The organism is Bacillus sp. FSL R5-0712, from assembly GCF_038593285.1.
Classification (GTDB): domain Bacteria; phylum Bacillota; class Bacilli; order Bacillales; family Bacillaceae; genus Bacillus; species Bacillus safensis.
On sequence record NZ_CP151981.1, the window covers coordinates 3,274,305 to 3,331,975 of the forward strand.

Annotated in this window: 57 protein-coding genes, 1 pseudogene and 1 other annotated feature (2 of these 59 cut by a window edge); of the genes and pseudogenes, 7 read left to right on the forward strand and 51 right to left on the reverse strand. The window is 40.7% G+C overall.

Annotation, left to right across the window (positions count from 1 at the left end):
- Together NSU11_RS16945 and NSU11_RS16950 are read right to left on the reverse strand one after the other, a co-directional pair.
- Positions 1-201: the beginning of an amino acid permease gene (locus NSU11_RS16945; RefSeq protein WP_342493684.1), read on the reverse strand. Its footprint begins 1,149 nt before the window's first position; the window shows 201 of its 1,350 coding nt (coding positions 1-201); it begins with the start codon at positions 199-201; its stop codon lies off the left edge, out of view.
- Between the two features lie 75 nt (positions 202-276).
- Positions 277-502 (reverse strand) — a binding site (T-box leader).
- An 89-nt stretch (positions 503-591) separates the two neighbouring features.
- Positions 592-1,266, reverse strand: a complete 675-nt coding sequence (locus NSU11_RS16950) for an NAD(P)H-dependent oxidoreductase (protein ID WP_024423594.1) — start codon at positions 1,264-1,266, stop codon at positions 592-594.
- A 227-nt stretch (positions 1,267-1,493) separates the two neighbouring features.
- Between NSU11_RS16950 and NSU11_RS16955 the strand changes: the two genes are divergently transcribed.
- Entirely contained in the window at positions 1,494-1,859 is a 366-nt protein-coding gene (locus tag NSU11_RS16955; RefSeq protein ID WP_024423595.1) for a winged helix-turn-helix transcriptional regulator, read from the forward strand.
- Between the two features lie 9 nt (positions 1,860-1,868).
- Here NSU11_RS16955 and NSU11_RS16960 read toward each other — a convergent pair whose 3' ends face one another.
- The 3 genes from NSU11_RS16960 to NSU11_RS16970 form a co-directional block, all read right to left on the reverse strand.
- On the reverse strand, positions 1,869-3,056 hold the full coding sequence (locus tag NSU11_RS16960) for a PDZ domain-containing protein (RefSeq protein ID WP_335343452.1): 1,188 nt from the start codon (positions 3,054-3,056) through the stop codon (positions 1,869-1,871).
- Between the two features lie 68 nt (positions 3,057-3,124).
- Positions 3,125-3,478 (reverse strand): swarming motility protein SwrAA, encoded by a 354-nt coding sequence (locus NSU11_RS16965; RefSeq protein WP_007500014.1) that lies wholly within the window; start codon positions 3,476-3,478, stop codon positions 3,125-3,127.
- A 344-nt stretch (positions 3,479-3,822) separates the two neighbouring features.
- The gene (locus NSU11_RS16970) at positions 3,823-5,271 is read right to left on the reverse strand and encodes a S41 family peptidase (RefSeq protein WP_335343559.1); all 1,449 of its coding nucleotides are present in this window, start codon (positions 5,269-5,271) and stop codon (positions 3,823-3,825) included.
- Between the two features lie 153 nt (positions 5,272-5,424).
- Here NSU11_RS16970 and NSU11_RS16975 point away from each other — a divergent pair, with 153 nt between their 5' ends.
- Positions 5,425-6,165 carry a sulfite exporter TauE/SafE family protein gene (locus NSU11_RS16975; protein ID WP_024423598.1) on the forward strand — a complete coding sequence of 247 codons (741 nt, stop codon included), beginning with the start codon at positions 5,425-5,427 and terminating at the stop codon, positions 6,163-6,165.
- 49 nt (positions 6,166-6,214) lie between these two features.
- On the opposite strand, the gene NSU11_RS16980 is transcribed toward NSU11_RS16975, so the two are convergent.
- The 5 genes from NSU11_RS16980 to NSU11_RS17000 form a co-directional block, all read right to left on the reverse strand.
- Complete coding sequence (locus tag NSU11_RS16980; RefSeq protein ID WP_024423599.1) at positions 6,215-7,477, reverse strand: M23 family metallopeptidase; 1,263 nt, start codon at positions 7,475-7,477, stop codon at positions 6,215-6,217.
- 110 nt (positions 7,478-7,587) lie between these two features.
- Entirely contained in the window at positions 7,588-8,478 is an 891-nt protein-coding gene (gene ftsX / locus NSU11_RS16985; RefSeq protein ID WP_024423600.1) for a permease-like cell division protein FtsX, read from the reverse strand.
- Entirely contained in the window at positions 8,471-9,157 is a 687-nt protein-coding gene (gene ftsE / locus NSU11_RS16990) for a cell division ATP-binding protein FtsE (protein WP_024423601.1), read from the reverse strand. Before ftsE ends, ftsX begins: the two co-directional genes overlap by 8 nt.
- A gap of 383 nt (positions 9,158-9,540) precedes the next feature.
- On the reverse strand, positions 9,541-9,870 hold the full coding sequence (cccB, locus tag NSU11_RS16995; protein WP_024423602.1) for a cytochrome c551: 330 nt from the start codon (positions 9,868-9,870) through the stop codon (positions 9,541-9,543).
- 48 nt (positions 9,871-9,918) lie between these two features.
- A complete protein-coding gene (locus NSU11_RS17000; RefSeq protein WP_151039844.1) occupies positions 9,919-10,767 on the reverse strand; it encodes a YitT family protein in 849 nt (282 codons plus the stop codon).
- Between the two features lie 189 nt (positions 10,768-10,956).
- On the opposite strand from NSU11_RS17000, the gene NSU11_RS17005 reads away from it, so the two are divergent.
- Entirely contained in the window at positions 10,957-11,691 is a 735-nt protein-coding gene (locus tag NSU11_RS17005; protein WP_342493685.1) for an alpha/beta fold hydrolase, read from the forward strand.
- A gap of 216 nt (positions 11,692-11,907) precedes the next feature.
- On the opposite strand, the gene NSU11_RS17010 is transcribed toward NSU11_RS17005, so the two are convergent.
- From NSU11_RS17010 to NSU11_RS17125, 24 genes are all read right to left on the reverse strand, one after another.
- Positions 11,908-13,701, reverse strand: a complete 1,794-nt coding sequence (locus NSU11_RS17010; RefSeq protein WP_133744514.1) for a M3 family oligoendopeptidase — start codon at positions 13,699-13,701, stop codon at positions 11,908-11,910.
- A 124-nt stretch (positions 13,702-13,825) separates the two neighbouring features.
- Positions 13,826-14,927 (reverse strand): peptide chain release factor 2 gene (gene prfB, locus NSU11_RS17015; protein ID WP_133744513.1). Its coding sequence is split into 2 segments (ribosomal slippage): positions 13,826-14,854 and positions 14,856-14,927, totalling 1,101 coding nucleotides; the frame shifts between segments, so codons are not numbered across the junction.
- 67 nt (positions 14,928-14,994) lie between these two features.
- Positions 14,995-17,520, reverse strand: coding sequence for a preprotein translocase subunit SecA (gene secA, locus NSU11_RS17020; protein WP_024423607.1), 2,526 nt, complete (start codon positions 17,518-17,520; stop codon positions 14,995-14,997).
- A gap of 198 nt (positions 17,521-17,718) precedes the next feature.
- The gene (gene raiA / locus NSU11_RS17025; protein ID WP_024423608.1) at positions 17,719-18,282 is read right to left on the reverse strand and encodes a ribosome-associated translation inhibitor RaiA; all 564 of its coding nucleotides are present in this window, start codon (positions 18,280-18,282) and stop codon (positions 17,719-17,721) included.
- A 188-nt stretch (positions 18,283-18,470) separates the two neighbouring features.
- A complete protein-coding gene (locus NSU11_RS17030) occupies positions 18,471-20,156 on the reverse strand; it encodes a methyl-accepting chemotaxis protein (RefSeq protein WP_149126231.1) in 1,686 nt (561 codons plus the stop codon).
- Between the two features lie 33 nt (positions 20,157-20,189).
- The gene (locus NSU11_RS17035) at positions 20,190-20,570 is read right to left on the reverse strand and encodes a hypothetical protein (RefSeq protein WP_024426250.1); all 381 of its coding nucleotides are present in this window, start codon (positions 20,568-20,570) and stop codon (positions 20,190-20,192) included.
- Between the two features lie 13 nt (positions 20,571-20,583).
- Complete coding sequence (gene fliT, locus NSU11_RS17040) at positions 20,584-20,925, reverse strand: flagella biosynthesis regulatory protein FliT (RefSeq protein ID WP_024423611.1); 342 nt, start codon at positions 20,923-20,925, stop codon at positions 20,584-20,586.
- Positions 20,922-21,326 carry a flagellar export chaperone FliS gene (fliS, locus tag NSU11_RS17045; RefSeq protein WP_103131677.1) on the reverse strand — a complete coding sequence of 135 codons (405 nt, stop codon included), beginning with the start codon at positions 21,324-21,326 and terminating at the stop codon, positions 20,922-20,924. Before fliS ends, fliT begins: the two co-directional genes overlap by 4 nt.
- A 17-nt stretch (positions 21,327-21,343) precedes the next feature.
- The gene (locus NSU11_RS17050) at positions 21,344-22,873 is read right to left on the reverse strand and encodes a flagellar hook-associated protein 2 (RefSeq protein ID WP_197172977.1); all 1,530 of its coding nucleotides are present in this window, start codon (positions 22,871-22,873) and stop codon (positions 21,344-21,346) included.
- 20 nt (positions 22,874-22,893) lie between these two features.
- Positions 22,894-23,235 carry a flagellar protein FlaG gene (gene flaG, locus NSU11_RS17055; RefSeq protein WP_024426252.1) on the reverse strand — a complete coding sequence of 114 codons (342 nt, stop codon included), beginning with the start codon at positions 23,233-23,235 and terminating at the stop codon, positions 22,894-22,896.
- 161 nt (positions 23,236-23,396) lie between these two features.
- Complete coding sequence (csrA, locus tag NSU11_RS17060) at positions 23,397-23,621, reverse strand: carbon storage regulator CsrA (protein WP_008360181.1); 225 nt, start codon at positions 23,619-23,621, stop codon at positions 23,397-23,399.
- Positions 23,615-24,049: a flagellar assembly protein FliW gene (fliW, locus tag NSU11_RS17065; RefSeq protein ID WP_024423615.1), complete on the reverse strand. Its 435-nt coding sequence runs from the start codon at positions 24,047-24,049 to the stop codon at positions 23,615-23,617. The genes csrA and fliW overlap by 7 nt, the downstream gene beginning before the upstream one ends.
- A 28-nt stretch (positions 24,050-24,077) precedes the next feature.
- The gene (locus NSU11_RS17070) at positions 24,078-24,656 is read right to left on the reverse strand and encodes a DUF6470 family protein (protein ID WP_024426253.1); all 579 of its coding nucleotides are present in this window, start codon (positions 24,654-24,656) and stop codon (positions 24,078-24,080) included.
- A gap of 46 nt (positions 24,657-24,702) precedes the next feature.
- Complete coding sequence (gene flgL / locus NSU11_RS17075; RefSeq protein ID WP_024423617.1) at positions 24,703-25,611, reverse strand: flagellar hook-associated protein FlgL; 909 nt, start codon at positions 25,609-25,611, stop codon at positions 24,703-24,705.
- A 9-nt stretch (positions 25,612-25,620) separates the two neighbouring features.
- Positions 25,621-27,141, reverse strand: a complete 1,521-nt coding sequence (flgK, locus tag NSU11_RS17080) for a flagellar hook-associated protein FlgK (protein ID WP_024423618.1) — start codon at positions 27,139-27,141, stop codon at positions 25,621-25,623.
- 15 nt (positions 27,142-27,156) lie between these two features.
- Positions 27,157-27,639, reverse strand: a complete 483-nt coding sequence (locus NSU11_RS17085) for a flagellar protein FlgN (RefSeq protein ID WP_024423619.1) — start codon at positions 27,637-27,639, stop codon at positions 27,157-27,159.
- An 18-nt stretch (positions 27,640-27,657) separates the two neighbouring features.
- Entirely contained in the window at positions 27,658-27,921 is a 264-nt protein-coding gene (gene flgM / locus NSU11_RS17090; protein ID WP_024423620.1) for a flagellar biosynthesis anti-sigma factor FlgM, read from the reverse strand.
- Between the two features lie 79 nt (positions 27,922-28,000).
- Entirely contained in the window at positions 28,001-28,420 is a 420-nt protein-coding gene (locus NSU11_RS17095) for a TIGR03826 family flagellar region protein (RefSeq protein ID WP_024423621.1), read from the reverse strand.
- A gap of 56 nt (positions 28,421-28,476) precedes the next feature.
- Positions 28,477-29,133 (reverse strand): ComF family protein, encoded by a 657-nt coding sequence (locus tag NSU11_RS17100; RefSeq protein ID WP_243837412.1) that lies wholly within the window; start codon positions 29,131-29,133, stop codon positions 28,477-28,479.
- Positions 29,134-29,159: 26 nt separating this feature from the next.
- Entirely contained in the window at positions 29,160-29,453 is a 294-nt protein-coding gene (locus tag NSU11_RS17105) for a competence protein ComFB (RefSeq protein WP_024423623.1), read from the reverse strand.
- Between the two features lie 48 nt (positions 29,454-29,501).
- The gene (locus NSU11_RS17110) at positions 29,502-30,899 is read right to left on the reverse strand and encodes a DEAD/DEAH box helicase (RefSeq protein WP_279586125.1); all 1,398 of its coding nucleotides are present in this window, start codon (positions 30,897-30,899) and stop codon (positions 29,502-29,504) included.
- 120 nt (positions 30,900-31,019) lie between these two features.
- Positions 31,020-31,862 carry a DegV family protein gene (locus NSU11_RS17115; protein ID WP_342493686.1) on the reverse strand — a complete coding sequence of 281 codons (843 nt, stop codon included), beginning with the start codon at positions 31,860-31,862 and terminating at the stop codon, positions 31,020-31,022.
- Between the two features lie 215 nt (positions 31,863-32,077).
- Positions 32,078-32,767, reverse strand: coding sequence for a two-component system response regulator DegU (degU, locus tag NSU11_RS17120; RefSeq protein WP_008348273.1), 690 nt, complete (start codon positions 32,765-32,767; stop codon positions 32,078-32,080).
- Positions 32,768-32,831: 64 nt separating this feature from the next.
- Positions 32,832-34,007 carry a sensor histidine kinase gene (locus NSU11_RS17125; protein WP_024719243.1) on the reverse strand — a complete coding sequence of 392 codons (1,176 nt, stop codon included), beginning with the start codon at positions 34,005-34,007 and terminating at the stop codon, positions 32,832-32,834.
- A 221-nt stretch (positions 34,008-34,228) separates the two neighbouring features.
- Between NSU11_RS17125 and NSU11_RS17130 the strand changes: the two genes are divergently transcribed.
- Both NSU11_RS17130 and NSU11_RS17135 read left to right on the forward strand, forming a co-directional pair.
- Positions 34,229-34,897 carry a YigZ family protein gene (locus NSU11_RS17130; protein ID WP_012011434.1) on the forward strand — a complete coding sequence of 223 codons (669 nt, stop codon included), beginning with the start codon at positions 34,229-34,231 and terminating at the stop codon, positions 34,895-34,897.
- Positions 34,882-35,973 (forward strand): LCP family protein, encoded by a 1,092-nt coding sequence (locus NSU11_RS17135; RefSeq protein ID WP_024423626.1) that lies wholly within the window; start codon positions 34,882-34,884, stop codon positions 35,971-35,973. Before NSU11_RS17130 ends, NSU11_RS17135 begins: the two co-directional genes overlap by 16 nt.
- 35 nt (positions 35,974-36,008) lie before the next feature.
- Here the strand turns inward: NSU11_RS17135 and NSU11_RS17140 are convergent, their stop codons facing one another.
- From NSU11_RS17140 to NSU11_RS17210, 15 genes and pseudogenes are all read right to left on the reverse strand, one after another.
- Positions 36,009-37,076, reverse strand: a complete 1,068-nt coding sequence (locus NSU11_RS17140) for an MraY family glycosyltransferase (RefSeq protein ID WP_024423627.1) — start codon at positions 37,074-37,076, stop codon at positions 36,009-36,011.
- Between the two features lie 134 nt (positions 37,077-37,210).
- Positions 37,211-38,407, reverse strand: coding sequence for a glycosyltransferase (locus tag NSU11_RS17145; protein WP_342493911.1), 1,197 nt, complete (start codon positions 38,405-38,407; stop codon positions 37,211-37,213).
- Positions 38,408-38,426: 19 nt separating this feature from the next.
- Positions 38,427-39,182, reverse strand: a complete 756-nt coding sequence (locus NSU11_RS17150) for a glycosyltransferase family 2 protein (protein WP_133744508.1) — start codon at positions 39,180-39,182, stop codon at positions 38,427-38,429.
- Between the two features lie 24 nt (positions 39,183-39,206).
- Positions 39,207-39,884, reverse strand: a complete 678-nt coding sequence (locus tag NSU11_RS17155) for a hypothetical protein (protein ID WP_073207600.1) — start codon at positions 39,882-39,884, stop codon at positions 39,207-39,209.
- Positions 39,885-39,945: 61 nt separating this feature from the next.
- Positions 39,946-41,406, reverse strand: coding sequence for an O-antigen ligase family protein (locus tag NSU11_RS17160; RefSeq protein WP_197202563.1), 1,461 nt, complete (start codon positions 41,404-41,406; stop codon positions 39,946-39,948).
- A 39-nt stretch (positions 41,407-41,445) separates the two neighbouring features.
- A complete protein-coding gene (locus tag NSU11_RS17165; protein ID WP_024423632.1) occupies positions 41,446-42,375 on the reverse strand; it encodes an NAD-dependent epimerase/dehydratase family protein in 930 nt (309 codons plus the stop codon).
- 14 nt (positions 42,376-42,389) lie between these two features.
- Positions 42,390-43,727 carry a UDP-glucose/GDP-mannose dehydrogenase family protein gene (locus NSU11_RS17170; protein WP_044335396.1) on the reverse strand — a complete coding sequence of 446 codons (1,338 nt, stop codon included), beginning with the start codon at positions 43,725-43,727 and terminating at the stop codon, positions 42,390-42,392.
- 79 nt (positions 43,728-43,806) lie between these two features.
- Positions 43,807-44,991: a glycosyltransferase gene (locus NSU11_RS17175; protein WP_342493687.1), complete on the reverse strand. Its 1,185-nt coding sequence runs from the start codon at positions 44,989-44,991 to the stop codon at positions 43,807-43,809.
- The gene (locus NSU11_RS17180; RefSeq protein WP_342492639.1) at positions 44,988-46,439 is read right to left on the reverse strand and encodes an MOP flippase family protein; all 1,452 of its coding nucleotides are present in this window, start codon (positions 46,437-46,439) and stop codon (positions 44,988-44,990) included. Before NSU11_RS17180 ends, NSU11_RS17175 begins: the two co-directional genes overlap by 4 nt.
- 18 nt (positions 46,440-46,457) lie before the next feature.
- On the reverse strand, positions 46,458-47,117 hold the full coding sequence (locus NSU11_RS17185; protein ID WP_024423636.1) for an exopolysaccharide biosynthesis polyprenyl glycosylphosphotransferase: 660 nt from the start codon (positions 47,115-47,117) through the stop codon (positions 46,458-46,460).
- Between the two features lie 199 nt (positions 47,118-47,316).
- Positions 47,317-47,913 carry a hypothetical protein gene (locus NSU11_RS17190; protein WP_243837411.1) on the reverse strand — a complete coding sequence of 199 codons (597 nt, stop codon included), beginning with the start codon at positions 47,911-47,913 and terminating at the stop codon, positions 47,317-47,319.
- Positions 47,914-48,042: 129 nt separating this feature from the next.
- Positions 48,043-49,526, reverse strand: a pseudogene (locus NSU11_RS17195) (cell wall-binding repeat-containing protein).
- A gap of 126 nt (positions 49,527-49,652) precedes the next feature.
- The gene (locus tag NSU11_RS17200) at positions 49,653-51,143 is read right to left on the reverse strand and encodes an N-acetylmuramoyl-L-alanine amidase (RefSeq protein ID WP_151862840.1); all 1,491 of its coding nucleotides are present in this window, start codon (positions 51,141-51,143) and stop codon (positions 49,653-49,655) included.
- Positions 51,144-51,166: 23 nt separating this feature from the next.
- Positions 51,167-53,275, reverse strand: coding sequence for a SpoIID/LytB domain-containing protein (locus NSU11_RS17205; RefSeq protein ID WP_073207608.1), 2,109 nt, complete (start codon positions 53,273-53,275; stop codon positions 51,167-51,169).
- Between the two features lie 24 nt (positions 53,276-53,299).
- Positions 53,300-53,623 (reverse strand): hypothetical protein, encoded by a 324-nt coding sequence (locus tag NSU11_RS17210; protein ID WP_024423640.1) that lies wholly within the window; start codon positions 53,621-53,623, stop codon positions 53,300-53,302.
- A gap of 182 nt (positions 53,624-53,805) precedes the next feature.
- Between NSU11_RS17210 and NSU11_RS17215 the strand changes: the two genes are divergently transcribed.
- A complete protein-coding gene (locus NSU11_RS17215) occupies positions 53,806-54,726 on the forward strand; it encodes a LytR family transcriptional regulator (protein ID WP_024423641.1) in 921 nt (306 codons plus the stop codon).
- A 32-nt stretch (positions 54,727-54,758) separates the two neighbouring features.
- On the opposite strand, the gene wecB is transcribed toward NSU11_RS17215, so the two are convergent.
- The gene (gene wecB / locus NSU11_RS17220) at positions 54,759-55,898 is read right to left on the reverse strand and encodes a UDP-N-acetylglucosamine 2-epimerase (non-hydrolyzing) (protein WP_151039816.1); all 1,140 of its coding nucleotides are present in this window, start codon (positions 55,896-55,898) and stop codon (positions 54,759-54,761) included.
- Between the two features lie 269 nt (positions 55,899-56,167).
- Here wecB and galU point away from each other — a divergent pair, with 269 nt between their 5' ends.
- Complete coding sequence (gene galU / locus NSU11_RS17225) at positions 56,168-57,049, forward strand: UTP--glucose-1-phosphate uridylyltransferase GalU (RefSeq protein ID WP_008343198.1); 882 nt, start codon at positions 56,168-56,170, stop codon at positions 57,047-57,049.
- Positions 57,050-57,076: 27 nt separating this feature from the next.
- Here galU and tagH read toward each other — a convergent pair whose 3' ends face one another.
- Positions 57,077-57,671, reverse strand: the final stretch of a protein-coding gene (gene tagH / locus NSU11_RS17230) for a teichoic acids export ABC transporter ATP-binding subunit TagH (protein ID WP_198456603.1). Its footprint extends 1,007 nt past the window's final position; the window shows 595 of its 1,602 coding nt (coding positions 1,008-1,602); the start codon falls outside the window, past its right edge; the stop codon is at positions 57,077-57,079.

Below are 57,671 nucleotides of genomic sequence, written 5' to 3' on the forward strand. Positions count from 1 at the left end.
CGTCATTTCGGCAAGTCCTTGCATAATAAATAATAAAATAAGACCACCAATCATATATGCCAAAATGACAGCAGGACCTGCGATATCAATAGCAGAGCTGCTTCCTTTAAACAGACCAGCACCAATTGCACCGCCAAGTGCGAGCATCATAATATGCCTTGACGTCATTGTTCGTTTTAACTGCACATGTTCCTTTTCCATTTTCTATAGCTCCTTTAAATTTGAACCTTCAGACAAATATAGGATAAAAGCATATAAAAAGGCCAGTCATCTCCTTGAAGAGACGACTGACCTTGCAACCGCGTTACCACTCTAATTGATTCAGCCATAGCTAAATCCAACTTAAAACCCGTTAACGGAGGTCACACGTAAAGACTTACTATTCATTCAGTCTTACCGCTCTTTGAGCGAGTTCAATGATTCGTTTTACTGCGTTGCACCAACCCGCAGCTCTCTAAAAAAAACGGATGTTCATCTACTATTCTCAAGTCAAAGCGTTTATAGTCAATTTGTATATTCATCAAAGATTTTATTTTTTAAATATACTGACTAACCACGCAATTGTCAACATCCTTTTTCAGACATTCTCTTTTAACGAATCCAAACAGCGACTTCATCCATCGGACGGCGCGTTTTGCCGCGCTTCGGCTCAGTCACACGATAACCAAAGGCTGCCATGACAGAAATATCATACTGACCATCCTCAAGCAGCCCTTCTTCATCTAGAATGCGATGAATCTCATCGTAGCTGAATCCCTCGACCGGGCATGAATCAATGCCAATTTGTGCAGCGGCTGTCATCATGTTTCCAAGGGCAATATACGTTTGTTTTGAAGCCCAATCAAAGAGCGTACGTTCATTTTCTAACAAATGAAGATCATTCTCTTGGAATTCTTGGTAGCGTCCCTTCACCATCTCGAACGTTTCGTCTGACATTCCTTTGATTTGCTTGTTGATATATTCTGCATATGCTGAATCATAACGGGCGTCTGTTCTTGCCAAGATGATCACAAAATGGCTGGCAGTAGGAAGCTGCTTTTGCGCTCCCCATGTATACTCTTTTAATTTTTCTCTAAATGCTTCATTTTGAACAACGAGGAACTTCCAAGGCTCAAACCCTACAGAGCTTGGGGAAAGTCTTCCTGTTTCTAAAATAAATGCAAAATCATCCTCTGGTATTTTTTTCGTTGGATCAAACTCTTTTGTCGCATGGCGGAACTCATACGCCTCAATGATTTCTTTTTTTAATTGCTCTTTGTCTCGCATTGTATTCATCCTTTCTATTAACCAATTAGGGCGTTAGTTTCATCAATCCAATTTCTTTCCATTCCCATATAGAAATTGTTATGATAAAAAAACAACAGCCCGAATGTGTGATGTGATATCTCTATGGTATAAGAAAAGCTTCGAGTGATTCAAGTACGCACATTTTTGTTCGTTAGTTACCATCTTGTTCGTGTATCACCAAATTTGTCTTAGAAAGGCGTGTTAAGATGAGCGCACCATCCAATCCAGTCAGTATTGTCAATCATGGCTGTCCTGTTTCAGTGACGACAAGTGTCATCGGAGGGAAATGGAAAGGAGTGATCCTTTATCATTTGACTTGCGGACCAAAACGCTACAATGAATTGCGCCGGCTGCTGCCAAGAATTTCTCAGCGTGTCCTCACACTGCAATTGCGTGAGCTTGAACAAGACGGCGTTGTCCATAGAGAAGTCTACGAGGAGGTCCCCCCTCGTGTCGAATATTCCCTCACTTCTCTCGGAAATACATTAAAGCCTATCATCTTCGCCATGCGTGAATGGGGCGAATCCTACGGGAAAGAAGCGCGCCCAAAAGAAAAAAGCTGCCATCTCTAGCAGCTTTTTTTAAGATGAAATTGCCGTTGGTTCTTGCTGTGGATCATCCTTCACAAACAGGATGCCAAGCTGATGATGCTCCCCTTCGTAAGAAGCACGTTTCTCAAATCTTGTCTGACCATTTAAGCCAATAATCTCGAGCTTTGTTAGAGCACGATTGGTTTGAAGGGCTTCATAAAATTCCGAAACGGTTTTGACTTCAATTCCATTCACTTTTGTGATGACTTCTCCGATCTCAAGCTTTAAATCAGCCGCTGGTGTATTTGGAATAATTCCCAGCACCATCAGCCCTTGATTACGCTTAGAGAAGTAGAACGGGGCAGCATTGTCATTGACCCTCTGCTTCCATGAGAGAAAGGCTCTTCCTATCACCGCAATCAATACAGCTCCCCAAGCAATCGGTTCAAACCAAATACTTGCAGCACCTAATAAGGCGACAGCGAGTCCGAGCATGAGAATACGCCGCGCTGTAATTTGAATACTAACAATTGGCAGTGAGCCTTGAATTCTCTGACCGAATCCGATGATATATGGAATCAAAATAAATGAAAAGCTTTGATCATGCACTTGAAGCACCGGCCACCATGGCAGAGAAGAAGTGAATTCACCTGCCGGCATCAGCAAAACAAGCGGTAAAAGCCACAGACGGTTTGCCCGCTGCTGACCAATTAAAAGTCCTCTCGCACTCATCACCATAGCAGGCGATGTACGTAAATGCGCCGTTCGATAGGCTAGAATCCCCTCGGTCATTAATAGAAGTCCTAACAGAATGACAACGGCTGATGCATTCATGATTGAGAGCTGCGGCAGCCAAGAATGACTCACTTGGAAATGCATCAGTCCAAGTGCCGCAATAAAACTGAAACCGAGTGTGTATGCAGACGAAAGCGCACTCGCCTTAAAGAATAAAGAGAAAACGATGGTCATCGCTGCAATCAGCACGATGAATCCAGGGGGGAGGGCAATCCCTAAGCCTACTGAAATAACGGATAGGCAAATCCCTAGAATCCATCCCTTTGAATATGTAAATTTAAGTTCATCGTATACATCTTCTATTCTTGTTTGAAACGCTTTTCTCTCCCGCTTTACGCGGATGTAGCCATGCAATAGGCTGATTAATATCATGAAATAAAAAAGAGGATGGATTAAAAACAGACCGACCGCTTTTAATCCGGCTCCCATCCACTCCGAGCTCATTATCGTTCACCGCCCAAGTCAAGCATTTTCTCTTATTCTATCAAATAAATCGATGCTTGACATCAGGTTTATTTCTCCTGATTCATCCAAAGTGTGACATTCGACAGTGAAAAATCTTTTAAGTAGTGATTGACATCTACATCTAGTATGCCGCCGAGCAGCTGCATCGACCTCTTGATGTCGGTTAAGTTTATACCAAGTCTCTTATGATTATCCATTAAATAATTGAAGTATATCTCAGCACAGTCTTCATCGATTTCGTCGACTGATTCTACCGTTGTGTAATTGACCAAGTACCTGCTTAACAGCATGAGCAGACTTAATGCCTTTGTAGCGGAAAACGTCACATCTTTCGTACGACTCTTAAGTTCCTCTACCAACTCGTAATATTTTTTCTCTCTCACAATACTTGCCCTTTTCAATTGTGTACCCCCATTTACTAGTTCTTTTAAGAAAAGCGCAAACCTCGGTACAGCTTAATGCTCAAGCTGAATATCCGCAAAAAATAAAATATTTAAAATGAGTGCTACTTTTTATTGTAAGAATTATTTATGTAACATACAACTTTCAAAAGTTTCATTTTCATGACATGTTTAAATCAACAGAAAGTCTCTTATATACATATGTTATCGGGTAAAATTGAAGGAATGTTATGTTTTTTGTAAAATAAATGAATATATTTCTCGATATAATTTATTTTTAATCATAAATTATTACATGTTCATGACACTTATGAACCAAAAAAAAGAGGCTTTTATTCGCCTCTTTATTTTTTAAGATATAGTGCTTTTAGTGCAGTCTGTAATTGAAGGTCATTTTTTTCGTATGATTTCACTTCATCCACCATTTTGTTCATCATTTCCGCTGTTTTCAAATCAATGACACCTGATTTATCGAGATTGTATGTGCTTTGGAAGGCAAGTACGGCCTTTTTTGTTTCTTCATCAAAGTATCCATCTACTCTGCCAGGGTCAAATGACAATCCCTTTAACAGCGTCTGCGCTTGTCTCACTTCTTCATTGTTCATATCAAGCTGAAGGGGTTCTTTCAGCTGAAGCGGACCTGCGGTAAAGTAATCCGGCTGATGAATCGCAATTGTCGGTACGACGCCTTTTTTGTGAATCCAATTGCCTTTTGGCGTGAGCCATTTATACAGCGTTAATTTAATATTACTTCCATCTCCCATCGGAACCGCCTGCTGCACAGTTCCTTTTCCAAAGGAGACATCACCGACAACTTCATACTTTCCAGCTTCTTTCATGGCTCCAGCAAGTATTTCCGAAGCGGAAGCACTGCCTTTATCAATTAAGACGTTGACTGGGTAAGGCTTTTGTTCTTTTAGTTTTGAAAAATATCGTTTCCGGTCGCCATTCCGTTCTGCGATTTGAATATAGGGCTGATCCTTCGTAATAAAATGTTTCAAAATATCTTCCACACTTTGCAGATAGCCGCCAGGGTTTCCTCTCACATCCAGTACAAGGCCTTCTATGCCCTTTTTCTCGAGCTGTTTCAGGCTTGACGTGAAATCCTTCGCCGTATCTTCAGAGAAGCTGGAGATCGCAATATAGCCTGTTTTATGACCATTGACCTCTTTTACAGTGGAAGTCACTGTTTCAAGCGGGATTTCTTCTCGTTTGATATGGAACGTCAGCTCTTTTTCAATCCCGTTTCGTTTGATTGTTAAGGCGACAGACGTTCCTTTTTTTCCTCTTATTTTCAGTACAGCATCGTTTAAGCTTTTTTCTTTCATCGGTGCACCGTCAATGCTGATGACCTCATCTTTTGGCTTTAGACCTGCTTTTGCCGCAGGGGATTTTTTAAAGGCGGAGACGATAATGATCTTTCCTTCATCCATCCCCACTTCTGCCCCAATTCCCTCAAAGGAAGAATCAAGCGAATCAGAAAATTGCTTTGCGGTCTGCTTGTCCATGTATACTGAATACGGATCGTTTAACGTCGAAAGCATTCCTTGGATCGCGCCTTCAAGCAGCTTTTGCCGATCCACTTCCTCTACATATTCATTTGAAATAAGGTCATAGGCTTTCTCAATCTTTTCCATCCCATTCTCTTTCGCCTTATCACTTGATTGAGCTTGTCCAGCCATTGCAGCGGCTGCTTGCGGTGACTCCGCATGAGTTCCCTCTTTATGCGTCATCACACCTGCACTTATTAAGAGAACGACACTTGCCATAATAGATGCGATTTGTTTTTTCATATTTGGCCTCCTTCTTCAACTCTTCCTGATGACCTGAGTTATTATATGCCAGAAGAAGGGATTTCATGTAAAGACATTCTCCCGTGAAGGCTTGACGAATCATTTTATTAGGTGTAATTTTTATTTTGTTATGATTGAGAAGGAGTCTTCGCTATGTATATTATCTTGACGATGCTTTTATTAGGAATTTTATTAGGTTTTGTAGGAGCAGGCGGGGCAGGATTTGTCATCGCATTGCTAACGTTAATTTTTGATATCCCTATCCATACAGCACTCGGGACGTCATTAGCCGCCATGGCATTTACGACACTATCAGGTGCATACAGCCACTACCGGGAAGGAAATATTCAGCTGAAATCTGGTTTGATTGTCGGGGCTCTTGCTTGTATCGCTTCTTTTGCTGGGGCTAAGGTTGCTCCTTTTATTCCAGAAGAGAGTCTGCACTATTTAACAGCAGGAATGCTTTTTTTATCCGCTGTTTTTATGATGATCAAACTATTTGTTCTTAATGAAGAGGCTGAACAGCAGCCGCTTTCTTCACGCCAGCTGATGACAAGAGGCATTATTTTAGGCCTTGTATCTGGGATGCTGTCAGGCATGTTTGGTATCGGGTCTGCCCCATTCATTCAAGTAGGGCTTTTGATTTTACTGAAGCTGTCGATTAGGCAAGCCGTTGGCACGACCATGCTTGTCATTATTCCGATTTCCATCGGCGGTGGAATTGGATATATTTCAGAGGGTTATGTTGATTTTATCTTGCTGATCCAGATATTAATTGGAACCGTATTAGGCGCATTTATCGGCGCGAAATTTACACGCCTTGCACCGAAGCTCTTATTGAAATCAGCTGTTCTGTTAACACCTATTATTGCCGGATTACTGCTGCTGTTTTAATTCTATTTAGACCAAAAAAGCCGATAACATCATGTTATCGGCTTTTTGATTAGCGGATATATTGCGCTGGATTGACTGCATTTGATTTTGCGCCATTCCATAATCCTTTATGAATTTCAAAATGAAGATGCTGACCATGCGATTGGCCAGTATTTCCCATATAGCCAAGGAATTGTCCTTGTTCAACTCTCTGTCCTGTTGACACACTTCTTGTAGACAGGTGGGCGTATACAGTTTGATATGTCTGTCCATTGATATTGTGCGTAATGAACACAACATTTCCATAGCTCGATGAGTAGCTTGAGTTTGTGACGGTTCCAGATGCTGCTGCATAGACAGGAACTGTGCCCTTTGCTGCAATATCTAATCCGAAGTGGTTTCCGCCAGAACGCCCGCCAAAACCAGATGAGAAACGCCCTGCAGCTGGTTTAATAAAGCCTGAGCTGCTTGCTGGTGTATCAGATACTTGATCTGAGCCGCCGCTGTGAGGTGCAGGTGCATTTTTTTCAGCTGCTTGTTTTGCTTTCTTCGCTTCTTCCTTTTGTCGGTGTGCTTCCTCAGATTTCACTGCCGCTTTTTGATTCGCTAGGATTTCTTGTTCATTCTCAAGCTTGCCTAGTTCATCATGTGCATGATTTTTTTTATCTGTCACATCACCTAAAATGTGTTCTTTTTCTTTGTGCTTCTTAGATAAATCTTTTTTCAGTGCTTCTAGCTCTTTCAAAGATGTTTCAAGTCCGCTTAGCTGATTATTTAGCTCTGCTTCTTTTTGCTCCACCAGCTTTAAATCATTTTCATGTTCTGTAATCATGTCTTTGTCTGCTTCGACAATCGTTGTGACAGCCCCAACACGACCGACAAAATCACTAAAGCTGCGAGCACCTAGCAGCACATCTAAATAGTTGATCGTACCGCCGCTTTTTTGCATTGAACGAATTCGGTCTTTGAAAATGGCTTTTCTTTTTTCAATTCGCTCATTGATGACTTGAATGTCTTTTTTTAGCTTCTTGATCTCTTGCTTCGTTTTTTTAACTTCTTTCTCTTTTTCAGCGACTTTTTCAGTTGCAGTACTTACCTTTTGGTCAATTTGTTCAATTTCTTTCTTGAGCTTTGATTCTTTCTTTTCAAGCTTTGCCAGCTCTGATTTCTTCTTCTTCAAGCTTGATTCAGTCTTCGATGTTTTCTCTTCGATTTGTTGACGTTTTTGATCTAGGTCTTCGTATGCGAATGCACGATTCTCGTTCCCTGGAATGTATAGCCACGTTGTTCCAATAAACGCTGCCATTCCAGCCATCATCAGCTTTCTTTTCAAAACGATATTCCCCTCCCATGACAACTGTCGACATGAAGAGCCGACCGGATGAATCGGATCAACCGGTCACATCTTCTATAGAAATCTCGAATGCTGCCATCAAAATATATTTATACTTTTAAGAATTTACGGATAGACGTTAAGCTTCCCCATACCCCAATGATTGCACCGATCACTAGCAGGATCAGTGATACTTGATAGACAAACGGGTTGTATGGAAGCATTGAAATAAATGAGCCTTGTACTCTCGGTGCGACCCAGCCCACTGCATATTGATACGTGCCAAGCAATAGAGCAATAGGTATAATGGAGCCAAATACACCAAGCAATAATCCTTCAATGAAGAATGGCCAGCGGATAAACCAGTTCGTTGCACCTACCAGCTTCATAATCTCAATTTCTTTACGTCTAGCAAAAATCGTAATTTTGATCGTATTGGAGATTAAGAACATAGCTGTAAATAACAGCCCAATAATGAGCACAATACCGACATTACGCGCTACTCCGACTACATTAAAGAGTCGGCTGACCTCTTCTTTTCCATAGGTTACTTTATATGTACCCTTTAGTTTTTCTAATTTCTTCGCTACTTTTGGTGTATCGTGAGGATCTGTTGTTTTCACAATAAACGCATCGTTTAATGGATTTTCTTGATCAACAAGTCCCATGGATTGTCCATTTTCTCCAAAGCTTTTAATCAGTGCTTTCAGTTCGTCATCCTTAGATGAGTACTTCACATCACTGATTTCAGGAATCTTTTCAATTTCTGCTTTTAATTCATCCTGCTGCTTTTGATTCGCCGTTAATTCGATTAATACTTTTACTTCTACTTCTTTTTCAGCGTTCGATGCCATGTTATTCAAGTTGAGCATAATCACAAGGAAAACCCCAACTAAAATCAATGTGACAGTAACCGCACTAATTGATGCAAATGTCATCCACGTGTTTCTTCCAAGTGAACGGAAGCTCTCACGTAAATGCCGCGAGAGAGTTTTAATCATAAATTCCGTACTCCCCTCTTGCTTCGTCACGCACAATCATTCCATCTTCGATTGCGATGACGCGTTTCTTCATGGTGTTTACAATTTCTTTGTTGTGTGTCGCCATAACCACTGTTGTTCCGCGGTTATTAATCTCTTCGAGCGTCTTCATGATTTCCCAAGAAGTGTCTGGATCAAGGTTTCCTGTCGGCTCATCTGCAATGACGACCTCAGGGCTATTGACAATCGAGCGGGCAATAGACACACGCTGCTGTTCACCGCCGGACAGCTGGTCAGGAAATTGACGCGCTCTGTGCTTTAGCTGAACCAGATCGAGAACATCAAGCACTTTTTTCTTAATGATATGAGGCTGTTCACCAATCACTTCAAGAGCAAATGCTACGTTCTCAAACACAGTAAGAGTTGGAAGAAGCTTGAAATCTTGGAATACTACGCCAATTTCTCTTCTTACGTAAGGAATTTCTTTTTCCTTCATTGATCCTAAATCTTTGTTATTAATTAAGATTTGCCCTTTGGTTGGCTTCTCTTCACGATACATCATTTTGATGAAAGTGGATTTACCAGCACCACTTGGACCAACAACATACACAAACTCTCCTGGATGGATAGAGACATTGATTCCATTGATTGCCTTTACGCCATTAGGATAGATCTTGTAGACTTCCTTCATTTGAATCATGTAATCACCTAATCTTTTCTTATTCGCTGACTAACAGCTTATCATGATGTTTTGACACTTCTCGTCAAAAAACGTTATGTATGGTCACGCACATACCCTTCGATACTTACTAACAATTTATGTCCTTTTCATCCAAAAAGATGAAAAAATTGAATCGTCTCATTTTCAACAACTCCAATTATACGTCATGAATCGACGCAATGGTATTACATTTATATTTCAAAACTTATAAATAAAAGGTAAATAGAACAATCAAAACCGAAAAACGTGCCTTTATACCCTTATTTTTTAAATAAAATTTAATATAATGCGTTTTCATACTATCTAAAAGTCTTTTTCTACATATAAAAAAACAAAAAAACCTTGTCGATTAGACAAAGGTTTTATTTTTTCTCTGCAAGCCATTTTGCTACTTCTTTTGCTTGCTTCTCATCTACCATACCGCTTGGCATAGAGCCTTTACCATTTTGCGCAATATCTGCGATCTGGCTTTCATTATATTTCTTCCCTACTTCTTTCAGGCTTGGTCCGCCTCCGCCAGATAGGTCTTTCCCATGACAGCCAATACAGTTTTGCTGATAGATCTCCTCACCACTGCTCACAGATGAAGCACTTTTGCTGCCTTCTTTGTCACTGCTGCTTGAATTTCCTCCACAAGCCGCGAGAACAAGAAGCATCGCTGCAAACAGCATCGTTAATCCGCTTTTTTTCATCTATTTCCCTCCCTTACAATCATTTGGTCAACGCTATTATATCCTTGTTTATGCCCTTTTAAAACCCTCACCAAGCACCTCTTTTGCATCCATCACGATGACAAATGCTGATGCATCGATTGCTTTCACCACTTGTTTCAACTTTGTGAATTGTGACTGCCCAACGACACACATCAAAATTGGGCGGTCATGATCGGTATATCCTCCGACTGCTGAGATCTTCGTCACACCACGGTCAATTTGATCAAAAACCGCCTGTCTGACCTCATCTTCATGCCCTGTAATGATCATTGCCATTTTTGAATGACTGAAGCCAGCCTGTACCACATCAATCGTTTTACTAGAAATAAACACACCAATGACAGCGTATAGCCCCTCTTCAATTCCAAAGACCGTCATCGCAGCCAGAACAATCAAGCCATCCATCATCGCTAGACAGGTGCCTAGCGTGAGTCCTGTGTACTTATTGATGATTTTGGCAGCGAGTGCCGTTCCACCCGTTGATCCATTCCCAAGGAACACGAGCCCTATTCCGATCCCAATGACCACACCGCCAAAAATAGCCGCCAGCAGTGCTTCATGTGTGACAGGTGCAATATGTCTTGTGACAAACACCATGAAAGGTAAAAAAATCGAGCCGACGAGTGTTTTCACTCCAAATGTACCGCCTAATAAATAAAAGCCAGCGATAAACAGGGGAATATTGAGCCCCCATTGCACATAAGCCGCTTCAAAGCCGAATGACTGCATAATGGTACTAATGCCGCTCACACCGCCTGCTGCAATCTGATTTGGTAATAATAACGTATTAAATCCAATCGCCACGATGGCTGATCCGATTAAAATGAACAAATAGTTTTTCACTTCGATCCAAAATTGTGTATGTTCCTGCTTCATGTCTTTCTTCCTCCGTTACTTCTGAATGCACACCTATTTTAAGCCCTCTTAAAACGATTGTAAATAACAGCCAAATGCAGTGCTAATGGATTAATACTTTATCACACAGACGGATCAGCGCACTTGCCGGTTGGCATAGGAGTAAATGATGGTATATTTAATATGTACATGAGAAAGAAGGGGCATGCGATGAAGAAAATACTGAAGATAACAGGTATGACATTACTTGCACTGATCATCTTAGCTTTTGGTGCTTTCTATACATGGAGCCGCTTTACATATGGACCATCAGAAGCATTAAAAAAACAGGTGAACATTGAGCAAGTGGAACATAAAAACAATGTTTATACATTTAAAGCACCAAAAAGTGATACTGGCATCATTCTCTATCCTGGGGCAAAGGTGGAACCACTTGCGTATGCCTATATCGGGGATACGCTGATGAAAAAAGGCTACTCTGTCTTTATCCCTGACATGCCATTTTCCTTTGCGATTTTCAATCCAAACAAAGCGCAGGACATTATCAAAGATCACCAAACAATCAAACACTGGTATATTGGCGGACATTCACTTGGCGGGGCAGCTGCCGCTATGTTTGCAGAAAAAAATCAGAGCAAGTTCGATGGACTCTTTTTCCTAGCATCTTATCCAGCATCAGATGATCTGAAACAATCTTCATTGAAAGTCCTTTCTATTTCAGGTGAAAAGGATGGGCTGGCAACACAAGAGAAAATCAAGAAATCGAAAGCAAATCTGCCGTCTCAAACCGTTTATCATGAAATAAAAGGCGGGAATCATGCGCAATTTGGCATGTATGGCAAACAAAAAGGGGATCACCCTGCGGACATTCCAGCCCTGTCGCAGCAAAATGATCTCATTCAGACAATGCTTGACTGGCTTAAGCCAGCAAAAAAGCTCCCGTAATGGGAGCTTCAGCGTGTAGACAAACCCTCGCATTCTTTGTCAGTCCTGCGCGTTGGTGCTCACGAATGTTCGATTCGCTCCGCGCCAATGCTCGTCCTTCCTAGACTTCAAAGGTTTTCTATCACGCTGAAAAAAAGAAGACAAAGAGCTAAAATAAAGATCATTTTAGCCCTTTGTCAACAGTCTGAAAGCTCCCGTAATGGGAGCTTTTCATTATTATTTTTTTGTCACTTCTAAAAATTCTTCAGCATCTGCTACAGCCAAACGAATGGCTTCTTCCCAAAATGCTTTTTGGGTAAGGTCAACGCCTAGATGCTTTTTGGCTAAATCTTCTACTGTCATTGAAGCAGTATCCTTTAATAATGCAATGTATTTCTCTTCAAAAGATGTACCAGCCTGCAATGCTTTTGCATAAATTCCTAACGAGAACATGTATCCAAAGGTGTATGGGAAATTATAAAATGGAACATTCGTGATATGAAAATGCAGCTTAGACGCCCAGAAATGTGGATGGTATTCATCTAATGAGTCACCGAACGCTTCCTTCTGTGCTTCGACCATCAATTCATTCAACCGATCAGCCGGCACTTCTCCTTGTTTACGCTCTTCATAAAAGCGCTGTTCAAATAAGAAACGAGATTGAATGTTCATGAAGAAAGCTACACTGCGCTGCAGCTTATCCTCTAACAGGCTGAGCCGCTCCTCTTCATTTGCCGCTTCTTTTAATGAAGCATCAGCTACAATCATTTCTGCGAAGGTGGACGCTGTTTCAGCTACATTCATTGCGTATTTGCGATTCAGAATGCGAACATCCTGCATCACTTCCTGATGGAACGAATGACCAAGTTCATGCGCTAGTGTCGCCACATTGGATGGACTTCCTGAGAAAGTCATAAAAATACGTGATTCTCCGCTGTCAGGGAAATTTGTACAAAAGCCGCCTACCCGTTTGTTTGGACGGTCCTCAGCTTCTACCCAGCGTTCATTAAAGGCTTTTTCTGTAAAAGCAGCGAGCTCTTCTCCAAATCCAGCGAAATGTTTCACAATAAAAGCAGCTGCTTCTTGATAAGGATAGATTTTGGTCTCACTCCCGATAGGAGCCCCAACATCGAACCAGCTCAGCTTATCCACTCCAAGCATGTCAGCTTTTCGGTGTAAATAATCAATGAATGGCTGCTTATGTTCATCAATCACAGACCACATGGCATCAAGGGTTTCTTGTTTCATACGGCAAATTTCTAGCGGCTCTTTTAAAATGTGCTCCCAGCCTCTTGCTTCATACACTTGCAAACGAAAACCAGCAAGGTGATTGAGCGTACTAGCAAATAAATGTTCATCCTGCGTCCATGCATGCTCTAGATTGTGGTAAACGGCCTTTCTGACTTCACGATCTGAATCATCCATCGCATTTTCTGCTTGGCCTACAGAGATCATCTGTGTTTCTCCATGCTGTTCAAACGGAATGGTAATTTTATTCACTAAGCTGGAATAAAGCTCATCCCACGCATGGTACCCATCTACAGCCAGCTTTTGAATCAGCGTTTCTTGTTCAACAGGTAATTGATCCTTCACACGGTCTCTCCGCTCATTTAATATGTAGCGGACATCTGAAAAGGCTGTTGAATTCATCAGTTCTTCCCACTTGTTTGCTGGGATAGCAGCAAGCGCTTGATCAAACAGTGCAAGGATGGTTCCTAAATCAGCTTCCAGCTTGGCAATCGTACCTCGAAGGCTGCCTGCTTTCATATCCTTCGTATTTTGAGCTTGGAGGCAGGTTACAAATGAACCTGCTTGAGATAATTTTTTATATGTAGTTTCATACGTGTCAAGGACAGACGTTAATTTGCTTTCAATGTGTGTATCTTCTTTTGAAAAGGCATTCACCTTTTGTCGTAATTCATCTAATAGCTGCTGAATATTTTGCAGGTATGTCTTAAATTCTGGTGAAGAACTGCCTCCTTTAAAAAAGGTATCTAAATCCCACGTTTCTTGCAATGGTGTTAATCCCAAAATATTTCCCCCTTTATTTGCTAATTTCATCATACAAAGGATATAGAATCAGTATGTCGTATGTATTCCTTTATATTCATTATATTTTCTCACAATTAAAAAAACCCGGCAAGAAGCCGAGTTTTTATGATAATTTCGAACGCAGGTATGCATCGATAAATGAATCTAAATCTCCATCCATCACCGCTTGAACATTTCCCATCTCCGTATTGGTTCGATGGTCTTTCACAAGAGAATAAGGGTGGAATACATAAGAGCGAATCTGGCTTCCCCAGCCAATTTCTTTCTGCTCTCCTCTGATTTCATCCAATTCTGCCTGCTGTTCTTCGATCCGTTTTTGATAAAGTTTCGATTTCAGCATTTTCATCGCACGTTCTCTGTTTTTAATTTGTGATCTTTCTGTTTGGCACGTCACGACGACATTCGTTGGAATATGTGTGATACGAACGGCAGAGTCCGTCGTATTCACGTGCTGCCCGCCTGCACCGCTTGCACGATACGTATCTACCTTGATATCCTCTGTCCGAATATCAATATCAATTTCTTCATTGAATTCCGGCATGACATCACAGGAAACGAAGGATGTATGTCTGCGGCCAGAAGAATCAAAAGGAGAAATACGAACCAAACGATGGACACCTTTTTCAGCTTTTAAGTAACCGTACGCGTTATGCCCTTTGATGAGCAAAGTCACAGACTTAATTCCTGCCTCATCACCTGGAAGGTAATCAAGCGTTTCGACCTTAAAGCCTCTGCGCTCTGCCCAGCGAGTATACATTCGCAGAAGCATAGAACCCCAGTCCTGTGATTCAGTTCCGCCTGCACCTGGGTGAAGCTCCAGAATGGCATTGTTTTTATCATAAGGTTCGCTTAAGAGAAGCTGCAGCTCAAATTCGTTAAACTGCTTCGTTAAGTTCTTCAGCTCTTTTTCAAGCTCTGCATGAAGCTCCTCGTCATAATCTTCCTTTAATAAGTCATGCGTCATTTGCAGCTCTTCATGTGATTCACTGAGCTCATGGTAGGAATTCACAGAATCCTTCAGTGCATTGGCTTCATTGATAACGCCTTGAGCCTTTTGCTGATCATTCCAAAAATCAGCCTCTGACATCGTCGCTTCAAGATCTGCGATTTTGGCCTCTTTTGTTTCTAAGTCAAAGAGACCCCCTAAAATCAGCTAGCCTGCTAGCCATATTTTCAAGCTCTTGTCTAATTTCTACTAATTCCATATCCTTCACCTCATAGATGTATGGGGGCTGACATGAATAGAAAGAGGTTTTCACCTCTTTCCATTACTTATTCTGTCTTCCCATGACAATTTTTATATTTCTTGCCGCTTCCGCAGTGACATGGGGAGTTTCGTCCAATGTCTACGACTTTACGTACCGGCTTCTTCTTCACTGTCTTCTCCTCATCGCCCTCTTGCGGCTGATGAGCCGTTGTTTGACCTTGAACCACTTCTTCACGTTCTAGGTTGTTTTGGATTTCTGATTTCAAGACATACTTGGCCACGTCATCTTCAATTGAAGCAACCATATGCTCAAACATCGCAAATCCTTCCATTTGGTATTCACGAAGCGGATTCGTTTGTGCGTACGCACGTAAATGAATACCTTGACGCAGCTGATCCATTGCATCGATATGGTCCATCCACTTCGAATCCACCGCTCGAAGAACGATGACTTTTTCAAATTCACGCATTTGTTCTTCGCCAAATGTTTCTTCTTTTGCATCGTATTTTTCTTTAATACGATCCATGATGAAGCTTGTGATTTCATCTGCTTCTTTACCGAAGATATCTTTGACTGTAATGGCACCTTCGTCTAAATAGTTCGTGTTGATTAATTCAACAAGACCATCTAGTTTCCATTCTTCAGGCAGCTCTTCTTTTGGCGTATAAGATCCCACAGCACGCTCAATTGAAGATTGGATCATATTGATGACAATTGATTTTAAGTTGTCAGAATCGATGACTTCAAAACGCTGTTTGTAGATTACTTCACGCTGTTGACGAAGCACATCGTCGTATTGCAGAAGCTGCTTACGGGAATCAAAGTTGTTCCCCTCTACACGTTTTTGAGATGATTCAACGGCTTTAGACACCATTTTACTTTGGATTGGTGTAGAGTCATCCATGCCAAAGCGGTCAAGCATCGCCATCGTCCGCTCTGCACCAAATCGGCGCATCAATTCATCTTCCATGGAGAGATAGAATTGGGTAATCCCTGGGTCTCCTTGACGTCCAGAACGTCCGCGAAGCTGGTTATCAATACGACGGGATTCATGACGCTCTGTCCCGATAACAGCCAGACCACCAAGTTCTTTTACACCTTCGCCAAGCTTGATGTCTGTACCACGTCCTGCCATGTTTGTTGCAATGGTCACAGCACCTTTTTGACCAGCCTCTTCAATAATTTGTGCTTCACGCTCATGGTTTTTTGCGTTTAACACTTGATGAGGAATGCCTTTATTTTTAAGCAGCTTAGAAATAAGCTCAGATGTCTCAACTGCTACTGTTCCGACAAGAACTGGCTGCCCTGTCATATAGCGCTGCGCAACATCCTCAGCCACTGCTTTAAATTTACCATCCATTGTGCGGTAAATTAAATCAGGTCTGTCATCACGAACCACTGGTTGGTTGGTCGGGATTGACACAACCTGCATGTTGTAAATGTTACGGAATTCTTCTTCTTCCGTTTTTGCTGTACCAGTCATACCAGATAATTTTTCATACATACGGAAGTAGTTCTGGAACGTAATTGTTGCCAGTGTCATGCTTTCGTTCTGCACTTCAAGACCTTCTTTTGCCTCGATGGCTTGATGCAGACCTTCACTATAACGGCGTCCTTTCATTAAACGTCCTGTGAAGGAGTCAACGATGACTACTTGGCCTTCTTCTACCACATAATCCACGTCTTTTTGCATCGCAACATGTGCCTTCAGTGCCTGAGCGATGTGATGGTTCAGCGCGACATGTTTGACATCAAACAGGTTCTCAATGCCGAATGCTTTTTCCGCCTTCGTCATTCCGCTTTCAGTCAGCTGCACACTTTTTGTTTTAATATCATACGTGAAATCATCTTCGATTTTTAATGTGCGGACAAATGCATTGGCTTGTACATAAAGCTTTGTTGATTTCGCAGCTTGTCCTGAAATAATAAGAGGTGTTCTCGCTTCATCAATTAAAATGGAGTCAACCTCATCGATCACGGCATAATGAAGCGGTCTCTGAACCATTTGCTCTTTGTAAAGCACCATGTTATCTCGTAAATAGTCAAAGCCGAGTTCATTGTTTGTTGAATACGTGATATCAGCGGCGTACGCTTCTCTTTTTTCATCTTTGTCTAAGCTGTTTAAGTTTAAGCCGACTGTTAAACCAAGAAACTCAAAAATTTTGCCCATTTCCTGCGCATCACGGCTTGCCAAATATTCGTTGACTGTCACGATGTGGACGCCTTTTCCAGAAAGAGCATTTAAATAAACAGGCATTGTTGATGTCAATGTTTTACCTTCACCTGTTTTCATTTCAGCGATGTTACCTTCGTGAAGCGCGATGCCCCCCATGAGCTGCACCTTAAACGGGAACATTCCTGTTACGCGGCGGGATGCCTCGCGAACCGTTGCAAATGCTTCAACCAGCAGGTCATCCACGGATTGTCCTTTTTCAAGTTTTTCTTTAAATTCAATCGTTTTATTTCGTAAAGCCTCGTCAGATAATTTTTCAAAATCTTGAGCGAGAGCTTCGATTTCATTTGCCTTTTTTTCATATCGGCTGATCGTACGTTTCGTAGGATCAAACACTTTGTTTAAGATTCCAAGCATATAATAACGCTCCTCTATTTCATGCAATTTTTCGGCATGTCCAAAAGTTTGACAGGTCCATATTTACCTGCATTTATCATACCATACCTTCTTTCATTTCCAAAGAATTTGCCATAATTTCGCACAAAAAACCCGCCCCTAATGAAGGGAACGGGTTTACTTTATTTAGGTTGTTTTTAAATCAGCATCAACTGATATTTAAGCGTTTGGCTCAATGAGTCCATATTTACCGTCATTTCGGCGATAAACCACATTGGTCAAATTTGTCTCAGCATTTGTGAAAACGAAGAAACTATGACCTAACATGTTCATTTGGAGAATGGCCTCTTCACTATCCATCGGCTTTAAGTTGAAACGTTTTTGTCTGACGATTTCTGTTTCATCAATCTCTTCGTCATCTTGAACTGCTACTTCAGCCGTACCATTTCCTCCAGCAAATAAGTGCTTTTTGGCACCTTGCTCGCGGAATTTACGGTTTACTTTTGTTTTGTGCTTTCTAATTTGACGTTCTAATTTACTGGCTGCTAGGTCTACTGCATTGTACATATCCTCATTATGCACCTCAGCTCGAAGTGCTAGATCAGTCATTGGAATGGTAACCTCAACTTTAGATTCTTGATCGTTGTAAAACTTCAAGTTCACGTTGACTGAAGCATCTACATCTGTCTCAAAATAACGCTCCAGCTTTCCAATTTTTTTCTCGACATGATCTCTTAGTGCAGGTGTTACGTCGATGTTTTCTCCTCTGACATTGTAATTCATGTAAAGAACGCCTCCTTTAAAATTAAGGATATGTAAACCTATTTCTACTTTTCCCTCCTTTTCTCCTGCTCAAACGTAAAAAAAATGTGAATATTTATTGAAATTTGTCGAATTTTGCGGTGCTTCAACTGTTGCTTGATAGGTGATGAATATATATTCGGCTGATTCTTGAAAAAGACCAGCGCACATTAAATGGTAAAAGATGAAATCGATGTTTTCAGCGATTGAGATAAGGATTTTAAATCCTCCGCAGCGGCTTTCATCTCTTCATTGGCGGCTAATGATTCTTCAACAGCAGCAGACATGTACTCTGTTTCTTCTGAGTTTCGTTTCGCACCTTCTTCAATGACACCAACTGTTTGAGAAATTTCCTCTGTACTAGCAGAAATTTGTTCTGCAGTGGCTGACAGCTCTTCTGCTTTCATTGAAATATCACGAATAGATTCCAAGATTTCATGGAAGCTCTGTTCAGATAATTGTGATACTTTTACACCCTTTGCTACATCCCGCTCGACCTTCGTCATCGATTGTGATGACTTTTCTGTATCTTTGTTCACGTTTTCGAGTAATTGACTAATTTGATCTGTCAGCTGACTAGATTCTTCTGCCAGTTTTCTCACTTCATCTGCTACAACTGCAAAGCCTCTTCCATGCTCTCCTGCCCTTGCTGCTTCTATAGCTGCGTTTAAAGCAAGCAAATTCGTCTGGTCAGCAATGGCATGGATATGACCTAACAGATCTTGAATGCCTGTAAACTGCGCTTGCACATGGGTCATTGTAGAATGGTGTTCATTCACAGACTCTTTTATAGAACTCATTTGTTTCACAAACTGTTGAATAAGGGCCGCGCCCTCTTCAGCCTTTTCAGTCACTGAAATTGAGTGACCCGAAACATCGGATGTGTGTACAGCTGCATTTTGCATGCCAGTCGACACTTCCTGAATGGCGGATGCTACTTTTCCGACCGCATCTGATTGTTCACGTGAAGCTTCACTGACCTGTTCAATCGAGCTAGATGTCTGCTCACTAGCCGATAACGTTTGACTGATGGTTTCCTCAAATTGAGCAGCAGAATCAGCAAGCTGTCTTGATCCGCTTTGCACCTGCAAAATAAGCTGACGCAAATGAGCCGTCATTTGATTAAAGGCTGTGCCGAGTTGACCAATCTCATTTTTAGAGGTCACTTCAATCTCTTCAAGGGTTAGATCACCATCTGCCATCCTTTTTGCGGCATTTGTGACAGAAACAATTGGTTTTGTCATGCGATGAACAAATCTGATCCCAATCACCAAAAGGCCAACAATAATCGCTGCACTGACCAAAATGAGTGTAAGCAATAATTGATTACTATCTTGATTGAGCTGATTGATTTTTTGATCACGTTGTTTTAGCTGATTTTGAGCGAACTCTTTTGTAAAGGTATGTATTTCTTGTTCGATAGGTTGTAATTCTTGACTGAGGCGGGTGTTGAATTCTTTTTGATTTTGCATATTTAATGAATTAAATAATCGATTTGTTGAGGTGTAGTAGAGATAATTTTTTTCTGAGATTTGATCTAATAGATTTTTTACTTGTTTGTCCGTACTCATTTTCGAAGCTTCTGCTGTTTTCTTATTAATATCTTCATATGTTTGCTCAATTTTCTGCAAATTTTCAGCATCTTGTACGACGACATATGTTTTAATCTGTGCTTCCTGCTTTTGAAGAAGCGCTTCTAATTCCAGCGAGGTCTGATAAAGCTTCACTTCCTTGCTTAATAGCGCTTTATAAGATTGATCTGTTTTGTAATAGAGAAAGCTTGAGAATCCTAACATACTGACAAACAATACACATATGACAATAAGCCCAAATAAAAATTGATTTTTTAGTCTCATAATTTCCTCCGAATGGTCTGAATTGGACAAAAATTAATGAATGACATACGGCCTCATACAGGCATGTATTTCATCCATCCACTTTCTATATTCAGGTATAAAGTATGTTTTCAGGAATGATTGGAAGTGATTTGAAGGGAATGTATAGAAAGCTAGTATATCAAAACTTAAAAATATTTGATCAAACGAACGAATCGTTTTGGCAAAGTGTTCATTTTCAATAATTGAAAGCAGAAGAGGGTGTGTTGTGTCTAAATGAAAGAAGGCATGGATCAGATCATTAAAGATCCGATCCCCTTCTGTTTTGTCAAAATCCTTCTCAATTTCATCTAAATAGTTTAGACTCTCTTCTATCGTGTATAGAAGTTCATAATATGTGGTTAATAAAATATAGTCATTTGAACGATACGCCACAGGTCTCACCTATTTATTTCCGTTTATCGTAGTATACGCCGTCACTCGTTATGGGCTGGTATGGATTTTGATAATTCAGCTGTTTTGTTTTCTTTTTTTGAATGGCTTGAATATCTGCTTTTATCCCATTTTGGATAACCGTTAATTGTTGCGCCATCTGTTGATCTGTTTGGATGATTTCTCGGATTTTCTCTTTTTCTTGATCCGTCAATTCATGCTGTATATCTCTCATTAATTCGTCTCTCTCAATTAAAAAGGCATCAAAGTCTTCAACCAGTGTCTCACTTTGCGGATTTTCCGCTATTTCGGCTGCCATTTTTAATGTTTGATCATGCAGCTGGTCCACAATACTCATAGAGAACCCCCGATAGAGTGGTGACGGCCTTTACGATCGGTTTGAATGACTTCCTTCCACGCATCACGGAAATCAGTTACATACTCTTCTACTTCATTCAATATCTCTTCGTCATTTTGAAGATTGGCTTCTATCAGTCTGCGATAAATGTAATCATACATACTTGCCATACTCTTTGATACGTCATAGGAACGATTTAAGGTGACATTTAATTCTTGAATGATGTTTTGAGCCTTTTTTAGGTTCAAGTTTCTCGTTTCTGCATCCTCTTTTTGAATGGCATACTTCGCTATTCTGATGAACTTTAAGCAGCCTTCATAAAGCATAAGCGTCAACTCGGCAGGTGTTGCGGTCTCAATAGAATTTTTCTGATAGGCGGCATAAGGGTTCTGTATTGCCATATGTTATAAACCTCCAATTATTGTCCAAGCAGTTGAGAAAGGTAGCCAGATTGGTTGTTTAGCTTTTGAATTGCACTATCCATGGCGTTAAACTTCGTATAGTAACGGGCTTCCACCATTTTTAAACGATCTTGGAATGTACTCATTCGTTTTGTCAAAGAGTCAAGGTCCTTACCAAGTCCGTATTCCTTTAATTCCATAGTGGTGCTGCCAGCCTTTTTTTGAATGCTCTTCGAAAAGTCTGATAAGGAATTTTTGACACGATAGATAATTCCTTGTTCTTGATATTGCTGCTGCGCTTTGTCTTTATCCTTTGAATCCACATTTAAACTACCCGATATAAACATTTGTCTGACCTTCTCCGGGTCTTCTTCAATGGCTTTCTTTAATTTCTCTACTCCATTACTATCCTTAATAAATTCAAGCTTTCCGCCATCTTTATAGCTGGATGATGTCGAAATACCGATTTGTGTGAGTTGAATTTTATTCCCATCACTTGTCGTAATATTAGCATACAAATCACTTCTTATTTTAGAGGCACCAGATCGTAAAATGGAATCACTTCTCAGCAAGCCAGACTTCGCGGTCGTTTCCCATAGCTCTATTTCTTTTTCAGACATCGCTTTTTTCTCTTCAGCCGTTAATGGATGATAGTCTCTGTTTTTCTTTTCATTGACTTTACCATTAATCTGTTCAACAAGCTCATTGTATTTATCAACAAATTGCTTAATTTTATCATAGATTGCATCCACATCTGTTGAAACGTTTAAGCTGACGGGCTGATCCGTTGTTGCTTTAAGCTCGTACGTAATATCAGCCTGTGTGAATGTATTGTTGTTATTTTCCATTTTCAGACCATTAATCTCGTATTGCGCCTTCTGTCCTTGAGTAGTCGCAACTAATTTGTTATCTCCATCTACTTGGAAGCCTAATTGCGTTAAAAATGAAGCCGAATTGCCATCAGCTGCTTTAATACTGACGCCTTCACCCGTTGTCCGAGAAGTAAGAGCAATTGTATCCACGTAGTTAGTGCCATCAGAGATTTGGCCTTTGTAAGCCGTCACACCTAATTGAGCGTTGTTTAGCTTTTTCACGATGTCATCGATTGTATCGGAATCAGAGGTATTGATCGTCACCATTTTCGGTTTTGTTGAATCTGGTGTCGTCACTTCAAACGTAAACGTGCCATTTGCTGGTGTAAATCCAGATGTACCAGAGGATTTGAAGACAGAAGCTGTCGCTAGTTGAGTGACATGAATAGAGCCAGAGGTCGCATTTGTTGATCCAGTTGCTGTGACAGCAGATTCATTAGAGCTTGTCACCTTTTTGGCGCCATATGTACTTGGACGCGTTAAGTTTAAACTGTTGATCAAATCATCTAATTCTTTAATTTTCGAGTTAACCTCGCGATAGCTGTCTCTTTGCCATTCAAGTGTTTGTTTCTGACGCGTCATTGTATCAAGTGGTGCCTGCTCCGTTTTCATCAGCTTTGATACGATTTCATCAATATCGAACACATTTGAAAATCCAGTAATACGATTGACCATTATTTATGTTCTCCCTTCATTTACATTCTTTTATCTACAAATAGACCGACAATTTCTGTCATTGCTGCATAGAAATCAAGCCATTCCTTGGAAGGAATTTCTCTAATCACTTCTTCTGTTTGGTTATCTACGACTTTGACATAATATTCATTGAGTTTTTCATGTAATTCGAATTGAAGATGAAATTGAGTAGGTTCAATCAGCTTGTTTGCGCCTTGAAGCGTTTTTTCAATTTCTTCTTTTGAAACAGTCCTGCCATTTGCTTGTGAGTCAGAGTTTACATTGTCATTCTGGTTATTAGAAACACGGGTTTGAAATGCATCGATAATTGGCTCTAATGATGTCAACTTACCAACAGACATAGTTATTCAGCTCCTGTGCTTTAATCTATCTTTTATATCGGCTTTGAATTTGTAAATTAAATATAGATGGACCGATTTGTTAAAGTTTCCTATAGATCATGAACATTTGTATCGAAACGCTTTCACACGGAGAAGGACAGCTGAATGCGATAAAAAAATCCTCACTTTTTTTGTGAGGATAATTGAGAGAGAAGATCTAAGGATAAACTCGCTGCACGATTGTTCTCTTCTTGAATAGACAGGTACACTTCTTTCCTGTGAATATCGATGTGCTTAGGAGCCTCAATCCCGACTTTCACTTGATCGCCTTCGATTGAAATAATCTTGACTTCAATATCATCGCCTATTTGAATCGACTGGTTTAATTTACGAGACAGCACTAACATGAGGATGCCACCTCTAACAAATGTTTTGTATGATAGGCTGAATCATGCAAAATCACCTGCTTGGCTTTCATGTTTTTCCGGTTCACAATAATAGGCGCTCTTAAATTGGCTGTTGTTTTTTCAATAGAAGATTCCATTGTTAAAATAACCATTACTTCCACATCATTGGCATCTTCTACTTCCAGAATGTCTACAACCGTTTCGTCTAAATCAAATTCGTATTGATTGAAGAATAAAAACGGGCTACTGACGATAAAACCTAATGCCGAGTTATTTAATGATTGAAGAACTAAAAATGGAGACTCTTCTGATAAAGGCAAAATGACAAACTGTTTTTGATCCAGAAATCCTGGTATCCCGTTAGAGAAGTGAATGATTTGCTCCTCTTTGATTGTCACTTCACCATGGTATTTTGTTTGAATGATCATAATTCACGACCTTTTTCGTTTTTCTTAACTATACCTTATCACCATTTTGGCCCGTTTCGTCAACTTCTATTTTTAATTCTGGATATTGTAACATATCAATATTGACCTTACCTGGCTGGTAGTTAACGATTGGTTTATGAGGTGTGGCCTCTATGATAGCTTTTTGCGGCTCCACATCAATTTGAAGCTCAGAAGGCTGATAGTGAATTTTCACACTAAAGAATGAAGGTATCACACCAATGGTAAATTGTTTTGCTGGGGGACTGCCATTGATTTTGGCAAACTCAGCAATCGCATTCCCACCATTCTCGATCTTGATGAGTTCACTTCCTTCTTCCGCTCTGCGACCCATTCCTTCTCCAACAGCACGCTTCCCCTCAGCTGCCCATTCCTCAGAACGTCTAAAAATTGACTTGATGTCCATATCGGCAAACGCCTCGGTTTGATCAATGGTTAATTTCGACGGTGTCCTTTTGATATTCATTACAGCTCGTGGCTGCTGAATCTCAAGATCAGCTTGTGGCTGCTCTACTTCTTGCCGAGAAGGAGTTGTCGACATTTGAAGCTTTGCATAGGTTTGCTGCATTAACAATCTAGGGATTTGCATATGTTCACCTCCATGATGCAAAAAAGCACCCATCGGATGCTTTTTATTATCTTAAGAAATCTACAAGGGATGGCTGAATGACTTTAGCTGTTGTCGCTAAAGCAGCTCTATTCACTGTCTCTTGTTGAAGAAGATCAAGAATTGCCTTTTCACTTTCAACATCTTCATTATCTGATTTAGCATTTTTCAGTACTTGGTATTGTGAAGTCAAACGACTGCCTACTAAGTCAACACGATTCGAACGCGCTCCTAGATCGGATCGCTCAGCACTCATCACTTCTTTGAACTGATCGATACTTCCTAGTGCATCATCAGAATTCGCAAACGTTCCATTTTTCAATGAGTTTTCTAAATCAGTCAGCATTTCAATGACATTTTGACCGTTAGCCTGTCCGCCAAACGCTGAGATTGGATTTGAGTTTACATTTAAAGTGATACCATCAGAAATATTCGCTTGAACAGCATTCGCATCTGTATAATTTTCGAAGTTAAATGTATACGTTCCGTCTGCATTCTCAACAACTGGTTTAACATTTGTATTTGTCCCATTAAATACGAACTTACCTAGCATTTGAGTGTTCATTGCATCAATGATTTGATTCTTCATCTGGCCAATTTCCACTCCGATAGCTGCTAAATCTTCGGGCTGCTTTGTTCCATTTGCCGCATCAAGCACTTTATCTCGTATATTTGACATAATATCAATGATTTCAGTGACACTTGTTTCAGATGTATCAATCCAGTTTTGTGCTTCATTTAAGTTATTTTTATATTGTTCATTTCGAAACAAGGCAGTACTATATTGAAGGCTTTTTACGGCTGCAACAGGATCATCAGACGTTTTCGTAAAGCGTTTGCCTGTTTGTGCCTGTTCATTAATTTTAGAAAGTTTTTCATAACTTTTACTAATATTTCGAAGTGAGTTTTGAGAAATCATACCTTGTGTGACTCGCATCCGTTATCCCTACCTTCCTACGACACCCATGCCGTTTATGACCTTATCCAATACTTCATCTTGTAATGTCATAATTCTCGCAGCCGCATTATATGCATGCTGGAATTGGATCATATTCGTCATTTCTTCATCAATGGAGACAGCGCTAGTCGACATTCTACGTTCATTGGCTGAATTGACAAGAGCAGCTGAACTGCTTTCAAGCGTCATGTTCTTTTTCCCTTGTACCCCCATCTCAGCAATAACATTTTGGTAATAATCCTGAATTGTCGTTGTATTGCCGCCGATTGGCAACTTTAAGTCTTGTATATTAGCTAATTTCGTAGCATTCGAACCGTCACCTTGTGTTTGATTGAGAGATGCAGCAATATTATCTGTTGATGCTAAAATGACATCGCTCACTTTAATACGAGCTGCCAAACCTTTATTCAACTCATTGTTATTTTCGATATCAAAAAAGTCTTGTCCACTTGCACCATTTAACGTGTACCCCTGCTTATGTACATCGTTAAATGTATCCATGAATACTTTTGCTACTTCATCCAGCTCTGCAAGCATATCTGGATACATGCCTTTTTCAGCACCGTTTGACATGTAGCCATAAGCCTCAACAAGTGCTTTTACTTTACCATTCACTTGTAATTGATCCGCTGCAATGGTTGTTGTTCCGAATTGAAGTGAGTTAACAAGTCCCGTTGTATTATCATAAGAGATTTGCAGTTCAGACTTTTCGTTCGTAATACCATTCAAAATGTTTCCAGCTGATTGTCCATTTGCACCGATAATGTCGATGTTGACAGTTCCTTCAGCAATTTTGAGCGCATTACCGCCAGGTGGATTGTAACTGACCTTAATATCAACAAGTGAGGATAATTGATCGACCAAAGTATCACGTGTATCATAAAGATCATTTGGAAGATATCCATTTGGCTCAACTGCTGCAATCTGTTTGTTCACTTCATCTATTTGAGATAAAAGAGTGTTTACATCTTTGGCCGTTGAATCGAGTTCGGTTTTCAAATTCTTTTGTATCGTTGTTAAAGAGGAATTGAGCAGACGGAATTGGTCTACTAAAGCCTGTGCACTTGTTTTAACAACTGTACGTGCAGAAGCCGTATCAGCATTCTTTGATTCCGATAAGACCTGTAATGATTTCCATAGGTTATCAAAAGCTCTGTTCAAGCCTTCATCCGTCAAATCATTCATAACCCCTTCCATCTGTGAAAGGGCATCTGACTTCGTTGAGTAGTAAGATAAGTTATTATTATGATCTCTGTATTGTAGATCTAAAAAGCTGTCTCGAATTCTTTCAACCGTTCCAACTTGTACGCCAGTCCCCATTTGGCCATACGTCTTGCCGTCATAAACCGAAATGACTGGATAAGGATTTTCTGCTTTAAAGGTCACTCTTTGTCTTGAGTAGCCCTCCGTATTTGCATTGGAGACGTTGTTTGATGTGACATAAAGCCCTGCACGCTGGGCTGTGATTCCTCTTTTTGCCGTTTCTAGTCCCATGAATGTAGAACCCATTGGTATCCTCCTTGTTTACGCCTTTGAATCAAACAAAGCCCTTTGCTGTTTAGGCTTTGAACTCTCAAGACCATTTTGTCCGTAATTCATATTTTCTTTATTAGGGTTAACGAGATCGAATGTCAGTGAAATAAATTGAAGTGACTGCTGAATAAGCTGCTTGTTCAGTTCATTTACATCTTTTAGTTCCACCATGATGTCATTTAGTTTCTCATATAATGAAATGAGCTCTTCTTGATCTGTACCTTCAGCCTTTTCGATACATGCAGTGATGGTTGGTGATTGATCACTTTGTAAAAATTGAACGGTCGCTTCAATTCGTTTTTCTTCTAATTGAGAAATGGCCTGAATATACTTTTGCTCTAAATTCAGGACCTCTGAAAGAGCATCAATCTCATTGCTTTTCAGCATTTCTGTTTTATCCTTAGACAACTTTAAAAGCTGTTCATGCAATCCATAGAGACGATGCAGTTCTTCAATAATTATTTTAACTGACATTCACGCTGCTCCCTTTTGTTATTGTTGTTTATAGAAATTCAGCATTTTATCTGCAATGCCTTTTGTATCTACTTGATATGTTCCGGCTTCAATGCTTTTTTTAATTTGGTCAATTTTATCTTGGCGTTCTCTCATAATATTCGGCACCTTTTGCATTTCGATTGCCTTTTTAGAAATTTCGACTTTATCAGTTGATTTAGCTTGATTCGATTGCAACGTTTGTTTCTCATATGTTTTCTTGTAAGGATTTACTGGTTGTGTTCCATATCGATTAATTTTCACGGGATTCCTCTCGCTTTCCGTTACAGTCTGTCTTGATTCTATCCATTTTATCGACCAAACTGCAACTTAGTTTAGGGAATCAGTCGTTTTTAGGATTAATGGCATAATAGGTGTCTTTTTTCCTAGATTCAATCTCCCTTTTACGCTCCTCTTCTTGGTTCATTTGGCTGATTTGCGAATGAATATCCTGTTCACATTGGCTGCATAGCTTGTTTTTCCTGATCGCTTTGCCACATCTTTCACAAGGATAATTAATATTTGGAAATTGACTAATTTGCAGTCTTTTCAAACGAATAAATTTCAAGATTAATTCTTCATCAACTTCTGTTGCTTCTACTATTTCAGCGATGGTTGATTGTCTATTACTTTGTTTTCTCAAGAATTTATATACGATATCAAAAGAACGTTCTTCTTCTTCAAAGCATTTGTTACAAACCGTTTGGATGGTGGTTTTTAAAAATAGCTGATTACATTGTGGACAGTTTGCCAATTGATTCATAACCAAAACCCCTTACGTTATTTTCTTTTCTTATTATCGGTTAATTATCATGATTTTTAACTACGTATCAACGTAAAAGAAGAAACACTTTTAGCACCTGCGTCTTTCAAAATTCTTGCCGCATCATAGATGGTTGCTCCCGTTGTATAGATATCATCAACTAATATAATATCCCTTTGAACAATCGCATCTGTTTGCTTTATTTGAAACAATCCTTTTTGATCTAGGCGTTCATTTTTCTTTTTTTTAGACTGCTTACTTTGATGTATTTTCACGAGTGGCTGCAATATTGGCTTATCTAGCAAAGAAGCGATTATCACGGACTGATTAAATCCTCTTTCTTTTAGTCTTTCATGACTTAAAGGAATCGGTATCAGCAATGGGTCTTTTATGCAGAAGGAATGTTTAAATGCTGCTTGTACATCTTTTTTAAACAGCTCAGCTAAAGCCGTATCACCCCGAAATTTAAAGCGGGCAAGGACATCTTTCATCAACTCGTTGTAAGTATAAACTGACCTATTTTTCACAAGGATTTTAATAGAATCAGAGCGTTCATTCCATCTGTTACAGTCCTGGCACAATTGGTCATTTGACTGCTCCCTTCCGCATGTTGGACAAATAGGACGCTCAATCTTTACTAAGTGATTCTTACATGCTACACAAAGGCGATCATCATTTAATAGTAGGAATGATTTCCATGTAAAAGCAGGCACAAAATGTCCCTCGCAAATTTGGCAAATCAATTGGTTTCCTTGTTCAGCAGCAGACGATTTTCACATCTTGGAAATGCAGAGACCTTGGAAGCTGCTTCTGTCAGAATGACCAGCATCGCAGTATTCTTCTGTTTATCCACCATCTCAGATTTACTGTAAGATATTTTATCGATATCTGTTATATATTGTGGTTTCACTTGATTCAGTGAAATCGCTAATACATCTTCCATACACTTTTCACAATGACAAATCATGTTTAATTGGTTGAGATATTGATTGAGAATTTCCTTGAGTAGTATTTCTTTTGCATTGAGTAGCATATTTGTCTCTCCTGCCATTTGTGTATTGTGAATATAATGTACCATGATTTAGTTGAACCCACACTGTTTTTCAGAAAACTCTTTTGCAGCCGTATCATTCATTTTTGCGATATGCTTCTTTGCTTGTTTCATACTTCTCGTTAAACCAAAATGAAAAAGGAAAACATCTCCTGTACAATAATCCGGGTGTCTGCCTACCCGCCCAGAAATCTGAACAAGTGCACTCTCTGTAAAAATAGTAGATTCCGAACCTAGTACCCCCACTTGAACATTCGGAATCGTTACGCCTCTTTCTAGAATAGTGGTTGTAACTAGTACATCGTATACGTAATCTCTAAAGTGCTGAACCTTTTGTTTTCTATCCGGATCATCGGCAGATACCCCCTCCACGTTCAAGGATTGTTCTCGAAGAATCTTCGTTACCTTCTTCATGGTAGCAATTGAAGGAACAAAAAGTAATATTCTTCTCTTATTTGCAATATGTCTCTGCATCCAATTCATCACTTTAGGGGGCAGCTGGTTCTTTTTTAATTTCTTTTTCCAATGACCGATCCAATGAAAGGTCGGTACGGGTAATGGTTGCTCGTGAAAACGCAAAGGAATTTTTATCGCTTCCAGTTTTCCACGAGAAACCTCTCTCGTCATTTTTTTAGAGGGTGTCGCACTTAAATAAATCCTGACCCCTCTGTTCTTTCTCATCGCCTTTAGAACAGCAAATTGGAGACGCTCATCCATTGAATAAGGGAAGGCATCGACTTCATCTACAATGAGCACATCAAAAGCATTTTTGTATCTCATCAGCTGGTGGGTTGTGGTGATCACAAGCGGTGTTATTTGAAACCTTTGAGAACTACCTCCGTAAAGTACGGTAATTGTCACCCCTTGAAATGCTTTTCTAAGCCGTGGTTCGAGTTCAAGCACTACATCTGTTCTAGGTGTCGCAATACAGACATTCATTCCTTGATTTAACGCATATTCGATTCCGTGAAAAAGTACTTCCGTTTTCCCTGCTCCGCAAACCGCCCAAACAAGTAGATCAAATTTGTTTTTAATAGCTTCAATCATTCTTTCTGACGCTCTTTTTTGTCCTTTAGACAGCTCTCCCTGCCATGTTAATTCGGCTCGACATGTTTCTACCATTTGTGGACCTGTCCATTCATAAAGAAACCCACATTCTGCTACTTTTCCCATCATGATGCATGATCTACAGTACACACAATCCTTTTGACACACTTCACATGGAGAATGAGCGAAATACCGCTTGTGTGATACACCGCACCGGCAGCATGTAAAACCATTTACTTTCCTCTCAATGGCTGGAGACCGATTGACTAAGCCCTTCTCCTCCAGCCAATCTAAATTGGACTGTGGGCACTTTGTTTCAACGGTGAGCAGATGGCGTGAATGCAGCTGCCGCATTAGTTCCATTGCTTTGTCCATATTCAACATTACCAAACACCTTTCAATTGATGTTTGGCTATTATGCGCAAAGACATGACATTTCGTCCAACAGGTAAAATAGAAAAACAAAACCCCTTTTCCATAAGAAAAGAGGTTTTTTAGGAATTATCTAATCACCCAGCCAAGGGCTAAAGAGCCTTCACCTAGATGGGTGCCGATTACGGCACCAAAGTAGCTTTTATAAAATTCAACATGAGGATATTTTTCTGATAAGTACGCAATTAATTCTTCTGCTTCTTCTTCTCTATTACCATGTATCAGTGTTGCTCTCATCGGAACACCACGTGATGCATCTTCATCAAATAATTCAAAAATACGTGAAATGGCTTTTTTACGTGTGCGGATCTTCTCAAAAGGAACAATTAGCTTGTTGTCAAAATGCAAAATAGGCTTTACCTTTAAGAGGCTTCCAATAAAAGCCTGAGCACCATTTAATCTGCCGCCTCTTTGCAAATGAGTTAAATCGTCTACCATAAAATACGCCCGCTGACTTTCTTTCAGGTAATTTAGATGTGCTAACACTTCTTCTAAAGAAGCACCTTCTTGGATTTTTTCAGCAGCTTCTAACACATAAAAACCTTGTGCCATACAGCTTGTTTCTGTATCAAACGGGTAAATATCAATCCCGTCAACTAGATCATTCGCTGAGACCGCACTATTATACGTTCCACTAATTCCACTTGAAAGGTGGATACTAATCACGGCGTCGTATGTTTCACTTAGTTTTTCATATAAGGCTATTAATTCACCGAAAGCAGGCTGAGAGGTTGTTGGAAGATCTTTGTGTTTTTTGATTTCTTCATAATATGTCTTCCAGTCCATTTCTATTTCTTCACGGTATGATTCACTGCCAAAGATGACGTTAAGGGGGATCATATGAATATTATGTTTATCACGCAGCTCTTGTGGTAGATAAGCAGTACTGTCTGTTACAACGGCTATTTTCATTCTTAAATACCTTCCTTATTCGTTAAGTTACTCTTTTTTATTTTAAAAGAATGATCATTTTTTCATTAGATTTATAATAGTAATCAAAAAAGCCTGCCTAATCAATAGGCAAGCCCGCTATATCCGAAAAAGACTCCTTACCCTGTCTATCATTTCCCTCCACCTAAAATGTGAGAGAATAAAAACAGGCGAAAAAGGAGTACTTGTCCGGAACATTATCTCATTTCTACCCAGCCGTTTTTAATAGCTACAACAACAGCTTGTGTACGATCGTTTACATTCATTTTTTGCAAAATGTTACTCACGTGGTTTTTAACTGTTTTCTCACTAATAAAGAGCGATTCACCGATTCCTCTGTTGCTCTTTCCGTCAGCTAACATTTGAAGAACTTCACATTCACGTCTAGTTAAGATATGAAGTGGTCTGCGAATTTCAGGATATACCTCATGCTGTGGATGTGCTGAAACGCCGCTAGTTGCCAAGCGTCGGAATTCATTTACTAAATTATGAGTGACTTTCGGATGTAAATAAGAGCCTCCGTCAGCTACAACTTTCACTGCTTCGATGAGTGTGTCTGCATCCATTTCTTTTAGCAGGTAGCCTCTCGCCCCTGTTTTCAATGCATGTGTTACATAGTTTTCATCGTCATGAATAGATAGAATAATGACTTTTGATTCGGGATAAAGCTCAACAAGCTGCTTTGTAGCCTCAACACCATTTACATTCGGCATATTAATGTCCATAATGACAACATCCGGATGATAGTGTTCTACGATACGTGCAGCTTCGTCACCGTCGTCTCCTTCTGCAACTACTTCAAAAGTAGGTTCAAAATCTAAAATCCGTTTGACACCTTCACGGAATAATTGGTGGTCATCAATAATTACAATATTTACTTTAGTCACAAGCTACGCCTCCCCATGTTTATTGTTCTACACCTGAACTTTATGGTCAATATGTCTTTTGACTCTATTTTACAATTTTATTTTGCAATGTTAGTGGCACGCGAATCATGATGAATGTCCCTAGACCTATTTTTGAGTCTATGGTCATTTTACCTTCCAGTAAGTCTACGCGTTCTTTCATGCCAAGTAAACCGAAGGATTTGTTTTTGTTTGTTTTCACATCTTTCATATCAAAGCCTTTTCCATCGTCTTTAATAATTAAGGTCACAAAGTCTTTCGTTACTTCTACTTTGACAGAGATTTCTTCAGCTTCAGAATGTTTTAATGAATTTGTGACAGCTTCTTGGGCTAGTCTAAACAGTGCTACTTCAAATTGAGAAGCAATTCTTTCGTTTTCTGTATCACCTAGGCATTGGAACGTAATTTTGGTTTTTCCATCATATTCTTCAATTGTGTTTAAGTATTTTCTCAGTGTTGGAATCAGACCCAAATCATCTAAAGCCATCGGTCTTAAATCATAAATGATTCTTCTCACTTCGTACAGTGCATTTCGCACATTCTGTCTGAGACTTCTAATTTCTTTAAAGCCTTCTTCTGTACCGCGGTCTCTAAAAATCCGTTCAATTAATTCGGAACGCATCATCACGTTTGCCAGCATTTGAGCAGGGCCGTCATGAATTTCCCGAGACACTCTTTTGCGTTCTTCTTCTTGGGCTTCAATAATTCTCAGCCCAAAATCTTGTTTTGCCTGAGCATCTTCAAGTAAAACGCCAACCTGGCGTAAATCCTGGTTGAGATAGTTGAGAACAACTGTAATCTGACTCACAAGCGTTTCAGAACGTTCAATAACGTCTTGTAAGCTTAATAATCTTCTTTCCAGATCGTCTCTTCTTTCTCTCAGCTGCTTCTCGCGCTGCTGAATCATGGTGAGTTCCACTTGCAAGTTATGTGCTTTTTCGTAGGCCTCACGTATTTCTTCTTCGCTGAATTTGTTGAAGTTTCTGCTGACCTCAGATAAGCGGTTTCTAGCATGTCTTGTATGGACTTCCAGCTTATCCCCAAAATCAATTACTTCGTTTACTTGCTGTTTGATTTGCTTCAGCTCTTCTACTAGGCTTTCATATTGTTGACGGGACTGTTCGCCTATTCTAAATACTTCGTCCTTGCTGCCATCAACTGTACTTAGCATTTTCATGATGATTGAATCCAATAATTTCGGATCCATTTTGGGTGTTGTCATGGCTTTTCCCTCCCGTAACAGTGATGTCATCTTTTTTTATTATAAATGTCATTGATCTGCATTTTATGTCGAATTATAATGAAAGAATGCGTATAAATCTTGAAGTTTTTATGACGACCCTTTTTCCGCTCCTATCATCATAACAAAATACGCTGTAAAATTCTAAAACCAATGCAAATTTTCACTAGTCTTACAATTTGCTTGTCAGGAGGGTATGTCTTTTGCTGAATCGCTATCTTACAGTAAAAAGTCGTGGCGAGCATGAGATCGTCATTGAAAAATCACGTTTTATTTGTCATATACAGCGTGCTGTCTCAGAAGAAGAAGCACAAGCATTTATACAATCCATTAAAAAACAACATTGGAATGCCACACATAATTGTTCAGCCTATCTCATTGGTGAACATGACCTGATTCAAAAAGCGAATGATGATGGTGAACCAAGCGGTACAGCAGGTGTGCCAATGCTTGAAGTGCTAAAAAAACGGAAGCTGAAAGATACAGTCGTTGTGGTCACTCGTTATTTCGGCGGTATCAAGCTAGGTGCCGGTGGATTGATTCGTGCCTACGGAAAATCTGTATCAGAAGCTATCAACCATGTTGGAATGGTAGAGCGCTGTTTAATGCGTACAATGCACACAACAATAGATTATACATGGCTTGGAAAGGTAGAGAATGAGCTTAGAGCCTCATCTTTTCAGCTAAAAGAAATCCATTATGCAGAAGATGTTATTTTTGAGACATATGTCGAAGAAACACAAACAGAGCAGTTCATTGAGTGGATGACTGAGCTGACAAATGGAAAGAGTGTTACAAAAGAAGGCGAATTGATTTATTTAGAAAAGGACATTGGTCCGATAAAGGAGACAGATGAATGGCACAACGAGTAAAAGTGCGTGTACGAAAGAAAAAGAGTAAGAAGAAGAGAATTATCAAACGTATTCTGGTCTTATTTTTGCTACTTATCATCTGCATGGGCGGATTCGCAGTATATAAAATCGTCAATACTCTTCAAGCTGCTGACAAAACATATGATGAACTAAACCGTGGAGAGAAATCGAATCTTCGTGATGCTGTCATTGATATTAAGAAAAAACCTTTCTCTGTATTATTTGTCGGAATTGAGGATTATGCCACAAAGGGTGATCATGGGCGTTCAGATTCACTCATTGTCGCAACGATTAACCCTCAAGACAAAACGATGAAAATGGTTAGTATTCCTCGTGACACACGCGTACAGCTTGCAAGTGATACAACAGGAAGTAAAGAAAAGATCAATGCAGCATTTGCTAAAGGCGGTAAAGATGAAACGATTGAAACTGTCGAACAATTCTTGCATATTCCGATTGATAAGTATGCAACCGTTGATTTTGACGGATTCAAGGATGTCATTGATGAAGTCGGCGGAATTGATATCGATGTTCCATTTGACTTCAATGAAAAAAGTGATGTTAAAAAATCGAAAAAGATTTACTTTAAAAAAGGCAATATGCATTTAAACGGGGAAGAAGCACTTGCTTACGCACGGATGAGAAAACAAGATCCACGCGGTGATTTCGGACGTAACGATCGTCAGAAACAAATTTTACGTGCAATGATTGATCAAATGGCGAAGCCAAATAACATTGCGAACGTCGATAACATTGCTAAAGAAGTCAGTGATCACATTACGACCAATTTCCGTATCACAGAAGGTCTTGCGCTTCAGCAAATCTACAGCGGATTTAAAGGAGACGACACAGAAACTCTTTCTATTAAGGGATCAGACCTTTATTTAGGGCCAAATCGCACGTATTACTTTGAGCCAGATCCGACCAATTTAGCTAACGTGCAAAATGAATTACGGACGCATTTAAAGCTTCCTACTGAATCTTCAACTGAAACAGATTCACAAACCAATCCGTCTTCTGGTGAAACAGGGTCAACTGATACAACTAACTCATCGACCAGCACACCTGGACAATAATAAAAACAGCCCAGTTCCTAGGAACGGGCTGTTTTTTATTGTCTTTTGACCATTCGTTTATAAAATTTCGTAAATGGTTTAAACTCTTCATTCACCAAGCCTGTGACTTCTGCAATCACCTGCATGAACATGACCAGTAAAAAGATAATAATCAGTGATAACCAAATGGTGGCGCTTGTCAGCAAAATCGCACTTAAGCTAAAGACTAAGCCAATCATATAAATCACGATGACAGCCATGCGATGTGACAAGCCAAAGGCCATCAGTCTATGATGAATATGAGACTTGTCAGGTGCTGAGATCGGCTGTTTGTTTAATATTCGTCTAATGATGGCAAAGGTGGTATCGAAAATTGGGACACCTAAGATGATCACTGGGACAACTACACTAAACAAAGTGACACTTTTGTACAGCCCTAATAGTGACAACACCGAAATCATGTAGCCTAAAAAAAGCGAACCGGTGTCACCCATAAAAATCTTCGCTGGATGAAAGTTGTAAAAGAGAAAGCCGATGGTACTGCCAATGACAACAAGTGATAAAGAAAGAATCAAAATTTTGTCAGCTGAAAATGCCATCACGGCAATGGTCGATAAACCGATGACAGAAATACCGGCAGCCAGTCCATCAAGGCCGTCAATTAAATTAATGGCATTTGTGATTCCGACAATCCATAACACGGTTAGGGGATATGCCATCCAGCCTAACTCAATTCGATCTGTTAAGAAAGGAACAGAGAAAAAGTCCATTTTTAAGCCCGTGCTTACAATCAGGCAAGCAACAAGAACTTGGACGAGAAATTTAAATCTTGCACTTAAATTATATTTATCATCAAATATACCTAGAATGACGATAAGTACGGCACCAACTGAAATTGCTGTAATTTTATTATGTAGAAACAGCCCGCCTGCTAATGCTCCAGCCGCTACCCCAATAAAAATTGCCAAACCGCCCATTCGAGGCATTACTTTATCATGAACTTTTCGTTTATTCGGCTGGTCCACTGCACCAATCTTAATTGCAAACTTTTTGACGATTGGTGTCACAATTAAAACTGTAGCCAGAGAGACAAAAAACGCTAATAAGGCGCGTTCGTAATCCATAGGTCAGTCTCCTTCTAAATTGAAATCTGTATTTTGTATATTGGCCGCTCTTTCCATTATACAATTGAATAGAGGATGATCACAAGCTCCCCCTGTGAAGAAGAAACAAATAAAAACGCACAATCCCTGATGAATTATGCGTTTTCTTTAATATTCGTTAGTTCCACCATATTTGTGAACAGCGCGTGCCAATCTTTTTTCTTCGCTCGGCTTTGTCTTAGATGTCTATAGGTCATGTCGTCTTTTTTGCTGATCACTTTTTGGCAGGCTTCTACGAAGAGCGAAGGATCCTCGCCTTCTAAATATTCATACACATCATTCTCTTTTAGCCTTTCCGTTGACGGAAGATTTAAACCAACAACCGGTATTCCTGCGGCTAAAAATTCATATAGCTTGAGCGGAAACACGGCTTGATTGTAAGGAGATTGTTTGTATGGCATCATGCCTACATCAATCAGCTTCATATACGCAGGCACTTCTTCTGGTGCAACAGCACCTGTCCAAATCACATTCGGCAGTTTAAGTGCATGCTGAAAAGATGGATCACCATTTGTTCCATCCGGACCGACAAATAAAAATGTCCAATCAGGCTGCATACGGGCAGCTTCTGCTATCATGTCAAAATCGAGCTTCGGCTTGATGCCTCCAATAAAACCAAGAACAGTTCCTTCTCTACCTTGCAGCACATCCTCCTTACATGGAAGATTGCTTTTTGCAAACACATCGTACTCAACGCCATTTTCCACTGTAAACACATCTTTTGGTTCGCCCATAAGACGCTTTTTGATTTGATCGTGTAAGTATTGAGAAGAGCATGTAATGCTGTGTGCGTATTTGATGATTCGATTTTCTGCTTTCACAATGACACGCTGCCTCATATAAGAAAGCAAATTATTTTTGCCGCTTATCGGCTCTCCCCACAGGTCACTGCAGTCATAGACAATATGTTTCCATTCAAATAAAGAAGATAAGAGCGGAAAGCCCGGAAACGTATACCATAAGCAAACAGCGCTTCCCTTCTTTTCCTCCTGCCGCAAATGCTCAAGAAGAGGGGACAATTTATGAATATAGAACATGTCTTGATATCGGCCAAAGCGGAAAAATTTGCTCTTGAGCACATCAGGAATGGTCAATTGCTTCATTCGATCGGTTATGGGCTGAAAGGGAGCTGTATGACGGGATGCAGATGGGCATACCCAGATGACCTCTTTCGTTTCTGGATCAGATGCTAGAAATTCCGCCAGTCGATGCCGTCTGTACCTCAAGCCGTCCTGTCCCCATTCTCCCGTCGCTACGATAACATGTATGATCGAGTCTGCTTTCACCTTTATCACCTTTTTTCCCTTCTGTTTATAAGCGCTTCTTCACAGCATTTGTCGCATAGTGCATAAAACACCAAGATGCTTTGACAAAATGAAGCTGCTCAATTTCTCTGTAGACGAACCACGTTTTTTTCGCTGCTTTCCACTTGTTACTAGAGATCGAGTTTCCAACGATGCGGTATTCACTGAGCGGTTCACTCATTCCATAGGCTGTAAATCCTCTTTTTAATATGGACAGCCACGTAGCTAAATCCTGTCTTGTGCGGATGTTCGGCATTTCTACATGTCCTATCTTCTCTACATCAAGCATCACCGTTAAACAGCCGATAATGGTATTTTTCAAAGCTTCATCATAAGTTAATCTTGCTGGTGCAGTGACAGTTTTTTCTAAAGGCTCTCCATTTTCTGCAATGATGTCATATGCCGTGAATGTAAAGGCATAATCGTTTGTCAGCATGAAGTCTACCTGCTTTTCGAGCTTCGTCTCTTTCCACTTATCATCACTGTCTAAAAAAGCGATGAAGCGGCCTTTTGCCTGTTTGATGGCTGCGTTTCTGGCGATGGCGGCTCCCCCATTTTGCTCTAAATAAATGACGTTGATTCTGTCGTCTGCTTCACTTAAGTCCCCAAGCAGCTTCCTTGTTCCATCTGTTGAACAATCATCTGCGATGATCAGTTCCCAATTAGAATAGGTTTGGGCAAGGACGGAATGAACTGTATCCGTTAAATAACGTTCCGCATTATAGGCCGGTGTAATGATTGATACTAACGGTTGATTGTTCACCTAAGACTCATCTCCAGTTCATCATTAAGATTCTTTGAACACTTCGGGTAAGACCACAAACATGAGCGAGATGCTAAAGCCAATGACAAGTCCAAGCAGTGCCCGCTTTTTCGCTGACATGCCTTTATTGCCTTCATCAAGAACTTGGGCAGGATCAACAATCTTCGCCTGCTTCATTCCAAGCTTTGTAGACTCCAATTCATATAAAAATCGTTCTTTATCGACTTTGGAATCATTGCTGACAGATTCGTCTTCTAAAGCAGATAGTCTACTTTCAATCACCTGCTGCCTTTTTGTAAATAATGCTTTGTCTTGCTTCAGAAATGTATCCGACACCTGCTTCACGACAGCTAAAGCATGATCCTTATCAGCATCTGTGAAAGACAGCTGTAATTGTGCATCTGATTGATTGGTGAGGATGAGGCGGTTTTTCACATCCTGCCTCTCTTCTTCTTTCACATCACTGAGTGCTTCATTCAAAAATGCATCGCTTTTTAATAGAGATGTCACTTCTGCGATATTGTTATACACTCCGTCATCATATTTACCAAGTGTGAGGGTAACGGCAGCTGTGTAACTAGACTGCTGCATAGTTCCTTTGGCAAAAAAGAATCCAAAAGCGCCTAATACGACAGGCAGCAGCACAAGCCATACGATATACTTTTTGATTCGCTTCCCTATTCTAGATATGAAACCAGACATGTTCATTCTCCCAACATTGACGTATTTGCTTTTTCACTAGTGTAGCCATACCAGCGCAGCATCACACCCGGTTTACCAAGCGCTGTTTGTTTTTCAACATATTCACCGCTGCGATCACGAGTCCTAAAAAGACCCAGTGGAAATATAAATTCGAGACAGAACTAGGACTGATACTTGAAACGAGAAAGCTCAGCATGGCAGCAAACAAACCTTCAATGATCATTTTTGCTGATCTTGTGTCAGCCCATTGGTATTGTTTATACAGCGTGAACATGAGATAAGCGTAGACGGAGATATAGCCAAGCATGACCGCAAATCCAAAGTTTGTCATCACTTCCAGCAGCCAATTGTGCACTTCAACGACTTGATCTGTATCAAAGATCGAAAAGTGGGCTAAGTAGTAAGACACATTCCCCGCTCCGACACCAAACCCGTATGAATCCGTAAAGAAATGCCATGCATTTTTGATCAAATTCGCTCTCGCAATGTTGGATGGGAGTGGTTCACTAAAAGAATGCGCGACCTGAGAAGCGAGAAACAAGTCATAAAAGACTGAATAAATCTTGGCTGAAAAAACAGCGATACAGATAACACCAAGTCCGCCTGCTGCGATGAGTGACCACTTTTTGAGAAAGCGCGGCATGAGAAGCCACACATAGATGGCCACTCCTGCAAAAATGCCAAGCAGGCTCGCGCGGGATTCTGTTAACAAAATGAGATACAGTGCTGCGATGGCGCCAAATAATCCAAATGCTTTGATATAACCATTTTTCATTTGCCGCATACACGCTAAATACAAGAAAAAGCTAATCGATAAAAACGTTGCAAAGTCATTTTGGTTAAAAAAGACAGCTGTAGGATAGTGCTGTTTATACGCCGGCCCAAGATACAATGAAGTATTTGGTAAATGGTTCAAAGTAAAGTGATTATAAAACCCTATCCCCATGACAAATACAGTCATGACAAGCCAAATGCTATAAAAGGTGACCACTTGATCCATTCGCTGAATGTACATGACCACTAGAAAGACAAAACCCATCCCCATAGCAAGCAGGGACATATATTTAAGACCATCTGTCACCGAATGAGCCCACAGCAGTGAGATGAGCCCGTAAAGAAACCATGCAGCGAAAAAACCAAGAATGCCTTTTACACGAATCTGCTGCCACTGCGATATGTACGTCCCCTTATCTCTCATCCGCCATATGAATAAAGCAAAGGCGGCAATGAGCATGATACGGTAGAGAAAAAGACTAAAGAACCCGGCACTAATTGAAAAGAAAGCGTTGTTGAGAAAGGTCAATGCAATTAAAAGATATATGGCTGACATGAACACTTGCTCACCATTCATGTATAGCTTCATTAACACGAGGAAAGCCGTCAGGACTAAAAGCAGGACCGGAATGGCGACGATCTTTTTTAACCCGGCGGGCTGCGCAGACGCCAATTGTACAAGTCCTAGCCCTGCTGCAAATAATATACATCCGATCATGATTTGCCATGCTGTTTGTTTCACACTCATACCCATTTTCCTCCTAAGCAACCCATCCGATTTGAGGGATTAAGCCTTGACTTCCTGTTTATAGTAGGAAATGGTACGAGCCAAACCTTCCTGTAAACTCACAACAGGCTCCCATGCTAAGACTTGTTTCGTTTCCTCATTTGCCAATGTACTATGCACGATATCTCCTGCACGCTGCGGCTTGTAAATCGGTTCAAGCTGTGATCTCGTTACCCGTTTCATCGTTTGAAACAGTTCATTCACAGTGATGGAATCACCACACGAAATATTTAAACAAACGTTTGATTGGGCTGTTAAAGCTGCAACATTTGCTGCCGCTAGATCACCCACATAGATAAAGTCTCTTGTTTGTTCCCCATCTCCAAAGATAAAAGGAGCCTCATCCTTTGCAAACTTATCAGAGAAAATAGAGACAACACCGCCTTCGCCAAGTGCATCTTGGCGCGGACCATATACATTGCTGTACCTGAGAATACAATAGTCCACATCATAGAGTGATTTTGCCATTTCTAAATACCGCTCTACTGTCAGTTTTGCTAAGCCATAAGGTGAACCAGGCTTCAGCCGGTGAGCGGTGTCTACTGGCAAATACACCGGGTCTCCATAGACAGCTGCCGATGAGGCAAAGATGACTTTTTCCACTCCTGCTTCAGCCGCAGCTTTCATGACGTGCAGAGATCCTTTGATATTGACCTCTTCGTCATATACGAAATCCTGAACGGAAACGGCTACACTTACTTGTGCTGCAAGATGAATGATATAATCCGGTGCGATTTGTTTAATCAGATCAATCGTCGCTGGCTTTGTGACATCTGCCTCCATGCATTGCACGGAAAGATGGGCAATATTTTCTCGAGATCCCGTTGAAAAGTTATCAAGAACGATGGGCTCATAGCCTTTTTCTAGTAAAGCCTCTACCGTATGTGATCCAATAAATCCGCTTCCCCCAGTAACCAATACTTTCTTCATCCAAGCTCCCCCTGTTATTGTGCCTTCGATACCAATTCTGCTTCCCATACACTTGGGCGGCCGATAGACTGGTAAATAAATCCTCTCTCTTTCATTTCTGCTGGATCAAACAAATTCCTTCCATCAATTACAATCGGCGAACGAAGCAGCTGCTTGATCTGATCTTTATCCATCTTCTGTACGTCATCCCATTCTGTTAGGATGAGACAGGCATCTGTATCTTTTACTGTTTCGTACAGGTCGTTGCTGAAAACCGCCTGCGGACCAAGCTCACGTTCAGCTTCTACATAAGCAATCGGATCATAGGCTTTCACAAAAGCCCCCAGCTCTCTCAGCATTGGGATAATATCTAGTGCAGGCGCTGAACGCATATCATTCGTATTCGGTTTAAAGGCAAGGCCTAAGACAGAAATGGTTTTTCCTTTAATATCACCGAACACACTCATCAATTTGCTGACCAGGTGGGCTCTTTGGTTGTTGTTCGTTTCAATGACAGATTCGATCAGCTTGAACCGGTACCCAGATGTTTCGGCAATTTTGAGAAGAGCCATCGTGTCTTTCGGGAAACAAGAACCTCCAAATCCAATGCCTGCTTTTAAAAATTTATGCCCGATTCGGCTGTCTAACCCAACTCCTTCACTGACTTTTTCAACGTCAGCGCCTACCCTTTCGCAAATATTTGCAATGTCATTAATAAATGAGATTTTTGTGGCAAGCATGGCATTTGCAGCATACTTAATCATTTCTGCACTTTCTAAGTTGGTCTCTACAACCTCTGTTTGAAACGGATCATGCAGTCTTTTGATGATGCTAGAGGCATGAGTGCTAGTCGAACCAATGACCGCCCGCTCCATATTCATCGTATCTTGAATCGCTGAGCCTTCTCGGAGAAACTCTGGATTGGATACGACATCAAAAGGATATTTACTGCGCGATGCCTTTTCCACAATGGCTTGAACGAGACGGCCTGTTCCAACGGGCACTGTGCTTTTATTGACGATGATTTTATAGCCATTCATGTGTTCACCGATCGTTTGAGCGACAGCCTTCACATATGTTAAATCTGCTTCCCCCTGTGGTGTCATCGGTGTCCCTACGGCAATATAGATAATCTCTGATTCCCTAATAGCAGCAGGAATATTCGTTGTAAAAAACAGTCTTCCTTCTTCTGTATTCTTTTCAATCAATTCTTTTAAACCTGGTTCATAAATGGGAACGACACCACTTTTTAAGCTGTTGATTTTTGATTCATCGATGTCACAGCAGATGACACGATTTCCGATATCAGCAAAACAAGTACCCGATACTAACCCGACATAACCTGTTCCAATCACAGCAATTTTCTTCAACATTTTTCATCCTCTCAGTAAAAGCATATTGTCCGTTCCAAGCTGTTTATCTATCTATCATTCTTTGCACATTTCATCTTGTTTAAACGATGGATGTTGATTGATTGAGCACCTTCTCATATTGCTGAATGAGATGTTTCGCATTATGTTCTGATGAATATTCTGTATGAACCATTTCATAAAGATCGTTCTTCACTTCTTCATTCCATCTGTTTTCATAAAGACAGGCGTGAATCGCCTCTTTCAGCTGACGCGTCGAACGCGGTTCAACGAGCAGGTGTTGATAGGTTGAAAATAAGGATGGGAGACCACCAACCCGTGTTGCAATGACAGGTACTTTTAAAGCGAGCGCTTCTAGAACGACGGTTGGCATTCCTTCACTGTAGGAAGGGAGTGCAAACAGATCAGCTGCCATTAAGTAGTCTCTCACCTGCTCATTCGGCACCTGCCCTGGGAGTATAATAGATGCCCCCGCCCGTTCCTTGAGTTCCTTTGCAAGGGGGCCTTTTCCAACAAAGACTGCTTTCACTCCATCCATGCTGCTGACAGCATCAGCTAATTCAAGCAAACCCTTCTCTTTCACTAAACGCCCGACGAAAACAACGAGCTTATCTTGAAGCGGTAAACCTAAGTGCTTTCTGATGCCTTCTTGACCTTCTTCCGTTCTGGAAAATGATTGGAGCGGAATACCAAGCGGAAGACATTTTGCTTCTACCTTCGTCATCTCATTTGTCTTTTTAGCCAGCTCTTCACTCACTGTCAGAACAGCAGATGCCTGCCTCACCGCCGTTTCAAAGGCTGCCTTCGCCCCTTTGCTATAGTTCGGATATACGTTCACATCACTGCCGTGCAAGGTCAGAAGATAAGGGATTTTCGTTTCTTTCTGAATAACAGCCGCCGCTCCGCCAGACGGCATGGCAAAGTGCGCATGGATAAAATCTGGTGACAGCTGATGACGCTGCATTGCTCTGAGAACGGAAGCCGCTATTCGTTTACTCGGCTGCGCCCATTTCAGCTGTCCAGGGAGCGCTGGATAAGACGGTCTGTAAACCTTCACTCCGTTCCGCACTTCCTGTTCAGGCAGATCCCTTTTCTGCCGATAGGATGCCTTGAGCATCCGTAAAACCGGCGGATTCACTGGATTAGGACAAATGACAGTCACTTCTATTCCTTGTTTGAGCAGCTCCTGTACTTGCGTTTCATGAAATACGCCTTCACTCGGATGTTTTTCACTAGGATATACACTTGTCAGCCATAGTACCTTCATGACGAACGACCTCTTCTCAATAATTTGCCTGCAGCCTGCGGATACATTTTGATGAGCAGCAAGCCATACAATGCAGCACTGACACAAACAGTCAGTAGTAATTGAAGTGAAATATCTGCTGATGTCAGCTTCATCCCTTGATGTAAAACTACCGCACAGACCGCCATGAGCAGCGTCATGACAGCAGGCCTTCCAAGTGATTTTAAATACACCTTCATATCAAGCTGAATGACATATGCCATAAGCCATCTGCCGACAATAAAGTTGAGCAGACTGACACCTGAGTAGATCCAAGCTACTGTGAGCAGACTGCCTGTAGTGACACCTGCATATAATGCGCAGCCATACACGATAAGCATCCCCGTATCCCAATAAAAGGCTAAGTCCGCTCTCCCTTTTGCAAGAAGGATTGAACCGTTTGGATTCATCAGCACACGCAGAAGGCCAACAATGCACAATATATTTAAAACCGGGACCGCTACTAGCCATTTCTCTCCAAACACGACTTCTATAAAGCTATCTGATACGGCAGCAAGGCCGATTAATAATGGAAAACTAACCAATGCGAGCATATTCGTCATACTTAGGAAGCCCTCTCGCAGCATGGAGTGATCCCGCTGACTTTTTGCGAAAACCGGGAAAGCCACTCTCGTCACAATCGGATTTATCTTCAGCACGGGTATTGTTACAATTTGATACGCCAAGCTGTAAATACCTAACGCTTCCGCTCCAAGAAACCGGCCGATTAAAATCATGTCGATGTTTGATCCTGCTCGGTTAACCAGTCTGGATGCGAGCTGGAATGCACCGAATGAGAAAAATTCCTTTACTTCTCCTAATGCAAAAACAGGTGCTGGACGCCACTTCTTCCAATAAGCCGCTGCATACATGAGACCTTTTCCTGATTGCAGCAGCACTTGAGAAATGACATAGGCGACAATCGGATTCATGAAGAAGGCGAAAACGAGTAAAACGAGCAGCGATATGATGGTCGCAATGGCTTCAATGGTGCTTAATGTTTTAAAGGCTAAGTCTTTTTGCATCATATACTGGTACTGCTGGCCAATCGGTGCGATCAGAAACATGATCGATAATAGCTTGAGCAGACCCTCTAGCTCTGGCCGGTTATAAAAAGCGGCTATCATTGGGCTTAGCAGGATGAGCAGACAAAACAAGATAATCCCTGTGAGCAGGTTGATCCAATATAATGTAGATAATTGACGTTCTGTCGTTTGTTCCTTTTGAATGATTGCTGCCCCAATTCCTAGATCTAGTAAAATCTGCGTAAATATTGTGACAGTTGTGATCATGCCAACGAGTCCAAACTCCTTGAGTGACATCACGTTCCCTAAAAAGGCGAACTGTGCAATTTGGATGATGGTGATGATCAATGCGGACAAGCTTGTCCATTTTGCCCCGCCTAGCATGCTTTTTTTCATACTTGCCATTTCTCTTCCCTACTTTACTTATCTGGCTCCGTCACCAGTCATGATGACTTTTAACGTTTTTACCATAATCTTCGTGTCGAGAGAAAATGTCAAGTTTTGAATATACTGTAAGTCATGTGTTAATTTTTCACTTGGACTCATTTCATATCCGCCATTTACTTGAGCAAGACCTGTCAGCCCCGGCTTTACCGCCAACCTTTTTGTGAAGCCTGGAATCGTCCGATTAAATTCTGCGGTAAACATCGGTCTTTCTGGACGAGGACCTACGATACTCATTTCTCCTTTTAACACGTTGATAAATTGCGGAAGTTCATCAATTCTTGTTTTACGGATGAATGCCCCCACTTTGGTGATACGCGGGTCATTTTTTTGCGCCCATTTCGCTCCTCCGCTTTCTGCGTCAATTCTCATCGATCTGAGCTTCCATAATTTAAAGTAAACACCGTCTTTCCCGACCCTTTCCTGCATATAAAAGGCTGGCCCTGGTGTTTCCAGCTTAATCAAAAGAGCAAACAGCAAAATGATTGGCGTACTCAACATCAATCCGATGAACGAGAACATTAAATCTATGAAACGTTTTGCAAATAAATAACGAACCATATGTTCTGTTAAGGCAAAAGAGTGATTTCGTCTCACTTCATATTCTCTGTAAAGATTCATCGCTTTCTCTGCACTCACTGACCTGCACCTCACCATTCAAAGTAGTTGTTGTGTAAAGAGATGTTCTATGAAAGTCAGTTTAGCAGAGCAACATTAAGCAAATGTAAATGCGCTGTTAAGTCTTGTAAAACTGTGTTAAGAATGTGCACTTATATCAAGTTATGCCCTTTTGAACGTAAAAAAGACCCGCAATTCTGCGGGTCTCCGGGTCTTTTCTTTATTTTGCTTTTACAGATTCGATCGTTTTTAATCGAAGTGTTCCGTTTGCATCTTTTGTATAGGTTACTTTTACTTTTGATTCTTCTTTTAAGCTGTTCACTTGTTTAGAAAATGTATTTCCGAATTGAATAGCTACTTCTTTTCCATCAATGTTGACAGCAATTGTATGTCCATCAGCCAAACCGACATATGTGCCTTCTTTGGTGACTTCATTTTTCTTATTAGTCGTTGATTCTTTCTTTGTTTTAGAGTCACCTTTAGAGTCAGCTTTTGATTGGTCTTTAGCAGGTTCTTCTTTTGTAATTTCTTTGCTTGAGCTGTCTTTTGCCTCTTCATCAGATTGACTTGCTGGCTCTTCTGTTTGAGCAGCTGTTTCTTTACTTTGATCATCTGATTTTTCATTTTTTGATGATTGATCTTCTGATTTTTTGTCCGCAGCCTTATCTTTGTTTTGATCGGCTGCTTCGGTTGTTTCTTTTTTGCTGTCATCCTTTTTGTTATCGCTTGATTGATTTGTTGTGCCGCACGCTGTGAGCAATACACCTAGAAGCAATACTAGAAACGGCATTGTGATTAATTTTTTCAAAATCGTCACCTCTTCATGATTTGTCGGTTTGCTGTCGTTTGAAGATTTATGTGTAAACCATTCACCTTCTATGTTTCAATTATAACAAACATAACCAAAAATGAAATGTATTTTTAACTTGACACTTCTTTTATCGGTTCATTTTGCGTCAAAGTAATTGGACACACCAGTTGTAATTCCAGAAGCCAGCCGATCCTTTGCAGTGGTAGATTTTAAAATACTCGCATCGATTGGACTTGTTACAAAGCCGGTTTCTAGCAAAATACTCGGCATTCTAGAATATTTGATGACGTAGAACCCTGCTGTTTTCACTCCGCGATCTTTTGTTCCAAGGGCACTGACCATTCGAGGCTGAACCTGTTGTGCCAGCTTGACACTATGAGCAGCCGCATATGTCGTATCATAATACGTCTCCCGCTGTTATCATTTGCGTTGGCGTGGATACTGATGAAAATATCAGCATTGGCCTGCGCTCCTTTACTGACACGTGTCTGCAAGGAGTCAAATGTATCAGAAGTTCTCGACATGACAATAAGGGCACCTGCTTGGTGAAGCCTTGACCGCAGCTTTAATGCTACTTCTAAATTGATGTTCTTTTCAAGCAGCCCATTCCCTATCGCTCCCGCATCCTGCGCACCATGACCTGGATCAATAAAAATTGTTTCGCCTAACACCGCATTTTTCAACTGCGTGATGACATTCGTTTGAACGGTTGATGTTCCGCCTACCACAGAAAAAGCTGACATCTGTTTGGCTCCGATGACTTTTCTGATAGCATCCGGCACCGTTTGAGCGTCTGTGAGAAGAAGGGTTTGGCCCTGTTTCGCTGCTATACTTGCCGCAGCGGCTGCATCTGCATAGGCATACCCATAACTTATAAATGTTTGGCTTGTCTTCATTGGATACGTTTTAGCAATTTGGGCAGCCACCTCATACCGATTGGCTCCGCTTATTCTGACTGGTGATGGAAGCTTTTGAAAAGCCGTTTTATTGACACTTGCTTCTCCGCCGATCACAATGGTCCGCTTGACCGCTTTATTTTTTAATAGATTGGCTGTTTCCTCTCGCAGCCCTTTCGCATCTGTTAATAAAATGGGATAGCCTTGTTCGGCAGCGTATGGAGCAATCGCGACAGCATCAGTATAAGCAGAACCATTCACGACGACAGCCGCACTAGCACTCTTCATGTGCTTCGCCACATTTGCCGCCAATTCATAGCGGTTCTTTCCTTGAATACGGGATACGGATAGATTCATCGCTTTTAACTGCTTCACGACTTTTTCAGAAATACTCGCAGTCCCGCCAAGAATTGTTACACGCTTCGTTTTCAGCTGCTGCAACCCTGTCTTTGCAGCATCCGAAAGACTGCCAGCATTCGTTAAGAGGACTGGGGCCCCTTGCTGGTATGCATAAGGCACAGCACTCAGGGCATCTGCATAAGCATCACCGCCCACAAGAACAACGGCAGGCGCTTCCTGCCAGCCCCTTTTCGCGGCATTTACCGCCACCTCATACCGATTGCTTCCTTCTATCCTCGATACAGTGTGCTGGGCAAAAACGGATGGTGTATATAAACATAGTGAAATAGCAATCAGTAACATACATTTGATATCAACACGCATGAAGTCAACCTCCTCGGTTTGAACCCTTCACCCAGGAACTTCATGAACTTTTGAAAAAAGGCTGCCGAGTACGTTCTCGAGCAGCCTAAGAGGAGTATCTGAGGCATCCCTCAGGTTTGTGTTTTCTTATCTAAAATAACCTGACACACCGCTTGAAATACCTGACGCTAATCGATCTTTATACGTAGCAGATTTCAAGATGTTTGAATCAACTGGACTGGAAACAAAACCAGTTTCTAAAAGAACGCTCGGCATCTTAGAATATTTAATGACGTAGAAGCCAGCTGTTTTCACACCACGGTCTCTTGTACCTAGTGCACTGACCATTTTAGGCTGGATGTTTTGCGCCAGCTTCAGGCTGTTTGCAGCCGCATAGGTTTTGTCATAATACGTTTCTGTTCCGTTTGCACTGCTGTTATCGTTTGAGTTCGCATGGACACTGATAAAGATATCTGCATTTGCTGACGCACCTTTGCTCACTCGTGTTTGAAGACTATCAAATGTGTCTGATGTTCTTGACATGGTCACAAGTGCACCAGCGTTGTTTAATTTCGTATTTAAACGCTTTGCTACATCTAAATTCAAATTCTTTTCATATAATCCGTATCCTACAGCTCCTGAATCATGCGCACCATGACCTGGATCAATGAATACTTTTTTCCCAACAGCCGGGTTTTTCAGCTGGTTCACAACAGTTGGTGTCACTGTATTTGTACTGCCTACGACAGTAAATTTGGTGATTTTCTTGCTGCTCACTGTTGATCTTGTTACTTTTGGCAGCGTCTTTTCATTCGTTAGAAGCAATGCTTTGTTTTGCTTCGCTGCAATGCCTGCAGCAGAAGATGAAGTGGCATAACCAAATCCTCTTCCTACATAGGTATTATTGACGCTCATATTGTACTTTTTCACAATATTGGCCGCGACATCATAACGAGTCGAGCCTTTGATTCGTGTTGGAGATTTCAATTGGTTATAAGCGGCTTTTGTGACGTAATTCTCTCCGCCGACTACAATGGTTTGTTTCACATTGCTTGCTTTTGCAACAGAAGCGATTTCAGAACGAAGTCCCTTTTTATCTGTATATAGAATTGGGAATCCTTTTTGAGCTGCTACAGGTGCAATCGCAATCCCATGTGCATAGAAAGAACCCTCAACGACAACGACGCCTGCTGGCTTTTTCATTTTTTTCGCGATATTGGCAGATAGCTCATATCGGTTTTTTCCTGAAATACGCTGTGTGGAGATGCCCATTTTCTTCACTTGGTTGACCACGTTATTTGACACACTTGATGTGCTGCCTAAAACGATCACCGTCTTTGTTTTTAATGAAGTTAAGGCTTTCTTTGTATCACCCGAAAGACTTTTACTGTTTGTGTAAAGAACTGGTCCATTTTTTTGATATGCAAGTGGAATTCCTGCTGTTGCATCTGCATACGCAGTTTTCCCTACTAAAACGACTGTACTTGCAGTTCCCCATCCTTTTTTCGCTACGTTTGCCGCTACAGCATATCTGCTCCCGCCATCAATTCTTGAGACTGAATTGTCTGCCAATGCTGTTGGAACGATAACGAAAATGGCGATGAGGCTGAGGATGGCTGTTTTCATCATTGAGCGCATCTTCTATGTCCTCCTTTTACCCTTTAATAGTTTGTTAGTTTTGTACCTGGATAGTAGAACGAGAGTATGGAAGAATATGAGTTTCCAGATTCAGCTCTCGCTTTGGCTCCGTATTGGCTCATACCAATGCCGTGGCCATATCCTTTTCCTGAAATCGTGAAGTCATTTGTGTTGTTTTTGACTGACGCAAACGTGCTTTTCACCTTTGTTGCGCCCATGACTGATCGAAACTCGGTCATCTTCATACTTGCCGTTGTGCTTTTGTTTACCGAATATGTGCCTGTTTTGTTTTTCAGATGGTATGTCAGTTTGATCGATACCGTCTTCGCACGCTGGCCTTTTGTTTTCCCTGAGAACGTCAGGCTTGAGATCGATGCGATTTTCATATCAGATGCAGCAGTTTCTTTGTTTTTGAGCAGCCATGATTTCAGGCCGGCAAGGTCAGCTGCATTTGTCTCTTTTGTTTTAGACCATTGAGAAGCTGCTGTGCTAGCAGTCCATGTCGTGCCTAGTTGTTTTTTAGAGAGTTTCAGTGTCCATGGATTGACTGGATCTTTTGGATCCTTTTTGGCCACTAAGTATGGCAGTGCATTTCCCCATACTTCTTCACTTGCCTCTGTATAACCGCCATTGCTAGAGTAATAGGTTGCTGAAATGAGCTGATTGTTATATTTCAGAACCTTTCCTTTTGTGGCATCGACAGCTTTTGTCGAATTTGTATACCAGTTATATCCTCCATATACTTGGAAGGCTGTTGTATCAGGGACGACTTTTCCAATACTTTTCACCGAATACGTTCTAGCAGCAACCGCCTGTGCTTTTAACGCTTCAACATTCCAGCTTGCAGGCATTTCATTTGGCACTACACCTTTTAAATAGTCTTCAAATGGAATATTTTCGAGAGTCGGCCTGATATACCCTGATTCAATTGCAAAGTTTACGCTGCCTAAATACGGCTTTCCTGCAATTTGAAGGACATTTTTTGTTGAATATTTCTCAGGAACAACTCTTACTGTGTTATACGTCTTTATGCCTTTTAATGAAATTTTTCCGTTAGAAATATTCAATTGGTAGTTTTGATTTTTTTTCAGATAGACTTGTTTGGCTAATGAGTTTTTCAAGCTATCTTTAATTGCACTTGTGCTGCCAGCAAGATGATAAGCATATGTACCTTTTTCCTTCAGCAGTGCTTTTAAAGACGCTGTGACAGAATCGGGCTTTACATACACAACCGTACTGTTAGATTTTGCAGCCAATTGAGACAGCGGCATCGCATAAATATAGCTAGAGGCTTTTGCCAAATAAACTTTATCTGCATTAATATTTAATTTCTTTATAATATTCACAGATAATTCATAGCGATTGGCACCGCTGATTCTTGTCACCTGTGAGGTTTTTTTGATTTGATTTTCAACTTTTTGTCCAGTACTTTTCGTACTGCCGATGATGATCACTTTACTTGGCATTCTATAAGACGGAATGGAATCTTTTTTTGTTAACAGGATAGGGTATCCCTTTCTCGATGCGTAGGATGCAATGGCAATCCCATTCATAAATGAGTTCCCGCCGACAACGACAGCTTGCTTATAGTTACCCATTTCTTTAGCGATTTTTTGGGAGATTTCAAACTTATCTTTTCCACTAATACGTCTGACTTTGCCATACTTTTTAATAGACTTCTCAGCAGCTGTTGAAATGCTTTTCGTATTTCCGACAATCAGAATATTATCCGGCTTCATTTTCTTCAGCTGGTTTTCTGTTGTTTTCGTCAGTTTTTCAATATTCGTATACAAAATAGGTGCGCCCAGTTTGTATGCTAACGGTGATACAGAAATTGCATGATCAAATGCATCACGACTGACAATGACAACAGTTGATGGATTTTTCCAGCCAGCAGATGCGATGCTGTTGGCTACTTCGTATCTATTTTTGCCGTCATATCTTTTTGTCACAGCAACATTTGATCCTGATAGCTTGTATTCCCCAGTTGTTGAGATATCCATGCTTGTTTTGTTTCCGATATAATTAGACAATTTCACTGAAATTGCCGAGCTTGCCATGGCAGACTGAAAGGGTGCAACTAGTAGAGTCAGTATCATGAGAACGATTAGTGTAACGCCTGTTTTCTTCAATTTTGTTCATCCCGCCCATCTTTTTTACTTCTGTTTTTCAATCTTCTGGATTTCCTTTTGACCACTGTCATTAATAAAGTAAGAGATTTCTACTGTGTCTCCTGGTTTAAATTCATTTAACACATCTTTAAAATTATCCGTAAATTCATAGCTTAGGGTCGTATTCACTTTTTTCACTTCGACTGTATGTGCATCAGCCATTCCAATAAATTCAGCTTTCTCTTCCAGTACCTGAGGAGTTGAACTGCTTGTCTTGTTTTCTCCTGAGGACTGCTCAGCCGTTCCACATGCTGTGAGCACGATACCTAGTAGCAGTATTAAGAACGGTAAAACGACGATTTTCTTCATTTTTTTCACCTCATGTCTTTGTATCGTCTTATAAGTTATTATTTTAAGGTAAATTTAAGGTTTTTTGAAACCTTTTTTTTGTTACAACGTCTATATCTAGGTTCAGAGTAAAAAAATAACTTGTTTATCAAGATTCGTAAACCTATAATCATGGAAGAATCATAGAAAAGGTGAGGGACATTATGAGAGCTGAAAGAAAAAGAAAGAAGAAAAAGGTTCTTTGGATTGTTTTATCGATTATTGGCTTATTCGTATTAGCAACTGGCGGATACGCATATCATCTTTGGAACACAGCAGCATCGACCGTTGCAGGCATTCAGGAGAATTTAAAGAAGTCAGATAAGCGTGACAAAGATGTCGATTTAAGTAAGAAAGACCCGATTTCTATTTTAGTCATGGGTGTCGATGAACGAAAAAATGATCGAGGCCGTGCAGATACATTAATATACATGACAGTAAATCCAAAAACGAAAACGACCGAGATGGTGAGCATCCCGCGTGATACGTATACGAAGATTGTCGGAAAAGGCACAATGGATAAAATCAACCACTCCTATGCATTCGGCGGTACACAAATGGCAGCAGATACTGTAGAGGAACTGCTTGATGTACCTGTTGATTACTTTGTCAAAGTGAACATGGAAAGCTTCAAAGATATTGTTGATACACTTGGCGGTATTACAGTAAATAGCACGTTTGCATTTAGTTATGACGGCCATTCATTTGGTACAGGAGAAATTAACCTGAATGGGGATCAAGCCCTTGCCTATACGAGAATGAGAAAGCAAGATCCAAAAGGTGACTTCGGACGTCAGCAAAGACAGCGTCAGGTCATTGAAGGCATCATTGCAAAAGGTGCCAACATTTCATCTATTACGAAATTCGGCGATATGTTCAAAGTCGTAGAAAATAATATGAAGACAAACATGTCATTTGATGATATGTGGACGATGATGAATGATTATCGTGATGCAAGACAGCATGTGAAGCAGCACGAGTTGAAAGGATCAGGCACACGTATCAATAACATTTATTACTACCAGCTTGATGACAGCAGCCTTGCGAATGTGAAGAAGGAATTGAAGGAAAGTTTGGAGCAGTAAAAAAGAAGACTACAGAAATGTAGTCTTCTTTTTTATGATTGAAATGGAACTGGTTTTTCTTCACTTAATCCAAAACGATGGAGAAGCTCTTCGACAATTCGTTTTGACGCTTGTCCATCACCATATGGATTAGACGCCTTCGACATGTTGTCGTACTCTTTCTGATCGACTAACAGCTGTTTTGCCATGTTGTAAATGGTCTCTTCATCTGTACCCGCGAGCTTCAGCGTACCAGCTTTCACACCTTCAGGGCGTTCTGTTGTATCTCGCAGAACTAATACTGGCTTCCCAAGAGAAGGCGCCTCCTCTTGGACACCGCCAGAATCCGTTAATATAAAGTGTGAGGCAGCAGCGAAGTTATGGAAATCAACGACTTCAAGCGGCTCAATTAAGTGCACACGATCAAGATCACTGAATTCTGTTTGAGCCGCATCACGAACAGCAGGGTTTAAATGTACAGGATATACAACCTGAACATCTTCAAACTCTTCTACAATACGTCTAATCGCTCTAAACATGTTTTTCATCGGCTGGCCGAGATTCTCCCTGCGATGAGCCGTTAACAAGATCATTTTATCTGTGCCTATTTTCTCTAAAATAGGGTGCTCATACTGTTCTGTAACCGTTGTTTGTAACGCATCAATCGCAGTATTCCCCGTCACACAAATCGTCTCTTCTTTTTTATTTTCAATTAAAAGATTCTGCTTTGCCTCATTTGTAGGAGCAAAATGAATATCAGCAATAGTGCCTGTCATTTGTCGGTTCAATTCTTCAGGGAACGGCGAGTATTTATTGTGTGTTCTTAAACCCGCTTCAACGTGACCAACCGAAATTTGGTGGTAGAATGCGGCCAAGCTTCCTGCAAAGGTTGTAGTGGTGTCTCCATGAACAAGGACAATATCAGGTTTTTCCTCTTGGAATAGTTGATCTAGTTTCAAGAGTGCATTTGATGTGATTTCGGATAATGTCTGGCGTTCTTTCATAATATTTAAATCATGATCCGGACGAATGTTAAAGGCTTTCAACACTTGATCAAGCATTTGCCGATGCTGTGCAGTCACAGTGACTGAGGATTTGATTTGCGGATGTTTTTTCAGTTCAAGGACAAGGGGTGCCATTTTAATCGCTTCAGGCCTCGTCCCGAATACAGTCATTACATGTAATGTTTTCAATAGTCGATGCCTCTTTCCTTCTCATTTATCATAAGTGTATTATACAAAAGAATAGGAACGAATCCTAATCATTCTATTTTCAATTTTTACATCTCCTTTACTCTTTTCAACATAAAAATTTACACAAACTCTTTACAATAGATAATGAATCAGATCATGCATTTATCGTAAATCATTTGTCATTTCTATCATTTGTAAGTTACACTTTATGAAAGATGAAAAATGAAGCCAAATCATTTTTTTTATATGTAAGGAAGGTGCAAAGTTCATTGAAAAAAGTACGTAAAGCCATTATACCAGCTGCAGGTCTTGGGACACGTTTCCTCCCTGCAACAAAAGCAATGCCTAAAGAAATGCTCCCAATCGTTGATAAACCAACCATTCAATATATTATTGAAGAAGCTGTAGAATCAGGAATCGAAGACATTATTATCGTCACTGGAAAAGGAAAAAGAGCCATTGAGGATCATTTTGATTTTGCACCAGAGCTGGAGCGCAATCTTGAGGAAAAGGGAAAGAGCGAGCTTTTAGAAAAAGTGAGAAAGTCCTCTAACATTGCTGACATTCATTACATACGTCAAAAAGAGCCGAAAGGACTTGGACACGCCGTTTGGTGCGCACGCAACTTTATCGGTGATGAGCCTTTTGCTGTTTTATTAGGTGATGACATTGTTCAAGCCGAAACGCCTGGGCTTCGCCAGCTGATGGATGAATACGAAAAAACCCTTTCATCTGTCATCGGGGTTCAGCAAGTAGCGGACAGCGATACGCATCGCTACGGGATTATCGACCCTCTTACACAAGAAGGACGCCGCTATCAAGTCAAAAACTTTGTTGAAAAGCCGCCGCAAGGAACAGCACCATCGAACCTAGCCATCTTAGGGCGCTACATTTTCACGCCAGAGATCTTTATGTACCTCGATCAGCAAGAAATTGGTGCAGGCGGAGAAATTCAGCTAACAGATGCCATTCAAAAGCTGAATGACATTCAGCGCGTATTTGCCTATGATTTCGAAGGGAAACGATACGATGTCGGCGAGAAGCAAGGCTTCATCGAAACGACGCTTGAGTTTGCTCTTCAGGATGAAGAATTGAAAAAGAAACTCATTCCATTTATGAAACAGCTTCTCGAAAAAGAAGAAGTGAATTAAAAAAAGCTGCCATCATCGGCAGCTTTTTTATTTAATGACTGAAATAGTCAGTGTATGCTGTTCATTATCAATGACAAACAGGTTGTTTTCGCCCTTCACTGCGAACTTTGTTCGTTTCTCATTCATCCAGACATTTTGTTCTGTCAGCCCAAGTGTAGAAGGAGAAATTGGCATAATGTCGCGAAACATAATCGTGTTTGCCTGACCATTTTGAATGACATAGTCGGTTTTCTCTGTGGTCAATCGCTCAATCGTATCTCCTTGATCATTTTTCACTGAACTCAGCGTTTGCATTCTCTGTTTCAGCACAGATTCTTCTTTTCCAAGGAAAGAAAGTAAATACTCATACGAACCTGCCGATGCAGGCGATACATAGGAATTAAACTGTCCTGGTCCAATGGATAATGACTTTAAATTCTCTGCATTTTGAAGCGCAGCAGGTTTAACAAAATACGTTTCTGACGCAGTTTTAATTTGAACGGTTTGTTTATTTTCAGCCACAGCCTGTACTTCTTGTCCAAATGTCAAAGTGACATCGGCCTTTTTTTTCATGGCTTGGTCTTTGTAAACCTTGAGGGGATCAGCCGTGACAATCGCCTGTTGATCCACCTTTTTCATATCA

Bases quoted from the DNA above. Each gene is read 5' to 3' on its own strand.
- NSU11_RS16950 (WP_024423594.1), bottom strand. From the start codon at position 1,266: ATGCGAGACAAAGAGCAATTAAAAAAAGAAATCATTGAGGCGTATGAG.
- NSU11_RS16955 (WP_024423595.1), top strand. From the start codon at position 1,494: ATGAGCGCACCATCCAATCCAGTCAGTATTGTCAATCATGGCTGTCCT.
- NSU11_RS16960 (WP_335343452.1), bottom strand. From the start codon at position 3,056: ATGAGCTCGGAGTGGATGGGAGCCGGATTAAAAGCGGTCGGTCTGTTT.
- NSU11_RS16970 (WP_335343559.1), bottom strand. From the start codon at position 5,271: ATGAAAAAACAAATCGCATCTATTATGGCAAGTGTCGTTCTCTTAATA.
- NSU11_RS16975 (WP_024423598.1), top strand. From the start codon at position 5,425: ATGTATATTATCTTGACGATGCTTTTATTAGGAATTTTATTAGGTTTT.
- ftsX (WP_024423600.1), bottom strand. From the start codon at position 8,478: ATGATTAAAACTCTCTCGCGGCATTTACGTGAGAGCTTCCGTTCACTT.
- ftsE (WP_024423601.1), bottom strand. From the start codon at position 9,157: ATGATTCAAATGAAGGAAGTCTACAAGATCTATCCTAATGGCGTAAAG.
- cccB (WP_024423602.1), bottom strand. From the start codon at position 9,870: ATGAAAAAAAGCGGATTAACGATGCTGTTTGCAGCGATGCTTCTTGTT.
- NSU11_RS17000 (WP_151039844.1), bottom strand. From the start codon at position 10,767: ATGAAGCAGGAACATACACAATTTTGGATCGAAGTGAAAAACTATTTG.
- NSU11_RS17005 (WP_342493685.1), top strand. From the start codon at position 10,957: ATGAAGAAAATACTGAAGATAACAGGTATGACATTACTTGCACTGATC.
- secA (WP_024423607.1), bottom strand. From the start codon at position 17,520: ATGCTTGGAATCTTAAACAAAGTGTTTGATCCTACGAAACGTACGATC.
- raiA (WP_024423608.1), bottom strand. From the start codon at position 18,282: ATGAATTACAATGTCAGAGGAGAAAACATCGACGTAACACCTGCACTA.
- NSU11_RS17030 (WP_149126231.1), bottom strand. From the start codon at position 20,156: ATGAGACTAAAAAATCAATTTTTATTTGGGCTTATTGTCATATGTGTA.
- fliT (WP_024423611.1), bottom strand. From the start codon at position 20,925: ATGAGTATTGTGGACCAGCTGCATGATCAAACATTAAAAATGGCAGCC.
- fliS (WP_103131677.1), bottom strand. From the start codon at position 21,326: ATGGCAATACAGAACCCTTATGCCGCCTATCAGAAAAATTCTATTGAG.
- NSU11_RS17050 (WP_197172977.1), bottom strand. From the start codon at position 22,873: ATGGTCAATCGTATTACTGGATTTTCAAATGTGTTCGATATTGATGAA.
- flaG (WP_024426252.1), bottom strand. From the start codon at position 23,235: ATGTCTGTTGGTAAGTTGACATCATTAGAGCCAATTATCGATGCATTT.
- csrA (WP_008360181.1), bottom strand. From the start codon at position 23,621: ATGTTAGTGCTGTCTCGTAAATTAAACCAGTCGATTCAAATAGGCGAT.
- fliW (WP_024423615.1), bottom strand. From the start codon at position 24,049: ATGATCATTCAAACAAAATACCATGGTGAAGTGACAATCAAAGAGGAG.
- NSU11_RS17070 (WP_024426253.1), bottom strand. From the start codon at position 24,656: ATGCAAATCCCTAGATTGTTAATGCAGCAAACCTATGCAAAGCTTCAA.
- flgL (WP_024423617.1), bottom strand. From the start codon at position 25,611: ATGCGAGTCACACAAGGTATGATTTCTCAAAACTCACTTCGAAATATT.
- flgK (WP_024423618.1), bottom strand. From the start codon at position 27,141: ATGGGTTCTACATTCATGGGACTAGAAACGGCAAAAAGAGGAATCACA.
- NSU11_RS17085 (WP_024423619.1), bottom strand. From the start codon at position 27,639: ATGTCAGTTAAAATAATTATTGAAGAACTGCATCGTCTCTATGGATTG.
- NSU11_RS17095 (WP_024423621.1), bottom strand. From the start codon at position 28,420: ATGAATCAATTGGCAAACTGTCCACAATGTAATCAGCTATTTTTAAAA.
- NSU11_RS17105 (WP_024423623.1), bottom strand. From the start codon at position 29,453: ATGCTACTCAATGCAAAAGAAATACTACTCAAGGAAATTCTCAATCAA.
- NSU11_RS17115 (WP_342493686.1), bottom strand. From the start codon at position 31,862: ATGAAAATAGCCGTTGTAACAGACAGTACTGCTTATCTACCACAAGAG.
- NSU11_RS17125 (WP_024719243.1), bottom strand. From the start codon at position 34,007: ATGACAACACCCAAAATGGATCCGAAATTATTGGATTCAATCATCATG.
- NSU11_RS17135 (WP_024423626.1), top strand. From the start codon at position 34,882: ATGGCACAACGAGTAAAAGTGCGTGTACGAAAGAAAAAGAGTAAGAAG.
- NSU11_RS17140 (WP_024423627.1), bottom strand. From the start codon at position 37,076: ATGGATTACGAACGCGCCTTATTAGCGTTTTTTGTCTCTCTGGCTACA.
- NSU11_RS17155 (WP_073207600.1), bottom strand. From the start codon at position 39,884: ATGTCTGGTTTCATATCTAGAATAGGGAAGCGAATCAAAAAGTATATC.
- NSU11_RS17160 (WP_197202563.1), bottom strand. From the start codon at position 41,406: ATGAGTGTGAAACAAACAGCATGGCAAATCATGATCGGATGTATATTA.
- NSU11_RS17165 (WP_024423632.1), bottom strand. From the start codon at position 42,375: ATGAAGAAAGTATTGGTTACTGGGGGAAGCGGATTTATTGGATCACAT.
- NSU11_RS17170 (WP_044335396.1), bottom strand. From the start codon at position 43,727: ATGTTGAAGAAAATTGCTGTGATTGGAACAGGTTATGTCGGGTTAGTA.
- NSU11_RS17175 (WP_342493687.1), bottom strand. From the start codon at position 44,991: ATGAAGGTACTATGGCTGACAAGTGTATATCCTAGTGAAAAACATCCG.
- NSU11_RS17180 (WP_342492639.1), bottom strand. From the start codon at position 46,439: ATGGCAAGTATGAAAAAAAGCATGCTAGGCGGGGCAAAATGGACAAGC.
- NSU11_RS17200 (WP_151862840.1), bottom strand. From the start codon at position 51,143: ATGCGCTCAATGATGAAAACAGCCATCCTCAGCCTCATCGCCATTTTC.
- NSU11_RS17210 (WP_024423640.1), bottom strand. From the start codon at position 53,623: ATGAAGAAAATCGTCGTTTTACCGTTCTTAATACTGCTACTAGGTATC.
- NSU11_RS17215 (WP_024423641.1), top strand. From the start codon at position 53,806: ATGAGAGCTGAAAGAAAAAGAAAGAAGAAAAAGGTTCTTTGGATTGTT.